This window comes from Streptomyces sp. NPDC001880 (genome assembly GCF_053594575.1).
Genome location: NZ_JBSFET010000048.1, coordinates 1 through 44,586, shown reverse-complemented (window position 1 = coordinate 44,586; position 44,586 = coordinate 1). Strand labels below are relative to the sequence as shown.

Genomic DNA, 44,586 nt, shown 5'->3' with positions numbered 1-44,586 from the left:
TAGCGGCGGCCGCGACGGGGGTCAATGATGTGACGTACTACCCCAATACGGAGCAATGTCCGAAATGATCCGCTCTGGGTTGGTTATGCATCGTTCGGACGGGGTCTGTATCTACTACCCGCCGTAGGATGTGACGTGGCTCCTATGGGTGGCATCACATCCACGAGGCCATTTCGAGGCTCCCGAGCCCTGTTCACCAACCACTCCACACAGCGTCCTGGCGCTCTTCCAATAGAGTTTTCGTTCATGCCGGACATCCGCCACTCCCCCGAGGCGCCCACCCGCACCCAGGCCATGGCTCCCGGGGAGCGCATCGACGCACACCGTCACGGCGACCACCAGGTCGTCTACGCGGGCCAGGCGTACTCGCGGTCACCACCGACGCGGGCACCTGGTTCGCTCCCGGCACCCGGGCCATCCGGATCCCCGTCGGCTGCGTCCACGCCCATCGCGCCCACGGGCATCTCTCCCTGCATCTGCTGGGCCTGCCCGCCGACACCAATCCGCTCGGTCTCGACGCCCCGACCGTCCTCTCGGTCGGCCCCCTGCTGCGCGAACTGATCCTCGCCTGCACCCGAAGCCCCCACGACGACACCCCGCAACGGCTGCGGCTGCGCGCGGTGCTCCTCGACCGGCTGCGCGCCTCACCCCAGTAGCCCGTACAGCTGCCCACCCCCACCGATCCCCGCCTCAAAGCCGTCTGCGACGTCCTGCACCAGGACCCCGCGGACCCTCGCACGCTGGCCGCCCTGGCGACCACGGCCGGAGCCGGCGAGCGCACCCTCAGCCGTCCCTTCCGCTGCGAACTCGACATGACGTTCCCGCAGTGGCGCACCCAACTGCGCCTGTACCACGCCCTGCGCATGCTGGCCGACGACGCACCGGTGACCACGGTCGCGCACCGCTGCGGCTGGTCGTCCACCAGCGCGTTCATCGATGTCTTCCACCGCGCTTTCGGCTACACCCCGGGCACTCACAACCGTCGGCCCTGACTCATCGCCTTCTGCCTGGGCATGCACGCCACCGACGCCCTCGCCACGGGAGAATCGGCGGAGCGAACAACCCACTTCAGCGACTGGAAGGTGTCCCGGCACTGCTGTACGGACAAGGAGCTCGCGGCCCTCGAACTCACCGAGGCGCTGACCGTCGCGGCGAACGGATCCACCTCCGGCCTCGCGCTCACGAAGGCGGCCCGGCACTTCGACGTGAGCGAACTGACCCTTTTGATCGCGGCGGCCATCGCCATCAACGTCCTGAACCGCCTCGCCATATCCGTCCGCATGACACCGGGCTACTACGCACGCGGTTCCGGAAGACGCTGACAGGCGGAATTTCGATAATGATTGGCAGATCATCGACAGCGCGACAAGCCGTCCGGCGATGACGATGCCGTCACGCCAAGGAACAGATCAATCGTTCTACTGTCGGTGGGGCATGCGTGTGTGGATGCCTATCAGGGCGCCGTGGCGTCGCTCGTCCCGCTCTTCGCCGCCGAGCGCGCCTACTCCTACGCGGCAGCCTCGGGCATCGTACTCGCCGCATCGCTGCTGGCCTCGGTGGCACAACCGGTGTTCGGCGCGCTCACCGACCGACGGGCCGCACCTCGGCTGCTGCCCGTCAGCACCGTCCTCGGCGGGCTCGGGGTCGCACTCAGCGGCCTCAGCTGTTCGTACCCACTGACACTGCTGTTCGTCGCGGTGTCCGGGATCGGGGTCGCCGCCTACCGCCCCGAATCCGCCCGCGTCGCACGGCTGGCCGGCCGGGGCAGCCACAGCTCGATGGGGTGGTTCTCCTTCGGCGGCAACGTCGGCTTCTCGGTCGCCCCCCTCATGGTCACCGCCGCCGTCGTGGCCACCGGCGGACTGCGGTTCCCGCCGCTGCTCGTGGTGCCGGCCGTCGTCGGCAGTGTGTTGTGTCTGCCCGTTCTGCGTGCGCTGGAGCAGTCGGCATCCACCGGCCCCGGGGCGGCTGCGGCGGCAGGGACCGACGACAGGTTACGCCCGCCGCTCACCATCACACCCCCGAGGAACCGGACGAGGGGCTGGCCCATCCTGGCCCGCGCCGTACGCGAGACGGCATGACGGCACCCGGCACGGGCAGCCCGCTTGAATGATCAAAGTAGCGAGGGGTTACCATATGAGCGCCGCCTAGCTCGAAAGATAAACCTGTGACTGTCAATGACGACTCGTTCACCAGCTGGAAGAACCGCGAGGAGATCGCGGAGTCGATGATCCCGGTCATCGGGAAACTGCACCGGGAGCGGGACGTAACGGTCCTGCTCCACAGCCGATCCTTGGTGAACAAGTCGGTGGTCAGCATCCTGAAGACCCACCGATTCGCCCGCCAGATCGCCGGTGAGGAGCTGTCGGTCACCGACACGCTGCCGTTCCTCCAGGCCCTCACCACGCTCGACCTCGGTCCTTCCCAGATCGACATCGGCATGCTCGCCGCGACCTACGCCGCCGACGAGCGCGGTCTCTCGGTGGAGGAGTTCACCGCCGAGGCCGTCGTCGGCGCCACGGGTGCCAACAAGCTTGAGCGCGGTGACGGACGCGATGTCGTCCTCTACGGCTTCGGCCGCATCGGCCGCCTCGTCGCCCGTCTGCTCATCGAGAAGGCCGGCTCCGGCAACGGCCTGCGGCTGCGCGCCATCGTCGTCCGTCGGGGCGGCGACCAGGACATCGTCAAGCGCGCCTCGCTGCTGCGCCGCGACTCGATCCACGGCCAGTTCCAGGGCACGATCACCGTCGACGAGACGAAGAACACCATCGTCGCCAACGGCAACGAGATCAAGGTGATCTACGCCAACGACCCGTCCGAGGTCGACTACACGGCGTACGGCATCAAGGACGCCATCCTCATCGACAACACCGGCAAGTGGCGCGACCGCGAGGGTCTGTCGAGGCACCTGCGCCCCGGCATCGACAAGGTCGTCCTGACCGCGCCGGGCAAGGGCGACGTCCCGAACATCGTGCACGGCGTCAACCACGACACGATCAAGCAGGACGAGCAGATCCTGTCCTGCGCGTCCTGCACCACCAACGCGATCGTGCCGCCGCTGAAGGCGATGGCCGACGAGTACGGCGTCCTGCGTGGCCACGTGGAGACCGTCCACTCGTTCACCAACGACCAGAACCTGCTGGACAACTACCACAAGGCCGACCGCCGCGGCCGTTCCGCGCCGCTGAACATGGTCATCACCGAGACCGGTGCCGCGTCCGCGGTCGCCAAGGCGCTGCCCGAGCTCAAGGCACCGATCACCGGCAGCTCGATCCGGGTCCCGGTGCCGGACGTCTCGATCGCGATCCTCAGCCTGCGGCTCGGACGCGAGACGACCCGCGACGAGGTCCTCGACTACCTCCGCAACGTATCGCTGACCTCGCCGCTCAAGCGCCAGATCGACTTCACCACCGCCCCCGACGCCGTGTCGAGCGACTTCATCGGCTCTCGCCACGCCTCGATCGTCGACGCCGGCGCCACCAAGGTCGACGGCGACAACGCGATCCTCTACCTCTGGTACGACAACGAGTTCGGCTACTCGTGCCAGGTCATCCGCGTCGTCCAGCACGTTTCCGGCGTGGAGTACCCGACCTACCCGGCCCCGGCGGTCTGATCCCGGCCGACTCCCCCTCCCCCGGGCCGGCACATCCGCCCCGGGGAGGATCATCCGGACGCAGCACGAAGGGCGCCAGATGGGCAGCTGCTCATCGGGCGCCCTTCGTGCTGTGCTCCACGAGCGGCCGGATGCCGGATGTCGCGCAATACCTGATGTCACGCGCCCGATGGCCTGTGGCCCGATGAACCCCGTGGCGACGGGGTCGCGGTCGAGGCGGTGAAACGCGTCAGCCAGTGGCCCTGGAGGAACTGGGTCTGCGTCGACTGCGGCTGCGCCACTCGGTGGCCAACCCGGCCTCCTGCAAAGTGACGTCAAGGCTGGATACCCCTGCGAAGGCGACACGCGCGGCGGCGCACTGCTGCACATGGACGGATGACACGACCAGCATCTGCACGCCCGCATCGGGGGTGACGCCTCGGCAGCACTGTGAGAGCGTCTGGACATCACATGATCCACGTGGACGTCACACGGTCCACGGGACGCAGTGGGAGGTGGGGTCCTGATGATGCACTACGCCGAGTACCGAGCCCATGACGCGGTGGGCCTGGCCGAGTCGGTCGCCCGCAAAGAGGTCTCACCGGACGAACTGCTCGATGTCGCCATCGCCCGCGCGGAGGCGGTCAACGGCAGACTCAACGCGATCGTCCGGCCGATGCACGAACTCGCCCGGGAGCGGGCGAAGGCCCCGCTGACCGGGCCGTTCGCCGGAGTCCCGTTCCTGATCAAGGACCTGTCGCAGGACTACGCCGGACTGCCGACCGGCAGCGGCAGCCGGTCACTTCGCCATCGTCCCGCCGAACGGCACAGCGAGGCGGTCGAGCGCTGGCTGGACTCCGGACTGGTGATCTTCGGCAAGACCAACACCCCGGAGTTCGGGGCGAAGGGCATCACCGAACCGGAGGCGAACGGGCCCACCCGCAACCCCTGGGACCTCGCCCGCACCCCCGGCGGCTCGTCCGGGGGAACGGCGGCGGCCGTGGCCTCGGGCATCGTTCCGGTGGCCGGTGCCAACGACGGCGGCGGATCGATCCGCATCCCGGCCGCGTGCTGCGGCCTCTTCGGCCTGAAACCGGGACGCGGACTCGTCCCGGCCGGCCCGTCCGTCGCCGAGCACCTGCACGGTGCCGCGACCGACGGCGTCATCTCACGCAGCGTCCGCGACAGCGCGGCCATGCTCGATGTGCTGACCTCGCGACCGGACCCGTCCGGGCCGTACCTGCACGCCCGACCCGAGCTGCCGTACGCCGAACTCGCCCGCAGACCCGAGAAGTTGCGCATAGGGTTCACCACCCGCTCACCCATCGACACCGAGGTCGACCCACAGGCGGTCGCCGCGGTAGAGGACGCGGCCACCCTGCTCCGCCACCTCGGGCACGAGGTCGAGCCCACCGAGCCCGAGATCGACCAGCGGCAGCTCGCCTCCGACTTCCTGGCGATGTGGGCCACTCAACTCGCCCACACCGTCGATGAGATCCGCCGTTCGACCGGCGCCGGGCCGGCGGCGTTCGAACTCGACACCCATCTGCTGGCCGCCGCCGGCCGCGCCCTGAAGGCCCCGGAATACTACGCCGCACACGACCGCTGGAACACGTACGGCAGGCAACTCGCCCTGTTCCACAGCCGCTACGACCTGCTCCTCACCCCGACCCTGGCCCGGCCGGCCGTACGGATCGGCGAGCTGGACACTCCTCGACCGGTACGGGCCGTGGCCCGGACCCTGATGCGACTGGGGCTGTTGGGGGCTCTGGCCGGGACCCGGGCATGGGAGCGCGCAGTGCTCGCCAACCTCTCGGCGACCCCGTACACCCAGCTGGCCAACATCACCGGCCGACCCGCGATGAACGTCCCCACCTACCGCACTCCGGACGGCCTGCCTCTCGGCGTGCAGTTCGTCGGCCCGCTCGGCGGCGAGGGGACGCTCCTCGCCCTCGCCGCCCAGATCGAGGCCGAACGCCCCTGGGCCCACCTCGAACCCCCGCTCTGAGCAGGCCGGTCGGGGAACTCCGCCACGCACCCGCTTCATGAAGGAGGAGGGGCGGCGTGGCGGCGACGGCGCTCTCGGCGGCCGAGCGGCTGATGGAACGGCGCTGGGCCCTCCGACGCCTCGCCGGGCGTCCCACCCCGGGTGCCCTGGGATACGGTGGGTCGGCAACACGGCGTGGAGGGGACCACATTGACACGGGTTGCGATTGTCGGCGGCGGGATCGGCGGCCTGGCCGCAGCTCTGTTCCTGGGCCGCCGGGGCCATCGGGTGACCGTTTTCGAGAAGGACGGCCACCGGCCGGGACGCGACCTCGACGGGGACTTCTTCGACTGGCACCGTCCCGGTGTGCCACAGGCGGTCCAGCCGCACGGTCTTCTGGCCCCGGTCCGGACCGTGCTGCGCGCGGAGGCTCCGGACGCGTACCGTGCGATGCTGCGCATGGGGGCCCGGGAACACAACGAGTTCGACTGGTTCGCCGAGCGTCCGCCCGCCCGCCCGGGGGACGAGGATCTGGTGACGGTCCGGACCAGGCGCATCGTACTGGAGGCCGCTCTGCACGACGCGGTGCACCGCGAGCCGGGCGTCGACGTACGGCTCGGAGAGGCCGCCGAGGGGCTCCTCGTCGACCGGCACAGCGACATCCCGCAGGTCACAGGGGTGAGGTCCGCGTCGCGGGCGCACCGCGCGGATCTGGTGCTCGACGCCGGCGGGCGCCGGTCCCCGGTATCCCGGTGGCTTTCCGAGGAGGGCTGCCGGGACGTGGTCGTGGAGAACCATCGCGTCCCGATCGCGTACTTCTGCCGCTGGTACCGGCTGCGTGCCGATGGGCCGCGCGATCCCGGACGCATCAGGCCGGGTTCGTTCTCGGCCTTCGCGGTCGGCGGGGTTTTCCCGTCGGACAATGGCATCTTCGCGGCGTCCTTGACGGTCTCCACTGCCGATCCCACCCGCGCGGCCCTGCGGGATCCCGCGGTGTTCGAGAGGGCCGCCCGGACCTTTCCCGCCATCGCGGCCTGGCTGGATCTGGAGCCCGAGCCGGTCTCGGGTGTGCTCACGATGGGGGGTCTGCACAATCGCTGGACCGCGTTGGCCGACGCCGACGGGCCCGTGGTCACCGGCCTCGTGGGCATCGGGGACTCGCTCGCGTACACCAATCCCACGATGGGGCAGGGAGTGGCCATGGCCCTGCGGGCGGGGCAGTGGGTGGCCCACCACGCGGGCACGGCCTCGGACCCGGCGTCGTTCACCGCCGAGTACCACCGCTGGGCGGCGCGCAGCCTGCGCCCGTGGTTCGACGCCCAGGTCGCCGCGGACCGGGCCGATGCTGCTCAACTCGGCGATCCCGCACGGGTTTCGGCAGAACCACCCACCGCGACCGGCCGTGAGAGGGCAGCCCTCGCCGCCTGCGCCTTCGACGACCCACTGGTCATGCGCGCACGGGCGAAGGTCCGCCACCTCGTCCTGACGGCCGATCAGGCGTACGGCACCGAGGAGGTGCGCGCCCGGCTGGCGCACTGGCTGGGCGAACACCCGGACTTCACGCCCGCGTTCGACGGCCCCGCGCGTGCGGAGTGGGAATCGGTCATGAGGGTCGCGGACCGCGCCGTCTGAACGCCCGCGGCGACCGGCGTGACCAGAAGGCGCATTCAACTGGTAACGAACGGCATCCGGGCGACAGGTTGAACGCCTTTCGCACCATTTTTACACTGTTACCACTCGTACGGGTGGTGTATCACCAGGTGTGGCCATATTGTCGATTCAGGAAAGACGGCTGGAAGAAGGGCGTCACACCCGGCGACCGCCCCGGGTGGCGTGGGCCCGACATGAGGCAGCCGAGGAGTCGATATGCAACTACGCAACCTGAGGACAGCGGTCATGCTGTGCGCCGCCGCCGCGTTCGCAGTGGCGATTCCCGTTCCGGCATCCGCCGCCGCATCAGCACCCGCGTCCACGCAGTACAGCCCGTCGGCCCGCGTTGTGGCCGTCGACTGCTTCTCGAACCCGCAGGTACGCCCCGACGACTTCCTGCTCGCCTGCGGGGACGGCAACAATCGCCTCATCGACATCCGCTGGTCCCACTGGGGGCCGGACTCCGCCACGGGTACGGCGCTCGACGCGGTGAACGACTGTCAGCCCTACTGCGCGGCCGGCACGTTCCACTCGTACCCCGTCACTGTCCGGCTGGACAGCCCGAAGACCTGGCCGTCCCATCCCGAACTGCAGCAGTTCACCCGGCTCCACCTCGTCTACACCGACGGCAGGCCGGCGTACACCGAGCGGGTCATGACGCACGAGCTCTGGGACTGACGCCCGGACCCGGCTGCGACAGGGCACCGGCCATGAGGTGATGCGCGTGAATATTCGCGAACGCACACGAAAGACCGGTGGGAGGTGGCGGCCTGGCTATGTGGCCGCCGCCCTGGTGTTCGCTGTCGGAATGGCCGGCACCACCCTGCCCACCCCGTTGTACGGTCTCTACCAGGAACAGATCGGGTTCTCCGAACTGATGGTGACCGTTGTGTTCGCCGTCTACGCCATCGCGGTCATCACGGTGCTGCTGGTGGCGGGAAACTACTCCGACGAGGCCGGCCGAAGACCTGTGCTCCTGTGCGCCCTGGCATTGTCGGCGGCGAGCGCGGGGTGTTTCCTGCTGGAAAGAGGTCTGCCACTGCTCTTCACGGGGCGGCTGCTGTCCGGCTGCGCGGCCGGGCTGCTGAGCGGTGCCGCGACGGCGGCCGTCATCGAACTGGCGGGCCCCGGGCACAAGGCACGTGCGGGGTTCGCCGCCACCGCGGCGAACATGGGTGGTCTGGGTTGCGGGCCGCTGCTCTCCGGGATCCTCGCGCAGTACACGCCCTGGCCGCTGACGCTTCCGTTCTGGGTCCATCTGGGGCTGGTGACGCTGGCCTGCGGGATCACCTGGCTCCTGCCGGAGACCGTTGCCGAGCCGAAGCGCCGGCCGCCCCTGAAACCGCAGGGGTTGTCCGTTCCCCCCGAGGTGAAGGGGGTCTTCCTGCCCGCCTCGCTGGCGGCCTTCGCCGGGTTCGCGCTGCTCGGCCTGTTCACCGCGGTCGCACCGAGCTTCGCTGCACGGACGCTGGGTGTGCACAATCTGGCCGTCTCGGGTGCCGTGGTCTTCTCCGTCTTCCTCGCCTCGACCGCCGGGCAGTCCCTGACCCAACGGATCGGCGCACGCCTCGCGCTCCCGGTCGGCTGCGGCATCCTCGTCGTCGGCCTGCTGCTGGTGGCGTCGTCGCTGCTCGCCGAGTCCCTGCTCCTGCTCGTCCTGGGCGCCCTGTGCGGCGGCACCGGCCAGGGCCTGGCCTTCCGTGCCGCGCTCACCCTGATCAGCGGCGCGGCCCCGGCACAGCATCGCGGCGGCACCATTTCGGCGTTCTTCGTCGTCGCCTATGGCGGGATCTCCCTGCCGGTGGTCGGGGTCGGTGCCCTGGCCACCTGGCTCGGGCTGCGCCAGGCCGGGCTGATCTTCGCGGGCTGCGTGATGCTGCTTGCGGCGTGCGCGGGCACGTACGCGGCTCGCAGACTGCCGCCGGACCCGGATCTGCAACCGGGCTCACCGCCGGCAACATCCTCCCGGTTCTGAGCACTTGACCGGCACGGGCGCCGACGGCCCGTCCTTGCATCGGGTGCCGTGTCGATATCAGCGTTCCGCGGGGGAGACGTAAGTGATGAGTGGTCAGCAGCCGGACTCGGGCAGGGCCTCCCAGGTGTTCCAGCCGCTCGACGGAGACGACCCGACCACCATCGCCGGGTACCGGCTCGCCGCCAGGCTCGGCGCGGGCGGCATGGGCAAGGTGTACCTCTCGTACACACCCGGCAGACGGCCCGTGGCCATCCAGATGATCCGGCCCGAGTTCGGCGAGGACGCCGAATTCCGCCGCCGCTTCACGCAGGAGGTCCAGTCCGCTCAGCGCGTTCAGGCCCTGGTCACGGCGCCGGTCATCGACGCCGCCACCGACGCCGCGCAGCCCTGGCTGGCCACCACGTACGTACCACCTGGCGCAACGCCGCCGCCTCCGGCAGCTGATCCGTCCCGGTGGCAGCTCCGGCCGGTTCTGGTCAGCATGGACACATGTCGCTCGATCGAGGAGACCTCGTGTCCGTCGCGGTACTCGGCGCGACCGGTGGCCAGGGCGGCGCGGTGGCTGCCGCCCTGCTGGAGGCGGGACGCGCCGTGCGTGCCGTGGTGCGCGATCCCGCCGGCGGACGGGCCCGGGCCCTGGCGGTGGCCGGGGCTGAAGTCGTGCCGGGGAATCTGTTCGACGCGGCCTCGCTCGCCGATGCGTTCCGGGGCACCACCGCGGCGTTCGCTGTCACTACCCCGTTCCAGGACGGCCTGGACGCCGAGGTCGCCCAGGGAGCTGCAATCGTACGGGCTGCCGCGGACGCCGCTCTGCCGCATCTGGTGATGGCCTCCGTCGCCAGTGCGGACCGCGACACGGGTGTCCCGCACTTCGAGACCAAGGCCAGGACCGAGAAGCTGCTGGCCGCCTCGGGGCTGCCGGCGACGGTGGTGGCGCCGACCTACTTCTACGACAACGCCCTGGGTGCCACGGACGAGGTGGCCGCCGGTCTGCTCACCATGCCGGTTCCCGGCGACACCGCCATCCAGCAGGTGGCGCGGCAGGACCTGGGCGGTGTGGTGGCCGCGGTCGTCGCCGATCCGGACCGGTGGATCGGGCAGCGGATCGAGGTGGCGGGCGACGATCCCACACCGGTCCGGATGGCTGCGGAGATCGGGCGGGCCGCGGGCGGCACGGTCGCGTTCCGGCAGTCCTCGTTGGAGGACCTCCGCACTGCGAACCCCGATATGTTTGCCATGTGCAGCTTCTTTGTGGACACCGGTTACCAGGTGGACATGGCGGCACTGCGCGCGCAGTTCCCCGCTGTCCCCTGGACCTCCTACGCCGCGTGGGCGGACGCACAGGACTGGCCGAAGCCCGCCGTGTGACGCCCGCCCCGCGGAGGCTCCTACCAGGTGGCGGTGATCCGCCGCGGGCTGCGGGAAGTGGTGCCCAGGTGCCACGCGACCTCTTCGGCGGGCTCGGCCAGACGCAGACCGGGAAAGCGGGCGGCGATCCGGTGCAGGGCGAGCTGGAGCTCCAGCCGGGCCAGCCAGGCCCCCAGGCAGTAGTGAGAGCCCGCACCCAATGCCAAGGTAGGAGCCGCCAGGGGTGCGAAGAGGTCGTCGAACTGCCGGAGCGGAAACACGTCGGGGTCGCGGTTGGCCGTGCCGCAGTCGGCGAGCACCACCGAACCCGCCGGGATCGTCACGCCGCCGACCTCCGTGTCTATGGCGGCGTGCCGCGCGGTTCCCCGGTCGTCGCCGAGCGGAATCAGATGCAGCAGCCGCTCCGCCAATGCCCCGGCGGCCCTTTCGTCCGCCCCGAGGCGAGGCCAGACCTCCGGCCGTTCACCGAGCAGATAGAACAGCGAATTGCCCAGCATCGTCATGGTGCTGTCATGGCCACCGACGACCAACCCGCATACCAGGTGGACGAGTTGCCCCTCCGGGATGCCGCCTTCCTCGTCGGCCGCCTTGACCAGCATGCTGGTCAGGTCCTCGCCCGGTGTGCTGCGCCGCTCGGCCAGCAGCTTCGCTCCGAAGGCGGCGAACTCCGTCAGCGCGGAGGCCATTTCCTCCTCGGGGTGGGAGCCGTCCGAGAAGGCGTACTGGCTCCAGTGGCGCAGCCGCTCCCGGGCTTCGGTGTCGAGCCCCATCAGTCTGCTGATCACCGCGACCGGAAGCGGCAGGGTGAAGCCGGTCACCAGGTCCACCGGGCGTTCGCCGTCCGCGAGTTCGTCCAGACGCTGTTCGACGATCGTCTCGATCCAGGGCCGCCAGCGGGCGACGGCCCTCGGTGTGAAGGCACGCCGCATGGTGCGGCGCAGGCGCAGATGGTCCTCGCCGTCCTGGTTGAAGATCAGGTCGAGGCTGCTCACCAGGCCGGATTCGCCGGACAGCGACGGGGCGTCCGGCGGGTGGAGCCCTGCGCGCCCGAATCGGCTGTCGGTCAGGACCTTGCGTACGTCGGCGTAGCGGCTCACCAGCCAGGCCCGTGTCCCATCGGGTAACTCGACGGGCCTGGGCGGACCTGGTGGGTCGAACGTCAGACGGTGCAGCGGGGGCATCGACGGTCCGGGGCGGACGTGGGCATCGGCGGGGCAGGACAAGGAACCTCCTGGCTTGCGCGGGTACGGCGGACTGCTGGGCGGGTACGGACGGGCGGGATGCGGCGCTGCGGGGCCGGCATCAGAGTTCGACCAGCACCTTGCCCCGGCTGGCCCCGGTACCCTGGTAGAGGCTCCGATAGGCGTCGGGGATGTTCTCGAAGCCGTGGTGGAGGGTGTGTCCGCAGCGCACCTCGCCCCGCCTGATCAGGCCGCCGAGCTCGTCGTGGAGCGCACGCCAGTTCTCGTCGGTGAACCATTCGAGCGAGAAGATGCCCCGCACATGGGCGCGCGGGAACATGATGTACGGCAGCAGCCGCGGTCCCGTGACATCACGGCCGACCTGGGTGGCCCACTGCCAGCACACGGCCACCTGGCTGTCGATGTTGAGCATGGAGAACACGGCGTCGGTGACGGTGCCGCCCAGATTGTCGAAGTACTTGTCGACGCCGTCCGGCGCGGCCCACTGGAGGGCGTCCCGTACGGCCTCGCGGTTGTCTCCGTGGCGGTAGACGATGACCGCGTCGAATCCCAGCTCGTCGAGGTACTCCGCCTTCTCCGCGGTGGACGTGGTGCCCACCACCCGGGCGCCGGCGAGCTTGGCCAGCTGGCCGACCAGTGAGCCGACGGAGCCTGAGGCGCCGCTGACCACGACGGTGTCCCCCGGGCGGATCGACATGAACTTGGTCAGGGTGCCCCAGGCCGTCATGCCGGGGCCGCCCATGACGCTGAGCGCGGTGGGGAGCGGCAGCGCGTCGTCGTACCAGCCTGGGTCCAGACGGCGGTAGGCCGGGAAGACCATCGGGAACGTCCCGGTCTGCCAGGGGGTGGGCGCGCCGTTGCTCACGAGATGCGTGCGCCAGCCGCCGAATCCCTGCACCAGATCCCCGGGGCGGTGGGACGCCTGCGGACCCGCTTCCAGCACTTCCATGATCGAGTCGGCCCCCATGTGCGCACCGAGCGGGGTGTCCAGCGCGATGCCCTGGAGGTAGGGGTCCACCGACACGTAGCGCGTCTTCAGGAGCATCTCGTCCGGGGCCAGTTCGGTGTCGATCTCCTCCTCGACCAGTCCGTAGATCCTTTCGACGTCGGGGACGCCCTCGATGTGCTCGCGCACCACCCACTTGCTGGCCCTCATCCCGTTCCCTCTCTCTCGACAAGGGCCGGGCGGCCCTCTGCGACGGGCCGTGACACCGGCCGCGGCCCCACCTCGATGACCCGGTGGGTCGGTGGCGGACCGCTCCGGTCGACGGAGGCGGTGAACTCGCGGCCGTCGTCGCGGCAGATGAACTGCATGACGTGCCGGCCGGCCGCCGCCGCGCGGATCAGTCCGCCCGTGGTGGCCCAGACGCCGGACTGGTAGAAATTCCGCAGTCCCGGCAGGCCGGGGCCGTGTTTCTTGACGAGCTTCTCCAGCGTTTCCCCGCTCTCCACGAACGGCTGCCAGCCGAGCACCGTGCCGTCGTAGTTGCCCGTGTACCGGACCTGGGTGAGCGGGCTGGACACGTCGCGTACGGCGATGGCGTCCGAGATGCCGGGGTGCTGTCGCTCCAGAAACGCCACGAGTGTCTCCCGGGCCCGGCGCTTGGCCGCGTAGTAGCCGCGGCCGTGGCGTACCGGGAGCGTATGGAGTTCCTGCCCGCCTCGGGTACGGGTCGCTTGTTCCGGACCCTCGTCCAGGGCGCGCCAGGGTGCGATGTCGCAGAAGTAGGTGACGTACGCAACGCTCGTCCCGGGCGGGGAGAGCTCGGGATAGTGCCTGTTGCGGAACTGGACGTTGATGCTGGGGTGCCGGATGCCGGTCAGTCCGGCTGCTTCCGTCTCGTCGAGCAGATAGGTGGTGCAGGGGTCGGCGTCGGGGAATTCCCGGCGCAGGCCGAGGAAGAGTGTGAAGTATCCCGGGAACACCATGCCGGGCTGTTCGATGGTCCGGGTGTAGAGGCGATGGTACGCCTCGTTGAGGTATCGGCCCTTCAACAGCTCCATCATCGTGGTGCGTCCGTCGCAGGCCGACACGATGATGTCGGCGCGCAGTTCACGCCCGTCGCTGAGCCGTACGCCGACCGCGCGGTCGTCCTCGACCAGTACTTCCTCGACCTTGGCGTTGTAGGTCACTTCCCCACCGAGCCCGCGGTAGCGCCGCTCGATCGACTCGGCCAGCCCGAGCGATCCTCCTTCGGGGACTCCGGCGGAGAGATTGGCGTGCGAGGCGAGCTGGAAGTGGAACGGCAGTACGGGGAAGGCCGGATGCTTCTCGTACAGGATGAAGTTGAACGCCTCGCGCAGCAGGGGGTCCTTGAACCTGGCCGAGAAATCGGTCATGAGTACGCCGATGGATTTGCGCACGACGTTGAAGTACGGGATGAAGGAGGCCAGCATGCGCCAGCGCTCCATCGGCGGCATCAGGCCGACCGGTCTGAGGAAGGGGTAGACCGCAAGGCATTTGCGGAAGGCGCGCAGTTGTCTGCAGAAGGACCTGATCAGGGCGGAGTCGGCGGGCGAGAGCTCCGTGAGGTGGGCCTGGAGCCGGTCGGGGTCGGAGTAGAAGTAGACCGCCCGGCCGCATCTGCCGCGCACGACGTTGAACACATCGAAGTGCCGGACCTCCTTGCCCTGCAACGCGCCGAGCTCCAGCCAGATCTGGTGCATCTCATTGCCGGGGCCACTGCCCAGCAACCAGCTGACACAGGGGTCCAGCCTGAAGTCACCGCGGTCCCAGGCCGTGCAGCAGCCGCCGGGCAGTTCGTGCATCTCCAGGACATGGGTCCGGTAGCCGTTCATCCGGGCGTAGCAGCCGGTGGACAGACCGCCCAGCCCTGCGCCGATGATGATCATCGACTCTCGTTCGGTACGCGGCATGTCCCTGTTCTCCTCGGTGTTCATGTGCGGGTGTCACCACGCATGGCCCACTTGTCGAGCTGGGGCAGCCGGCCCAGCTTCCCGGGGTGCCAGGGCTCGGTGCCCCGGCTCTCGGACGCCGTGAACCCGCGTCCCAGCTCGTCGCAGAGGTACTGGACGACGAACCGCCCGGTGGACGCGGCGCGGATCAGTCCGCCCATGCCGACCCACTGCCCCGCCATGGAGAATCCGCGCAGGCCGGGCAGGCGCATACGGTCCTTGCCGACCAGTTTGGCCGAGATGTCGTCGGCCTCGGAGAACGCCTTCCAGGCCAGAATGGAACCGTCGTGGTTTCCGGTGTAGCGCCGTGTGGTCGCCGGGGACGCGACATCGACCAGCTCGATGCGCTCGCCCACCCCCGGCAGCCTGCGTTCCAGGAATCCCCTGACGAAGTCGGCCACTTGGCGCTTCTTCTCCCGGTACTCCTTGCGGTCGGCGGCACGCAACTCCTTCCAGTACCCGAAGTCGCTGAAGTAGGTGCAGTGGACGACCGATCTGCCGGGCGGGGCGAATCCGTCCGAGTAGTCGGAGCGCAGCTGCACCACCACACTGCTCTGGAGCGCCCCGGGCAGTTGCGCGGCGTCCTCCGGGGCGAGCAGATATGTGGTGCTGTGGGGCCGGCCGGGGCCCAGCTCGCCCCGGATCCCGACGAAGGCGGAGACCACTGCGGGGAACAGGGTGCCGGGGCGGTGCAGCAGTTCGTCGTACAGCTTGTCGATCCGCGGCCCGGTGAACCGGCCCTCCAGAAGGCCGTGGATCGTGGTGTGACCGTCGCAGGCCGAGACGACATGGTCGGCGTAGTACCGCCTGCCGTTGCGCAGTTCGATCCCGACGGCGCGCCCGTCCTCGACCAGGATCCGCTCGACGCGTGCCCGGTAGCTGATCCGGCCACCCAGCGATGTGTAGCGCTCCTCGATCGACCGGGACAGGCCCAGCGAACCTCCTTGTGGGAAACCGGCGTTGTTGTGGTGGGCACCGGCCATGTTGAACAGGTACGGAAGGAGCGGGAAGCCCTCCGGGTCCTGGAAGAAGATGTTGCGGAACGCCCGGCGGAGCAACGGGTCCTGGAACCGGTCGGCGAATGCGTGCATCGGCGTCGACGCCGTGCGCCAGAACAGCCGGAACGCGGGCAGGACGGTGCGCAGCAACGCCATTCTCTCGCGTACGGTCCGCAGGGCAGGGGCGGTCAGGAACGGGTACAGCTCGATGTCGATGAACCTGCGCAGATCCCGGCAGAACGAGCGGATCAACCGGGCATCGGCAGGCGAGAGTTCGAGCAGATGGTGTTCCAGCCGGTCGGGATCGTTGTAGAAGGTCACGGAGCGGCCGGTCTCGTCGACGACCCGGTTGAACATCTCGAAGTTGGTGATGGTCTTGCCGTCGAGCGCCCCCAGTTCCCGCCAGACCTGGTTGGCTTCGTTGCCTGCGGCCGTGCCGATCAGCCACTCGATGCAGTAGTCGAAGATGTAGCCGTCGCGCGACCAGGCTGTGCAGCAGCCGCCGGGCAGTACGTGCTTCTCGAAGATGCGGGAGCGCATCCCGTTCATCTGCGCGTAGCACCCGGTGGACATTCCCGCGACGCCGGCGCCGATCACGATGACCCGGGGGCCGCCGCCCCCCGCCCGGTCACGGGTGCTCCACTCGTCCTCCGCCTCATCGGACATCGGTGCCGCCCTCCTGGAGGATGCCGCGCACCAGCTCGGCGTTGCGCGCCGCGTGCTTGGGGTCGAGCATGTCGGCGTGGACTCCGGAACCGCGCAGCACGGACGTGGCCGTGATCGAGCTGCCGTGCCAGGTGCCCCGTGCGTCGGCGGCGTAGAGGGCCGTCTTCTCCTGGTCGGTGACCACACTGACGGTCGCGGAAATCTTTCCGAGGTTCGGTGTGCGGCCGCAGAAGGCCAGGTACTCCGCGGCCTGGTCCAGCGTTTCGCGGGCGACGGCGTCCGATCCGGTGTGCTTGCGCAGGTGCTCGGCCAGTTCGGCCTCGAAGAACTCGATGTGCTCGGGGCCGGGTACGTACGGCTCGACGATGCGGTGCGAGTCCAGCACGATCACATGGGCGACCTCGCGTCCCCGGCCCTCGAGTTCCTTGGCCACCTCGAATGCGAGGTTGCCGCCGAGCGAGTAGCCGAGCAGCAGGCACCTGCCCTCGGGCCGGTGGGTCTCGACGAGGTCGGCGTACTGGGCCACCTTGTCCGCGCCGGGGACGTAGTTGAAGGCAAGCAGCCGGTACTCGGGCAGTCTGGCGGCGAACTCCCGGTAGACGAGTCCGTGGCCGCCCGCCGGCGGGAAGCAGAACAGGGTCCGCTCCTGATCGCTGTTGAAGCTGAGGCAGGGCAGGTCGTCGAAGTCCGAGCCGGTGGCGATGCGCTCCAGCGACGCGGCCATCCCGTGCAAGGTCGTCACTCGGTACAGCAGGCTGACGGGGATGCCGACGCCGTACTCCTTGCGCAGCCGGTGGATCAGCTCGATGAGTTTGATGGAGCTGCCGCCGACCTCGAAGAACTCGTGCGTCAGGCCGACCCGCTCCAGTCCGAGCAGTTCCTTCCAGTGCCGGGCCATGCTCACTTCGAACGGTGTGCGCGGCTTCTCCTCGGGCTCGTCGTCCGTGTCGATGCGGGGCACCGGCAGGGCGGCGTGGTCGACCTTGCCGTTGGCGGTCAGCGGCAGTTCCGGCAAGGTGACGAAGTGTGCTGGGACCATGTACGCGGGCAGCCGGTCGGCGAGGTACCGGCGCAGCGCGCGCCGGTCCGGTGCCGCCCCTTCGGTCGGTACACAGTAGGCGCACAGGACGTCCTCGCCCCGGGCGACGGGGCGCACTGTGACGAGCGCGCGGACCAGGCCGGGCCACTGGGCGAGGTGTGCCTCGATCTCGCCGAGTTCGATCCGGTGGCCCCGGAGCTTGATCTGGCCGTCGACCCGGCCGAGCAGATGAACCCGGCCGTCCGCGTCCCAGCGCGCCGCGTCTCCGCTGCGGTAGAGGCGTACGGGGCTCGCGCCCGGCTCCCGGCTCAGGGTCCGGGTGACGAAACGCTGCTCCGTCAGCCCGGGGTCGCCCGCGTAGCCGAGGGCGACGCCGTCGCCGCCGATCCACAGCTCGCCGGGGACCCCGGGCGGCACCGGTTCACCGTGCCGGTCGAGCACATGGAGTGTGCTGTTGCTCAGGGGCCGTCCGATCGGCACCGTCCGTCCGGGTTCCAGGTCGTCGGCGGGTCCTTCGAAGCAGGCGCTGTCGATGGTCGCCTCGGTGACCCCGTAGGAGTTGATCAGACGGGTGCCCGGCCCGCAGAGCTCGTGCAGTCTGCGGTACTCCCCGGCTTTCCACACATCGGATCCGACGATCAGCAGCCGCATGAAGTCCAGCCGCAGGCTCCGGCGCTCGCAGTGGTCCATGAGGCCGCGTACGACGGCGGGCACGAACTCCGCGCAGTCGACGCGCTCCCTGCGCATCGTGGTGTAGAGCCGTTCGGTGTCGAAGAGCAGATCGCGGTCGACCAGCACCAGGCTGCCGCCCGAGCACAGCGCGCGCACCACGTCTCCGGTGAAGACGTCGAACGACGGGGCGGCCATCTGGAGGTGCACCCGCACGTCGCGGTCCAGCCGGTATTCCTGGAGCCAGGCTCCGTACGCCGAGGCGAGGTTGCGGTGGCTGACCCGCACGGCCTTGGGGAGGCCGGTCGAGCCGGAGGTGTGGATCACGTACGCGGGTGTGTCGGGGCAGGTCGGGTCCTCGGCTCCGGAATCGGTCCCGCTCCGGTCGTCCGTTGCGGGCACGGCATCGTTCAGCTCGCGCAGGGTAAGCGTCAAGACCGGTAGCCCCGCCATCCGGTCGCGGCAGGCGTCGTCCGCGGTGACGACGAGGGTGGCGCCCGCGGCCCGTACGGTCTGGGCGACGCGGTCGGCCGGGTGGTCGGCCGGGATCGGGAGGTAGGCGCCGCCGGCCTTGAGAACCGCGAGCAGCGCGACGACGAGCTCGGGCGACTTGTCCAGGCAGAGCGCCACCACCGATCCGGCGCCGGCTCCGAAGCCCTGCAGCCGTCGCGCCAACTCCCCCGACCTGTGGTCCAGTTCCCGGTACGTCAGCCGGTGGGCTGCCCCGTGGGGCGTCGGGGTCGTGACGGCCACCGCGTCCGGGTGCCGGGCGGCGGCCTCACTGATCAGCCGGTGGACCGGCCGGAAGCCGTCCGCCTCACCGGCCCCCGTCACCGGGGGCAGCGCGGTGCGGCCGGCACTGCTCCATTCGCCGACCAGCCGCTCGCGCTCGCGGGCGTCCAGCATCTCCAGCCGGGAGGTGGGCCGGTCCGCCGGGGCCCGGGTCATGCTGTCCAGCAGTGCGGTGTAGTGCGATGCCATCCGCCGCACGGTCTCCGGCAGGAACAGGTCGGTGTTGTACTTCAGGACGCAGTGGAAGCGGCGCTCCGCCTCGTCCTCGTACACGGACAGCGTCACATCGAACTGCCCCTCCTCCTCAGGGAGTTCGATGTACTGGAGCCGGTATCCGTACTTTTCGGTGGCGACCTTGTGGGTGAGCAGGATGAACATGACCTGGAACACCGCGGAGCGGCTGGGGTCGTGCTGGAGCCCCAGCTTGTCGACCAGCAGGACGAACGGGTACTCCTGGTTGTCGAGACCACCCAGCACGGTCGTACGGACCTGCTGCAACAGCCGGGCGACCGAGGGGTCGCCGGACAGGTCCGCGTGCAGCGGGAGCGGGTTGACGAAGTAGCCGTAGACGGAGGCGAATTCCTGCTCGGTCCGGCCGGTCACGGGGCTGCCCACGATGACCTGGTCCTGGCCGGAGTAGCGCTGCAGCAGGAGGTAGTAGGCGCTGAGCAGCACCATGAACGGGGTCACGTCGTGCTCGCGGGCCAGAGTGTGCACTCGGGCGGTGAGCTCGGTGTCCAGTACGAAGAACTCCGACGCTCCGTTGTGCGTCTGCACGGCGGGACGGGGCTTGTCGACCGGCAGTTCCAGCGTCGGGACCTCGGCCGGCAGGTGCGCGCGCCAGTAGTCGAGCATGCGCGGCGCGGCGGGTCCGGCCAGGAAGCGGTTCTGCGCGTTGAGGAAGTCCAGGTAGCGCGCGGTGACGGGCGGCAGCGACGGGGCATGCCCCTGGCGCAACCCCTCGTACACCGCGAGGAGCTCCTCGATGAACGTGAACGTGGAGATCGCGTCGGAGACGATGTGGTGCACCGCCTTCATGATCACCCAGCGGTCGGCGGCGCGCTTGAAGAGGCGGAAGCGGAACAGTGGATCGCGCTCCAGGTCGTACGGCCTGCGGTACTCCGCGACGATCGTGCTGTGGATGTCCTCCCACTCCTGGTCCTGAACGTCGAACAACGCGACATCGGCGTCGGCCTCCGGCGACACCTGCTGCATCGGAACGCCGTCCACCGTGAGGAAGTTGGTCCGCAGCGCGGGGTGACGCGCCACCATGCAGCGGACTGCCTCGAACATGAGATCGGGATCGAGCTCGACCCGGACCTCGACCGCGCCGCCGATGTTGTACGCGTAGCCCTCGGGGTTGAGCTGCCTGAGGAACCACAGAGCCTTCTGGTTCTGTGTCAGCGGGTGGCGAAGCTCGTCCTCGAACACCTCCACCGCGGCCGTGTCTGCACCTCCGGCCTGATCGGCAACCAGCTCGACAAGGGCGTCGTGGAGTTGGGTGATCAGCTCGACGACGGGAGTTCCGCTGAGCAGCGCCACCACGGGCGGGGCGACGCCGAGCTCAGAGCTGAGCCGGGCGCGCAGCTCCATCGCCAGGAGCGAGTCGAGTCCCAGCGCGTTGAGCCCCGCCTGCGGGTCGATCCGTTCGGGGCCCGTTCGCAGCACTGCTGCGGTCAGCGCGATGAACCGCCCGGTCACCAGGGACAGTCGTTCCGCAGGGTCCGCCTGGCGGAAGGTGTCGAGGACCCCCTCGCCCGGCCCGGTGGCCGTGCCGGCGGGGGCCGCCTGCGCCAGATCGGCGACCAGTGAGGGCGGTGAGGCGTACCAGGCGAGGAACACCGGCCAGTCGACGACCGTGGCGACGAGCAGCTGGGCGCGGTCCTGCCCGATGACGCGTTCCAGCACTGCCATGCCGACATCAGGGGCGAGCGAACTCATCCCGCGGTTGTGGAGGTAGTGGTCGACGAGCCCCAGCTCTTCGATCATGCCTGTGGCCCACGGGCCCCAGTCCACGCTCAGCCCCGGCAGCCCGAGCGCCCGGCGGTGGTGGGCCAGCGCGTCCAGGAAAGCGTTGCCCGCGGCGTAGTTGGTCTGGCCCGCCGTGGTCAGCAGGGAGGCGATCGAGGCGAACAGCACGAAGTGGTCCAGCGGTTCGTCCCGGAGGTGGCGGTGCAGCAGGTAGGCACCGACGACCTTGGGATCGTGGGCCTCGGCGAACGTCCGGCGGTCCATGTCCTCGACGAGCGTGTCGCGGACCTGGCCGGCGAGATGGAAGACACCGCGGACCGGCAGCGGGTCGGTGCGCCGGTGGGCATCCAGCCAGGACGTGAACGCGGCTTCGTCGGTGATGTCCAGCGGTGCCAGGACGACCCGCGCCCCGAGCGCCTCCAGCTCCTTGACGAAGGCCGTGGCACGGCCTTCGGCGGTGCCGGGGTCCAGGGCCCTCCAGGTGGAGCGCTCCGGCAGGACGGTACGTCCGACCAGGATCAGACTGCGCGCCCCGCGCCGGACGAGGGTCCGGCAGAGCAGACGGCCGAGCGCGCCGAAGGCACCAGTGACCAGGTAGTTCCCGTCAGTGCGCAGTCGCAGCGGAAGGGGGTGCGTCAGCTGTTCGGCCTGCCTGATCCGGCTGGTGAGGCGGCGCACGCCGCGCAGCGCGATCTCCTCCTCGTCGTCGGTCAGGAGCTCACGCAGCAGCGCCCGGGCCTCTGCCCGGCGTCCGGCGTCGTCGCTCTGCGCGTCGGGGTCCAGGTCGATCAGCTTGCCGGGGTGGGAGAGCAGCTCCTGGTGTCGGAGCACCCGCCCGGCTCCCCACGCGGGCGCTCCCAGCGGCTCGACGGTGTCGCCGGGCTCGACGTTCTGCGCGCCGCGGGTCACGATGTGCAGCCGACCGGCCGTCTCAAGGTGCAGCAGCGTCCGGGCGAGTGCGATCAGCGAGTACGCCCCGGTGCCGCTGTGCCGTACGAGGTCCTGCGGTGAGGCCTCGGCGAGACGGGGCATGTCGAGGTTCCACAGATGCACGACATTGCCGACGGGTCCCCTGCCGCCGTGTGCGCCGCTGCCGCCTTCGCCGATGTCGCTGCCTTCGCTCAGGTCGGCGAAGACCCGCTCCAGGTCCGTGGCGGACCCGGGTGCGACCGTGAACTCGCGGCCCTCGCCGCTTCTTCGGTACGTGTCACCCGGGCGTACGAGGTAGCAGCGCTCGCCGCGCGCGGTGAGCAGGTCGCACAGGGCGTCGCCGACGCCCTGGCGGTCGGCGAACACCAGCCAGTCGCCGCCGGTGGACACGGATCCGTCGCCACCGGTGCCGACTCCGTCCTCGGCCTCGGTGGACTCGAAGGGACGGTCGGCCCAGACGGTTTCGGCGAGCCAGGAATCGATCGTTCCGAGACCGACCGCGGTGGACGCCTTCTCCACATCGGCTGCGCGGAAGCCGTGGATGCCGCCGAGGGGCTCGCCGCTCTCCGTGTAGAGGGCCATGTCCCCGAGGAGTTCGTCCGCGTCCTCGTGGGTCACCGTCGCGTGCACCCAGATCGGCTGGTCCCCCACCGGGGCGAGGCGCAGTTCGGCGATCGACAGGGGAAGGCGGATTCCGGTCGTCTGCGGTTCCGTTTCGCCCGCGCCTTCGGTACCGGTGTCGGGCAGCTGCGCCGTCAGCAACGACTGGAAGCAGGCGTCGAGCAGCACGGGGTGGATATGGTGTCCGACCGCGTCGTCACCGATCACAGTGGGCGGACGGAGTCGGGCGAGGACCTCTCCGGAGCCGATCCACACCTCTTCGATGGCCCGGAACGACGGTCCATAGTGGTAGCCCAGGTCGGCGAGCGATGCGTAGCAGTCCTCGCCGCTCAGCCGGCGTCGGGTGCGCGTCCGGAGGGCCTCGGTGTCGGCGGGGGGTCCGGCCGGGCGCGGCTGCCCCGAGCGCACCACGCCGCTCGCGTGCACCGCCCGGGCGCTCTCGTCCTGACTCGCTGACGCGATCGTGAACGCGGCGTTCTGCGAGGAGAGGGTCAGACGCACGGCTCGGTCCTCGCCCTCGGGCAGGAACAGTGCCTTGCGGAACTCGATGTCCGTCAGTACGACATGGGTGCCGCCGGTCAGGGAGCGGACCGCCTGTGTGGCCATCTCCAGGTACCCGGCCGCCGGGAAGACCACTGTGGACTGGATGCGGTGGTCGTCGAGGTAGGGCAGCCGTTCGGTGTCCAGCGTGGCGTGCCAGGTCGGCTCGGTGTCCTCGGTGCGGCGGCCCAGCAGGGGATGGTCGGCGCGGCCGAGGCGGACCTGGGCGACGGGTGCGGGCTCCGTCCAGTAGCGGTCGCGTCGCCAGGGGTAGCGGGGCAGGACCACCGGTCTGCCCGCCGGGTGCAGGGTGTCCCAGGCGATGGGTACGCCGAGGTTGTGCAACTCGGCCAGCGAAGCGGCGAAGCGCTCCGGTTCGTTCTCCTGGCGGCGGATCGACGGAAGGGTCCGTGCGGCCGTCCCCCGGCTTTCGAGGCACTCGCGGATGGAGTGGCCGAGCACCGGATGCGGACCGATCTCCAGGAAGAGTCCGTACCCGTCGTCGGCGAGCCGGTCGACTGCGGAGCGGAAGCGGACCCGGTCACGGACGTTCTTCCACCAGTAGGCCGCGTCCAGTTCGCTGCCGTGCGCCGTGCCTTCCTGACCGGTCAGGTACAGCGGAACCGTCGCCGCCCGGGGGTCGAGGCCGTCCAGCGAGGCCAGCAGTTCGTCCTTGATCGACTCCATGCCGGCGCTGTGGTATGGAACCTGCACCGTGAGGAACTTGTGGAAGACCTGCTCGGTGCGCAGGCCGTCCGCGAGCTCGGCCAGCGCGTCGCGGTCGCCGGCCAGGGTGACCGCCGAGGGGCTGTTGACCGCGGCCACCGATACCCGGTCCCCGAACGCCGCCACTCGGTACTGCGCCTCTTCCTCGGGCAGGCTCACGGCGAGCATGGTGCCGGTTCCGGTGAGTTTCTGCTGGAGCCGGCTGCGGTGCACCACCACCTTCACCGCGTCCTCCAGGGTGTAGACCCCGGCCTCGTAGAAGGCGGCGACCTCGCCGGTGCTGTGACCGACCATGGCATCGGGCCGCACACCGTACTGGCGCCACATGGCCGCGAGGCCCACCTGGACGGCGAAGTTGGCCGGTTGTGCGAGCCATGTCTCGCCCATGCGCGACCCGGCTTCGTCGGCTTTCATCTCCTCGATGAGGGACCAGCCGGCGATCGAACGGATGGCCCGGTCGCAGCGGGTGACCGCGTCCCGGAACACCTCGTCGCCCTCCAGCAGTTGGCGGCCCATCCCCCACCATTGCGGCCCCATGCCGGTGAAGACCCAGACCAGACCGCGCTGTTCGGCCTCGAGCTGCCTGCCGTGGACGACCCCGGGGTGCGGTTCGCCGCGCATGAAGGCGGCAAGTGCCTCGTCCAGTCCGGCGCGTGAGGAGTAAACGATGGAGAGCCGCGACTCCAGGTGCTGACGGCGGTGGGCCAGTGTGTGGCCGAGGTCGGGAAGCGACACCCCGGGCCCGTCCACGCCGGCCAGCTCGCGGCGGATGCCGGCCGCCATTTCCGGCAGGGCCTCCGGGACGCGGGCGGTCAACGGGAGCAGATTCCAGGGCCGTTCACCGGGCGCGGCCGGGGGTGCGCCCCTGTCCGGTGCCTGTTCCAGCACGACGTGCGCGTTGGTGCCGCCGAATCCGAACGAGTTCACCCCGGCCCGTGCGGGTCCTTCGTACTGGGGCCATGCCGTCGGCTCGGTCGGGATGCGGTACGGGGAGGAGCTCTGGTCGATGGCGGTGTTGAGCTGCTCCAGGTTGATGTGGGGCGGGATGAGGCGGTGCTTGAGGCAGAGCACGGTCTTGATCAGGCCGGCGATGCCGGCTGCCGATTCGGTGTGCCCGATGTTCGTCTTGACGGAGCCCACGTAGCAGGGCGCGTCCGGTCGGCGGCCCTCGGCCAGCGCCCGGCCGAGTGCGTTCGCCTCGATCGGGTCGCCGACGGGCGTGGAGGTGCCGTGCGCCTCCACGTACTGAAGGTCGCCGGGTGTGATGCCGGCTTCGCCGCAGACACGCCGGATGAGGGCGACCTGAGCATCCGCGTTGGGCACGGTGATGCCGTTGGTCCGGCCGTCCTGGTTGACCCCCGCACCGAGGATCACCGCATGGATGGGGTCGCCGTCGCGCAGGGCGTCGTCCAGCCGCTTGAGCGCGACCAGACCGACGCCCTCGGCCCGTACGTAGCCATTGGCGGTGGCGTCGAAGGCGCGTGAGCGGCCGTCGGGCGAAAGGAACCCGCCCTTCGTCTCGGCGATGGTGTACTGCGGCGCCATGTGCAGCAGGACGCCACCGGCCAGCGCGAGGTCGGTCTCCCGGTTGTTGAGGCTCTGGCAGGCGAGGTGCACCGCCACCAGGGAGGAACTGCACGCGGTGTCGATCGACAGGCTCGGTCCGCGGAAGTCGAAGCAGTACGAGAGACGGTTCGAGACCATCGTCATCATGGTGCCGGTGGCGGTGTGGGCGGCGAGTGACGAGAAGCCCAGGTCGGAGAATTGCAGGATCTTGTAGTCCAGCGTGAACGCACCGACGAACACAGCGGTGTTACTGCCGGCGAGTTCGGCGGGCCGCTGGCCGCCGTCCTCCAGCGCCTCCCAGGCGACTTCCAGCAGTTTGCGCTGCTGAGGGTCCATGTGGTCGGCCTCGCGCGGGCTGATGCCGAAGAAGGCGGGGTCGAATTCGTCGAAGCCGTCGATGTATCCCCCGCGGCCGCCGATCAGGCGTCCGGGTTTCTCCTTGTGTCTGCTGCCGAGGCTGCCGACGTCGTAGCGATCTGCCGGTGTCGGTGTGATGCAGTCCTTGCCCTCCATGAGATTCTGCCAGTAAGCGCGATGGTCCGACGCACCGCCGGGCAGTCGGCACCCCATGCCGATGATCGCTACTTTGTCGCTCACAGAGGCACTGTTCACGTCGGGCAAGGCTGTACTCCTCAAGTCGTGGCGCCGCGGCACGGCATATGAAAAGGCAGTTCAGGCAGAACCGGTCCCGGGCCCCTTCGCACGGCGCAAGGGGTGGAGAAGGCTGGAAACGATCTCCCCGGTACGAGGGAAGGACGCGGGGTCGCCCAGGCCGACCGCGACCGGTTCACGGCCGGGCCGCCAGGTGTAACTGCCGAAGAAGTGGTCCCAGATGGACAGGTCCGAGCCGTAGTGACCCGCCTCGGACAGTTCGGTGCTGTGGTGCAGGCGGTGCTGCTCGGGGCTGGCGAGCACATGGTTGAGCCGGCCGATGCGCACGTCGATGTTGGCGTGGACGAAATAGCCCTGGGCAGCCACGAAAAGGCCCACGACAAGCACCGAGCCACGGGAGAAACCGACCAGGGCCAGAGCCAACTGAACCGTTCCCTGCGCAAGCAAGATGTCGAGTACGTGGTTGACGCCGTTATTGGCGACGTTGACCTTTTCCGGCACATGGTGCACACCGTGCACGCGCCACAGTATCGCATTGGTGTGACCGAGTCTGTGCACCAGATAACTGGCGAGTGAACCGGTCAACAGAGCTGCGGGTATTTCCATCCAGAGACTGATTGCCGGTTCACTCGGCGACACCGCGGAGACAACCGTGGAGACCAGATATTGCGCAACGGCACTGGCCACCATCGTCAGCAGAAAATATATGCCGTACCAACGCCACTCACTGGCGTTCGGGTGCCAGGACCGCCGGTGCGGAATCAAGCGTTCGAGCGCCGTGAGATAGAAAATGACGCCGAGCAGGAAGATCGGGCTCACACGGTCGGGATCCCAGTCGAGACTCAACGCTGCCGCAGCCACCGAAACCGTACCTGCCAGCAGCAGCGGGTACGCCGATACACGCACGACAGCGCGCACGGAGGGCATCGGCACCCCCTGCCTCCGAACCCGACCGGAATTCACCTCCGGATCACCGCCGGGCAACGGCTCACAACTTTCCACTCAAGCACCTTCACGAAAGGGACCAGCACGGAAACGCGCACAGCGAAGCGCACGGTCCGTGAAAGAGAAACTGATGGCTACCTGCGGACGCACGGGACCGGGGCGCCGGACGCCACCTGTCACGTGCGAGGAATGTGGGATGAAGTGTGGTGCGAGCCGTCTCGTGGGCCCCGCGGACCCCAGCTGCCGTCGCCAGGAGCCCGCTCCACTAATTCTTCCCTACCCGGCGACCTCAACCGTCGAATTCAAGCCTCGTCGCGATACCTGGCGGCTGCCATGACAAGAATAGGGACCGACACCCGAGCCGCCCCCGTCTACCGTGAATATTAATTACTAGTCACACCAATAAGCCTCCTCTGATTCCTCCGGGCGCCGCTCCAGGAAAAGAAAGGAACGACAAGGAGCACCGGCACAGCGCGAGCTGCACCGGCTGCGGCGGGGGCAGCCGTCCGAGGCGTCCACTGAGCACCCCGTCTCGATGACGTGTTCAAGGAGATCGGCCGGCCCGAACCGCCTTCTTCCGGGCCCTCGCCGACTCGGCGCCGATACCGCCGCTCCGTTCCGCTGTGCCGCGTCGCACCGGCCGCCCCGGCGGGAACGGGGGCGCCGCCTCGGCGAAACGGGGGCGCCACGAGAAAGCCTCGACGAACCGCATGCGGCGGCCCTGAACACGCCCTGAAGGCCTTCTGCGGGAGCCCGCAACCACTCGCTCAGGCCGCCAGTGGCCGGTCCTCGGGTGTGATCGGGGCCGGGAGCACCGTGGAACCGCTCAGGTAGCGGTCCGTCGCGGCAGCTGCGGACCGCCCCTCCGCGATGGCCCACACCACCAGGGACTGGCCTCGCCCAGCGTCTCCGGCGATGAAGATCCCATCCGTCCGGGTGCGGGGCGCCCGCCCTGCCGGCTCCGTCGTCTCGGCCCTGAAACCGGCGTTCCGGGCGAAGTTTCCCCGGTTGTCCAGTGCGAGTCCGAGCTGTCTCGTCAGGCCCGTGCCGTGTTCGGGGCCGTAGAAGCCGAGGGCGATCAGCACCAGGTCCGCCGGTATGCCCCGCTCGGTCTCCGGGCGGGGCCTTCTGCCCTCGGGTTCCACTTCCGCGAGGCGCAGCGCCCGCACCCGCCCGAACCGGTCACCCTCGAAACGGAGAGTGGCCGAGGCAAAGATCCGCGGATCCGTACCCTCCTGCCCCCGGGCTTCATCGTGGGCATGGGATATCCGGTAGACCTTCGGATACACGGGCCAGGGCTCGCACTCCCGCCGGGTGTCGCCGGGCTCCGGATTGATGTCCAACTGCACCACGGAGGCGGCCCCTTGGCGCAGTGCTGTCCCCATGCAGTCCGAGCCGGTGTCCCCTCCCCCGACGATCACCACGTGCTTGCCCTCGGCAGTGACGGCGGGGGCCTCGCAGTCGCCCTCGGTGACGCGGTTGGCCAGGGTCAGATAGTCCATGGCCTGGTGGATACCGCACAGCTCACGACCGGGGACGGGCAGTTCCCGCTGCCCTCGCGCGCCGACCGCGATCACGACCGCATCGTGCCGTTCGGTGAGCTCGGCGGCATCGAGGTCGTTGCCGATGTCCACCCCGGTGCGGAATTTGGTTCCCTCTGCCCGCATCTGCTCGATGCGGCGGTCCAGATGGCGCTTCTCCATCTTGAACTCGGGGATGCCGTAGCGGAGTAGTCCGCCGATGCGGTCGGCGCGCTCGTAGACGGCGACGGTATGGCCGATTCTCGTGAGTTGCTGTGCCGCGGCCAGGCCTGCGGGGCCGGAGCCGACGACGGCGACGGTCTTCCCGCTGAGCCGCTCGGGCGGCTCAGGTGAGGCGTACCCGCGTTCCCAGATCTGGTCGGCGATGGCCTGCTCGACGTTCTTTATGGTCACCGGGTCGGCATTGATGGTCAGCACGCAGGCGTCCTCGCACGGTGCCGGGCACAGTCGGCCGGTGAATTCCGGGAAGTTGTTCGTAGCGTGCAGTCGCTCGGCCGCGGCCCGCCAGTCGGCCCGTCCGGCGTAGGCGTTCCACTCGGGGATGAGGTTTCCCAGTGGGCAGCCGCTGTGGCAGAACGGGATCCCGCAGTCCATGCAGCGCCCGGCCTGCTCGGACACGAGGGGGAGTCGCGACTGTCCCGCGTAGACCTCGTTCCAGTCGCGCAGCCGTTCCTGGACCGGCCGTGCCGGGACGGGCCGGCGGGGGAACTTGAGGAAGCCGTGCGGGTCGGTCATGGCCGCCTCCATCGCTCGCGCGCGGTGTGCAGGCGTTTTTGCCAGCCTACGCCCGCTTTGTCGACCGGCCCACCGTGCCGGTGACGCCCCCTCGCATCTGGTTCTCGGCGTCGGGACGATCGCCGACACCGGCAACGCGTTCTACGCCTGCTCGAACGCCACCTTCTGAGCCCGATGCGCGTCCGCACGACGTCCGCTGCCCGGGGTGGCCCCTGCCCCGGACAGGGGGATCGTCCGACGCACGCCCTGCCGTGCCCGCTGGTGGTCGGCGCGACGACGGCCGGGGGGCAGCCCGGGACCTGAGCCGGTCCGGCCCCCGGCGGTCCCGCGGTCATTCGGCGGCGGCGAGTCGGGGCTGCGGCTGGACGGTGACGAGCGCGATCCCGCCGCAGCACACCGCGAGGAGCAGCAGCTCGGTGGGAGAAGGCGCGGGCGCGTTGTCCAGCGCCCAGTCTCCCAGTCGGACGGTGAAGGGAACGGCCAGCTGCACAGCGGCCGTGAAGACCGGGCCGCGGACCAGGATGAGGCGGTGCTGCACGAGATAGGCGGGTGCGTAGACGGCTGCGCCCAGCACGAGGATGCCCCCGGTCGCAGCCGGGGTCGGCGGATGCGCGATCAGCGCGGGCAGGGCCATCGGGAGCAGCAGACAGGTGGCGGCCGCGAGCAGCACGGGCAGTACGGCGAGCGGCGGCAGCCCCGAAAGCCGCTCCCGGTACAGGAATCCGTACACGGCGAAGGCCACGGTCGCCGCCGCCACGAGCAGCAGCCCCGCCGCGTCCGCATCACCCGTGTCCGCGCCGAGCGCCGCGTATCCGGCGGCCGCCGCGCAGGCCAGCACCGCCCCCACTGCCTTGCGCGGCCCGGACCGCTCTGCGAAGAACAACGTGCCGACGGCCACCGAGGCACACGGCATCAGTGCGACGACGAGATTGGTGAGCGAGGTCCCGATGCGCGGGATGGCGAGCAGGGTCCCGGCTGCGTACCCGGCGAATCCGAGCAGGCCCAGCAGCCATACGGTGCCCGGCCTGGCGCTGGCCCGGCGCAGGTCGGCCCGGCCGTCCGCGGTGGAGGCGGCGACGGCGGTGAGCACCGCGCAGCACACGGCGGTCCGGCCCACGGCGACGATGAGCGGATCGGTTCCGGTGACCAGGGCGCCGGAGAGCAGCCAGGTCCCGGAGAGCAGCAGGACAAGGACGGCCGGCATCGCGTGGCCCTTCCGTGGGTGGCGGAGGAACGGCGAGAGGGGCGAAGGGCGCGGCGTGGCCGCGGCCGAACTCGCTGATCCCGCACGGCCCGCCTCTGCACCGTCACTTTCCTGCAGGTGCCAACTATAACGACGGGTGCCGTCTCCACCAGGTCGCGAGGCCTGCTCGTTCCCGTCACTCGGGCCAGGCGGAATCCAGGATGGTGTCCACGAAGTTGCCCCGCTCGAACCCGTGCACGTAACGCTGCAGGACATCGGCCTTCACATTGCCGAACGTGGTGTCCGGTTTGGTTCTGATTCCTTCCGTGAAGGCCCTGAGAATGCGCCGCTTGAAGTCGGGGCGGGGATGAAGGGCGACGATCGCCGCCCGGTCCGCCTCGCTGATCTCGTCGAACCCGATCCCCAGCACGTCGTACTCCACGCCGGCCGTCACCAGTGCGACCTCGGGTTCCATGAACGACGGGATTCCCGGCGTGGTGTGGAGTGCGATGGCCGTCCAGACGCGCCGGACGCTGTCCTCGGGCACCCCGTGGCCCTGCAGGAATCGCCGTGCTTCGTCGGCGCTGTCCACCTCGAACCGGCGCCCGCTGTCGCGGAATTCCTCGTGGAGGCCGAGATCGTGGAACATAGCCGCGACGTAGAGCAGCTCCGGGTCGAAGCTCAGCCCGCCGTGGCGTCCCCGGAGCCCGCCGAAGAAGTAGACGCGGCGGGAGTGGTGGTAGATCAGGTCGTCGGTCGTGTCACGCACCAACTGGGTTGCCGCCGAGGCCAGTGCGGTGTCGGGAACCGGCAGGGCGGCGAAGGCGGGGAGACCGGCGCTGTCGGGCATGAGAACTCCTTTGTCGTACGGAATTTCGGCCTTGCGGCCCCGGTTGGCCGACGGAAGCCGGGGTGCACCCGGCACTCCCCCGGCGCGGTCGGACACCGGGCGCCTGGGGTCCTTCGTTTGGATCATGCCGGGCTCGCGGGACCTGATCCGCGCGAAAGACCCTGGTCCCTGACCGTCGGGGAGAGATGGAGATGGGCCAGGTCGTGCGGGACCGGTCCGTCGGGGCGGAAGAGCGGTGCGCTCTCGCCGTCGGCCGCCGTGGCCGGGGCGTCCGTGAGGCGGAGGCGGGTGCGCAGCCGTCCGTAGAAGTCGTTCGGGCCGAGCCTGATGACCCGCAGACGGCGCGGTGCCGCGTACACACCGAGCCAGTCCCCGGCGGCCAGTACGCCGCGCAGTTGGCCGTCGATGGTCACGGCCCCCTGTCCCGAGTGCGGCAGGACGCGCACGGCGATCGGTTCGTCGGCCGCTGCGACCACGGTGCGGTCGAAGGTCATGTGTGCCGCCACGGGCGTGAAGAGGACGGCGTCCATGCGCGGCGAGACCACCGGGCCGCCTGCGGCGAAGCTGTAGGCGGTCGAGCCGGTGGGAGTGGCCATGATGACCGCGTCGGCGGAGTACGAGGCGAGGAGCCGGCCGCCGATGTAGACACCGAGGCTCACCTGCCGGTCGCGGGCGAGCTTCTCCACGACGACGTCATTGAGTGCGGTGACGTCCAGTGCCACGCCCCAGCCCTCCGCCGCGGCCTCCTCGTCGAGGGCGATCTGGGGAGGCGGCAGCATGGGGCGCTGTCCGTAGCCCATCAGGGCGTCGATGTCCGGTGGCACTTCGAGTACGCGGGAGGCTCTCATGGTCAGGGTCATGCGCTCCTCGACCTCCGCCCGGCCACGGTGGACGGCGTCGAGCGCCCGGACCACGTCCTCGGCGGGCACCTCGGTGAGGAAACCGACGCGGCCCAGGTCGATCCCGAGGACGGCGCCGTCGTTCTTGGCGGCGATCCTGGCGCCGCGCAGGAACGTCCCGTCGCCGCCGAGCGTCACGATGAGGTCGGGGTTGCCCGCGACATCGGCCTCCTCGCGTCCGCCGCGTCTGCGTTCGTCGTCGCGCCACACGTCGATGTCCGTGCAAGGGATTCCTTCGCGGGCGCACCAGTCGCGCACGACTCCCGACGCGACGACGGCTTCGGGACGGCCCGTGTGCACGACGACTCCGACCCGCTGGACACTCATTCCGCCACGACTCCCCGTGTTCCGACGACGTCCTCACTCCACTGTGAGGGCATCGAGAGTGTCTTCGCCCGTCGACGGATGCGCTTCACCGACGGGCCGGACACCGAGTGCGGAACACGTCCGGGGAGGGTCAGGGCCACGCGTCCTCCGGAATGCGGACCAGCCGGCGGGTCTCCCGGCGAGCCGCCCCGCCGTGGTCGACACCATGCCGTACTTTCCGCCGGAGCTGGGGATGAGCGTCCCCAGCTCCGAGTAGCAGAAGGCGACCACGATGCAGAGCAGCGAGCCGATGGCGATGGAGGTGTAACGTGCCGAGGCTGGAGAACAGGTCCGGTACGACCACGAAGAGGGGCGAGGCGGGCGTCACGCACGAGAGCGTGAGCAGTGTGCCGCCCAAGACGCCGATGGAACGCTTGAGCTTCTGTGGAGTGGGGCCGGTCGCTGGGGCGAGCGCTGAGCGTGTCGGTCATCGTGCGATTTCCGATCACGTGGTGAGTGGTTTCGGCGCTCCCAGCGCGATATGCAATCCCGACGCGTTCCGCAGGTCAAGAGGCATTTACCTCCGGAATTCGTTGTCCAGATGGCCGAATCCGACGGTTTGGCGTTAACAACGCGTCATGGCCCGGGATCGGGGGGTGCTGCGGGAACCGCAGCCCGGGACGGTGGAAAGTCTCGCCCGTATCCAGCATCCGGAAGACGGGGCGGCCTCCCGCACCGGCGGGGCGCACCGGGCGGCGCGGCCGGGGCGCGGGGCCTGCGGGTCGCGCATCCACGGTGTTGATGCCAGCCTGGAGTCATGGCTTGGGCGTCATGGACGACTTGCGGTGTGTTCTCCGGGCACGGTGGTGTGCTGACGGAGGAGGTCGGTGTCCTGTCCGGGGATCTGACGGTTCACACGACCTGGGCGGATGACACGGCCCAGGTGACTGTGCAGTACAGCGGCGCGATCGACTGGTTCACCATGTCGGGCAGTCCCGTTGTGTGCTGTTCGGAGGAGGAAAGTCGTCGCCTGCACGACATGGTGGTGCAGGCAGTCCGGGCCGGGAAGGCGGCGACCGTTCCCGTAATGCCGCGCTCAGGACGGGCGAAGCCGACGGAGCACACCCCGGAGTGAAGGTCCGGCACGGACGGCCGGGTACACGAGACGCCTGCGCCGCGACGGTCAGGCACTGCGCAGCGCCGCGGCGACCCGGTTCGTTGCCGTCCTGCACCGCGACGGCAACGAACTGGTCGTCCCCGAGGCTGGGTTCCGTACCTCAGTACGCCCCGAAGACGTTGTCGATGGAGCCGTACTTGTGGGCCGCGTAGTTGCACGCCGCGGTGATGTTGGCAACGGGGTCGTAGGCGTCCATCGCCGTACCGGGCACGTGGTAGGCGCGGAAGGTCGGATCGATGACCTGGAGGAGACCCTTGGACGGCGTTCCGGCGGCGGCGTTCGAGTCCCAGTTGTTGATGGCCCGGGGGTTGCCGGAGGACTCGCGCATCACGTTGCGGTGGATGCCGTCGTAGCTGCCGGGGATGCCGTGCTTGGCCATGACGGCCAGCGACTCCTTGATCCAGCCGTCCAGATCGTTGGTGTATGTCGCGGCCTTCGCGGCAGGCGCCGCGGCAGAGACGGACTGCGTCGGCGCCGCCGAGGCGGTGGTGGCGCCGAGCAACGGCATCAGGAGGGCGGCTGCACCCGTTCCCACGGCTATGAAGCCCCGGCTCAGCGAGGTGGAGTTGCGACGACGGTACGTACCCGTTGCGGACATGGTGGATTCCTCTCCGTCGCCTGCGAGGTGAGCTGTCGGGTTCGGGCTGGAGATGCCCGGCCGCGCACGAACGCGGCTTCACCCCGAGCCGTTCCGGATACCGGAATGGCGGCTTACCTGGGTCCCCCGCTCCTGCCGTACACGAGTGGGTCGGATTGCCGGGCGGCGGCAGGATTCGGCGTTCCGTCCGGATTGACGGTGACCGTAGGCGAGAGGAACCGAAAGGGACAAGCCCCCAATTTCCACATGCAATTCACTTACAAGATCGAGTCACCGGAATTGCGGTAATCCACCTCACATCGAGCAGCTGTCCCCCCTTGCGCGGAAAGGGATCCGAATCGCGTGACACGACACCGAGGGGCTCGAACGTGACTCGCGCCACGAATTCACAAAAGGTGCGTTTCGCCTCGCGCCAAAAAATTAACAATTCGCTCAAATCGCCCCTAATGGGGCACGCGTGTCGGCGCGAGTGATTCACGACACCGTCCTTGCCCGGCGCCTGGAGGCATTGCCATCCCTTCCTCCGCGCCGTTACGGTGTGGACGTCCTGTTGTCTCCGATAGAGGTGGACGTTGCGCATCTGAGGTTCGCGAACATCACGCCGTACGGCTCCGCCCGTACGCCCGTCACGCCGTAGCAGTGCTCCGCACTGCCCGTGACCCCGCGTGGATGCGACCTCGGTGCATGAGCCGTCCCTCGATCTCAGGACCGCCGCACCTTCCTCTGCTGCCCGGTCGCCGCGTGGTGCTCGCATACGAAGCCCCCACTCACCACGCTTGCGAATGCGAGGAACACCATGGCGACACCCACCACCCCCGGCGCTTCCCTCACCTGCTCGGCCCTGTCCTTCCGCCTGCCGGACGGCACGACCGTCTTCGACGCGCTCTCGTTCGCCATCGGCCGGGGCCGCGTCGGCCTCGTCGGCACCAACGGCGCGGGCAAGTCCACACTGCTGCGGCTGCTCGCCGGTGAACTCCTGCCCGCCCAGGGTTCGGTGACCGTCGGCGGCAGCCTCGCCCATCTTCCGCAGGACATCACCCTCGACACAACACTGCGGGTGGACCGGGCCCTGGGCATCGCCGAGCGGCGCGAGGCGCTGCGCGCCATCGAGGCCGGGGATGTCGACGAAAAGCACTTCGAGACGATCGGCGACGACTGGGACGTCGAGGAACGGGCCCTGGCGACCCTGGGCCAACTCGGACTCGGGGACATCGAACTGGACCGCACAGTGGGACAGTTGTCCGGCGGCGAGACCGTCCTGCTGCGCCTGGCCGCGCTGCTGCTGGACCGTCCCGACGTGCTGCTCCTGGACGAGCCCACCAACAACCTCGATGTGTTCGCCCGCCGGAGGCTCTACGAGGCCGTCGACTCCTGGCGCTCGGGCGTACTGGTCGTGGTCAGCCACGACCGCGAACTGCTGGAGCGCGTGGACCGCATCGCCGAACTGCGCGCCGGATCGGTGAACTGGTACGGCGGTGGCTGGTCCGCGTACCAGGAAGCCGTGGCCGCCGAACAGGAGGCCGCCGGGCGGACGTTGCGGGCCGCGGAGGCCGATCTGCGGCGCCAGAAACGCGAACTGGAGGAGACCCGGATGAAGCTGGCCCGACGCCAGCGGAACGGGAGGAAGATCGAGGCCGAAGGGGGCCTCCCGAAGATCCTGGCCGGCCGCCGCAAGCGGGCCGCGCAGGAGTCGGCGGGCAAGCTTCGCGGCGTCCACGAGGAGCGGCTCAGCGAGGCGCGCCAGCGCCGCGAGGAGGCCGCGGAGGCCATTCGCGACGATGCCGAGATCCGCGTGAGCCTTCCCCGCACAGCGGTGCCCGCCGGACGCACCGTGCTGACCCTGCACGAGCTGCGCCCCCGGTTCGGGAAGCTGCGCGAGGGCAGCCTCCAGGTACGGGGGCCCGAGCGGATCGCGCTCGTCGGTCGCAACGGCGCAGGGAAGACGACGCTGCTGCGTACCCTCACCGGCCAGTCGGCTCCCTTGTCCGGCGAGGCCAGGACCTTCGTACCGACGCGGTTCCTTCCGCAACGGCTCGACGTACTGGACGAGGAGCTGAGCGTCACGGCGAACGTGGCCCGGATGGCCCCCGGGGTCACCGACAACCACATCCGCGCCCAGCTCGCGCGCTTCCTCTTCCAGGGCAAGCGCGCGGAGCAACCGGCGGGCACGCTCTCGGGCGGGGAGCGCTTCCGTGCCGCCCTCGCGGCGACGATGCTCGCCGCGCCGGCGCCGCAACTGCTGATGATGGACGAGCCGACCAACAATCTCGACATCGCCAGTGTGCGGCAGCTGACCGGTGCGCTCGAGTCCTACGAAGGGGCGCTCCTGATCGCCAGTCACGATCTGCCCTTCCTCGAATCGGTCGGCATCACCCGGTGGTTGCTGGTCGGGGAGGAGCTCCGGGAAACCACCGCTCAGGAGGTGGGCGATCTTCTCGCGGCACCGGAGCAGGCGAGCCCGGTCTGATCCGAACGAGAGGCCGAGGGGTGCGGGCCCTCGCACGATTCCATCCGGACGGTCGTGCGAGGGCCCGCACCTGCGCTGCGATCAGAGCCTGTCGATGATCTTGTTCATCTGCTCGATCTCGGCGGTCTGAGCGGTGACGACGGCACCGGCGAGCTTCTTCGCCCCGGCGTTGTCGCCGTTCTTCTGCTCCTCCTCGGCCATGGTGACCGCACCCTGGTGGTGGCCGATCATCAGCTGGGCGAACTTCTTGTCGAAATCCTTGCCCTTGGCGGCCGTCAGGGCGCTCATGTCCTTGTCGGACATCATTCCGGGCATTCCCGAACCGTCCGGGCCATGGTCCATCCCCGGCATGTCACCCATCGAGGACGAGTCCGAGGGCAGCGGCTTGCCCCACGCGGTCAGCCAGCCCTTCATCGTGTCGATCTCGGGGTCCTGGGCCTTCTCGATCGCGGTGGCCAGCTTCTTGATCTCGGGGTCGGCGGCGCGGCCGTCGGCCAGCTTCGCCATCTCGACGGCCTGCTGGTGGTGCGGAATCATCTGCTGCGCGAACTTCACGTCCGTGTCGTTGAACGTGCCGCCGGGGGTGGCCGGTGCGGAGGCGCCGGCCGAGCCGTGGTTCATGCCGGGCATGGACGAGCCGTCGGACTTCGAGCCGTCGGAGGAGCCGCAGGCCGCCAGTGTCAGGGCGAGGGCGGCTACGGTGCCGGCCGCGAGCGTGCGGCGGCGGGCGGCGAAGGACAGGGAGGCGGACATCACGGGTTTCTTTCCAGGTGGACGCGCCACATCCATGGCGCGCGAAAGGGACAGGACCGTCCGGCCGGTCCTCCGGGCCCGAAGGACCGGGGACCGGCGGATTCCTGTCACGTCCGCGCGACGCACACCTGGAGCAGCAGATCCCTGCCGGCGAACGGCGGTCCCCGCCGGGCCGGTCCGCGTACGGCCGTGCGGTGCCCGGCGAGCACCCCGACGGCCAGCAGCACCAGGCCCAGCGCCATCAGCAGCGGCAGCACCCGGTCACGGGCATGGGTGAATACGCACGACTCCCCGTTCGTCGCGGGCACGACGGCAGCCACGTCTGCGGGGCCGTGCCCGCCCCGCACGGCAATGTGGCCGTCAGCCGTCGTCAGGGAAGCGGGCGCGGCCGCGCTCATGGCCATCGCGTCGTGACAGCCCTCCGCGGCGCTCGCCGGCGCGCCGTGCATGAGGAACAGTCCGCACAGGACGGCACACATCACGAGCAGCCGGGACATTCCCGGTGTGCGTGTCCGTCCGCGATCCACGGCTGCCTCGAATGCTCGGTCGTACGGGTCGTACGGTGCGGGCCCGACGATACCCCCTCCGGGTTTCCGATGAGGAGCGCCCCGTTCTGTGCACCGGAGGCGGCAGGTCGGCGGGCGAGGTATCACCGCGGCGGGTCCTCGCCGACGAGACGTTCCACCGACTCCCGGACGAGGCCGTCGTGGCGGGCGCGGCGGGCGTACTCCTCGATCATGTCGATCAGGACGCGCCGCAGGCTCGGGGACTCGCCGCCGGCCAGCGGGGCCTGACGCCCGAAGCGGGCCACGGCGGCTGAGCCGGCTGCCCGGTGGCCTGCTCAGCCGTCGCCGCCGGCCTGCGTCCAGGCGGCGTCGCGCAGCAGGCGCAGACCGTTGAGGCCGACGATCACGGTGGAACCCTCGTGCCCGGCGACGCCCAGCGGGAGCGGCAGCGTGCCGGCCAGGTCCCAGACGACGAGGCCGGTGATGAAGACGGCCGCGATCACCAGGTTCTGCACCACGAGACGGCGGCAACGGCGCGAGAGCGCCACGGCGGTGGGGACGGTGGCGAGTTCGTCGCGGACGACCACGGCATCGGCGGTCTCCAGGGCGAGGTCGGAGCCGGCCCTGCCCATGGCGATACCCGTGTGGGCCGCGGCCAGTGCCGGGGCGTCGTTCACGCCGTCGCCGACCACGAGCACCTTCCGCCCGGCGCTCTCCAGTTCCTTGACCGCGTGCACCTTGTCCTGCGGCAGCAGTCCGGACCGGATGTCGACGATCCCTGCTTCGGCGCCCAGGCAGGCGGTGGCGCGCGGGTTGTCCCCGGTGAGCAGCATCGGTGTGGTGCCCGTGAGTTCGGCGAGGCGGGCGACGGTGGTCCGGGCGTCGGTGCGCAGCCGGTCGGCGATGCCCAGGACTCCGACGGGCGTGCCGTCGAGGACGACCAGTGCGGCGGTGCGGCCGTCCTCCTCCAGCCGGGCGGCGAGCTCGGCGGCCGCCCCGTCGGCGCCGGTCCGGGCGTCGTGCAGGCGGGCCGGGCTGCCGACGGCGACCCTTCGGCCGTCCACGGTGGCGGTGACGCCGATGCCCGGGGTGGAGCCGAAATCCTCCACCGGGGGCAGGGTGAGACCGCGGGTCCGGGCGGCTTCGGTGACGGCGCGTGCGAGGGGGTGTTCGCTGGGGTGCTCGGCCGCGGCCGCGAGGGTGAGCAGGGCGTCCGCGGTCAGGCCCGAGGACGCGAGTGGACGGATGTCGGTGACACGCGGGGTGCCCTCGGTCAGGGTGCCGGTCTTGTCGAGCGCCACGGCGTCGACCTGGCCGAGGCGCTCCATCACCACGGCTGACTTGATGAGTACCCCGTGCCGTCCGGCATTGGCGATGGCGGACAGGAGTGGCGGCATCGTGGCCAGGACCACGGCGCACGGCGATGCGACGATCATGAAGGTCATCGCCCGGAGCAGTGTCGGCTGAAGTGCCGCGCCGAAGGCCAGGGGCAGGGCGAACAGGGCGATGGTGGCGGCCACCATGCCGATCGAGTACCGCTGTTCGACCTTCTCGATGAAGAGCTGGGTGGGGGCCTTCGTCGCGGAGGCCTCCTCGACCATGGCGACGATCCGGGCGATCACCGAGTCGGCCGGGTCGCGCTCCACGACCACCCGCAGCACCCCGGTGCCGTTCAGGGTTCCCGCGAAGACCTCGTCGCCGGGCTCCTTGGGCATCGGCAGCGGCTCGCCCGTGATGGTCGCCTGGTCCACCTCGCTCGCCCCGTCGAGGACCCGTCCGTCGGCCCCGACGCGCTCGCCGGGACGTACCAGGATCACGTCCCCGACCGTCAGCTCCTCGGTGGGCACGGTCTCTTCGGCATCCGCCGCGCCGACTCGAGTGGCCGTGGCGGGTGCGAGGTCGAGCAGTCCGCGTACCGAGTCCGCCGTGCGTGCGGTGGCGAATGCCTCCAGAGCACCCGAGGTGGCGAAGATGACGATCAGCAGGGCACCGTCCAGCACCTGCCCGATCGCTGCCGCGCCGAGAGCCGCGACGACCATCAGCAGGTCGACGTCCAGTCTCTTCTCTCCGAGCGCCCGCAGCCCTTCGCGGCCCGGCTCCCAGCCGCCGGCGAGGTAGGTGAGCGCGTACAGCGGGCCCCACGCCCACCACGGGGCGCCGAGCAGGTGCAGGGGCAACGCGATCAGGAACAGCACCAGCGCGGCCGCGGCCCAGCGGGCCTCCGCAAGAGCCAGGATCCGGGTGCGCCGCTCGGCCACGTCCCGGACCGGGCCGGTGGGCGGGGCCGGGCGGATGACGGTGGAAGACATGGGGTGGCGATCCTTCATGCGAGAAGGCGGAGTGGTTAGGTCTTCGCACCATACAGGATCACATGAACATGCATTCATGTATACATCTCCGTAGGATGAGAGCATGGGCCACGGAGCTGATGCGAGTACCGCTGCCACCGCGCGCGAGCGCCTCGACGCGGTGGGGGCCACCGATGTGGCGTCCACCCTCCAGGCCCTCGCCACCCCGTCCCGGCTCCGCATCCTCGCCCGGCTCCAGGAGGGCCCCTGCCCCACGACGGAGCTCGCCGAGGCGGTCGGCATGGAGCAGTCCGCCTGCTCCCACCAGTTGAGGCTGCTGCGCAACCTCGGCCTCGTCACCGGCGAGCGCCGGGGCCGCTCGGTGGTCTACGCGCTGTACGACAACCACGTGGCCGAACTCCTCGACCAGGCCCTCTTCCACGTGGAGCACCTGCGCCTCGGCCTCCGCGACGCCCCGGCACAGGGAACCGCGGAGACCGATGGCACGGTGGCCGCCGTGCGCTGAGCCCAGGGGGCACGCGTCACACGGCGCCGTCCTCCTGGGCGAACACGTCCGTCAGGAAACTCCCGAGGATCTCGCCGAAGGCATCCGGCCGTTCCATGTTGGGATAGTGCGCCGCCCCTTCGACGCTTGCCTCGCGGCCGTCGGCGACCGTCCGTGCGAGGCGCCGGGCCATGGCGAGGTGGGCGTCGGAATCGATGCCGCCCGTGACGGTCAGCACCGGGACACCGATCTGCGCCGCCCGCGCCCAGGTGCCGGGGACCGGCACGAGCCGGTCGGGTTCGTCCGCGGTGTGCTTGGCCAGCGTCCGCTCGGTCATCGCGCGCACGCGTCGTACAACGGCGCCGTCGACTTCGTCGAGTGTGCGGTGCGGTCCCGCCGCGAAGAGCATGAAGGCGTCGATCCAGCCCGGGACGTCACCGGCGGCCAGGGAGCGGGCCTGCTCGGCCAGGACCCGGCGGGACCAGGGGTCATGGAACTCGGGCTCGCTCGTCCCCGCCCCGCTGACGACCAACGCGCGTACCAGATCGGGGTGTTCGAGTGCGGTGTCGAGCGCGGTGGCCCCGCCCATCGACACTCCGACCAGGACCGCGGGGCCGGCGTCGAGCCGGCGCAGCAGGGCGGCCAGGTCATCCGCGTGGCGGAAGGGCTTGCTCGCGTTGGACGATCCGCCGTGCCCGCGGGCGTCCGGCACGATCACGCGGTGACCCCGCGCGAGCTCCGGCACCTGGTCGTCCCACATCCTGTGGTCCAGGAATCCGCCGTGCAGCAGCACCAGCAGCGGGCCTTCCCCGGTGTCGCGGTAGACGAGGCGGCCGTCGTCGGTCTCGAAGGATTTCAGCTCGGAGGCAGCAGTCATGACAACCAAGGTGACATCTTCTTCCCATATTGACAACCAAGGTGTCATGATGACCGTATGACCGACACCGATCCGCCCCTGGCACCCGAGGAACTGGCCCACCGGCTCACGGAGGTCTTCGCCCTGGTCGGCCCGCTCTACCGGCGTGTGCAGCGCAAGGTGGAGCAGGCCGCCCCGATCGAGGGCCTGTCCGTGGGAGTGCGTGCCGTACTGGACCTGCTGCGCGAGCACGGCCCGATGACGGTCCCGCAGATGGGCCGGGCACAGGCGCTGAGCCGACAGTTCGTGCAGCGCATGGTCAACGACGCCGCGGCCGGGCAACTGGTCGAGATCGTCCCCAATCCCGCCCACCAGCGGTCGCCCCTGGTCCGGCTGACCGAGGGCGGCAGGGCCGCGATCACCGCGGCCCTGACTCGCGAGCAGTCCCTGCTGCGCCAGGTGGAAGGGGATCTGACCGACGCCGATGTGACGGCCTGCGTGCGGGTGCTCGGCAGGATGCTGGATCTCTTCGACCAGGTCGACGTCGACTGAGACCGCGCGGGACGCCGCCCCCGAACGCACGGAAACGGCGCGTCCACCACCGCATGCGGAACCAATTCCCGCCGTTTACGCTCATACCTGCATCCATGCCGCCAGGAGCCGTTGATCGACAGGAAGCGAGATCCCCATGGAGCGGCTCAAGAAGTCCGGAATCGTCGGGGAAGTCTCGGCGGAGTTTCTCGGCACGATGATTCTGATCCTCTTCGGCTGCGGAGTCGTGGCCCAGGTCGTGGCCGGTGGCGCGCTCACCGATCCGCCGGGCGGCCTCGGAGATCACGACAGCATCGCCTGGGCCTGGGGTCTCGGAGTAACCCTGGGCGTCTATGTGGCGGCCAGACTGAGCGGAGCCCATCTCAATCCCGCCGTGACTCTCTCGCTCGCCGCGTTCAAGGACTTCCCCTGGAAGAAGGTGGCGCCCTATTCCCTCGCCCAACTCGCGGGGGCGTTCGTCGCGGCACTGCTGGTGCGCTGGAACTACACGGAGGCGCTGGCCAAGGCGGACCCCGGACACACGATCAAGACACAGACCGTGTTCTCCACCCTGCCCGCCAACGGAAACCCCGCACTGCCCGTCCACGAATGGGGAGCGTTCCGGGACCAGGTCATCGGCACCGCCATTCTCGTACTGCTGATCTTCGCGGTCACCGATCTCCTCAACACCCCGCCGGGCGTCAATCTCAGCCCGTTCATCGTGGGCCTCATCGTGGTGGCCATCGGCATGGCGTTCGGGACCAACGCGGGGTACGCGATCAACCCTGCCCGTGACTTCGGCCCCCGGCTCGCGAGTTTCCTCACCGGCTACGGAGGGGCATGGCGGGACCAGTACGGAAACTTCTACTTCTGGGTGCCGATCGTGGGCCCGTTCCTCGGCGGCCTGGTGGGAGCGTTCGTCTACAAAACCTTCATCGGCCGCTTCCTGCCCTCGGCGGAAGAGGAGCCGGAGGGCACCATCCCCGTACTCCCGGAGAAGTGACGTCCATTCCCATCACCGAGCCCGGACTCAGGAGAGGCAGCATGCCATGGCGGACTTCATCGGCGCAGTGGACCAAGGCACCACCAGCAGCCGCTTCATGATCTTCGATCACGGCGGAAACGAGGTGGCCAGACACCAATTGGAGCACGAGCAGATCCTGCCCCGGTCGGGCTGGGTGGAGCACGATCCGGTGGAGATCTGGGAACGCACCAACTCGGTGATGCAGACCGCCCTGCGCAACGGAGGCCTGAGCGGCACGGATCTCGACGCCATCGGGATCACCAACCAGCGCGAGACGACGGTCGTCTGGGATCCCCGCACCGGCCGGCCGTACTGCAATGCCATCGTGTGGCAGGACACCCGCACCGACTCGATCGCCAAGGCCCTGGAGAGCAAAGGGTACGGCGAGGTCATCCGGCGCAAGTCCGGTCTCCCTCCTGCCACCTACTTCTCCGGCGGGAAGATCAAGTGGATTCTCGACAATGTCGAAGGGGTCCGCGCGGCCGCGGAGCAGGGACACGCCGTGTTCGGGAACACGGACTGCTGGGTGTTGTGGAACCTCACCGGCGGCCCCGACGGCGGGATCCACGCCACCGATGTGACCAACGCCAGCCGGACGATGCTGATGAACCTGGAGACACTCGACTGGGACGACGAGTTGCTGGACATCTTCGGCGTCCCCCGGGCGATGCTGCCGGCCATCCGGCCCTCCTCCGACGCGGAGGCGTACGGCCGCACGCGCACGTCCCGGCCGCTGCGCGCTGCGATCCCGATCACCGGAGTGCTCGGCGACCAGCAGGCGGCCACGGTGGGGCAGGTGTGCTTCGAGCCGGGCGAGGCCAAGAACACGTACGGCACCGGCAACTTCCTCGTGCTCAACACCGGCACGGAACTGATCCGTTCCAAGCATGGTCTGCTCACCACCGTCGCGTACCGGTTCGGGCAGAGTCCGCCGGTCTACGCCCTGGAGGGCTCCATCGCGGTCACCGGATCCGCGGTGCAGTGGCTGCGGGACCAGATGAAGATCATCACGAACGCGAGCGAGAGCGAACACCTCGCCCGGACGGTTCAGGACAACGGCGGGATGTACTTCGTGCCGGCCTTCTCGGGTCTCTTCGCCCCGTACTGGCGCTCGGACGCCCGGGGTGCCATCGTCGGCCTGGCCCGGTACAACACCAACGGCCATCTGGCGAGGGCCACACTGGAGGCCATCTGCTACCAGAGCCGGGACGTGGTGGAGGCGATGGAACAGGACTCCGGCGTCCATCTCGACGTGCTCAAGGTCGACGGCGGGGTCACGGCCAACGACCTCTGCATGCAGATCCAGGCCGATGTTCTCGGCGTACCCGTGAGCCGTCCGGTCGTCGCCGAGACAACCGCGCTCGGTGCCGCCTACGCGGCCGGGCTGGCCACCGGATTCTGGCAGGACCAGGCCGAGTTGCGCGAACACTGGCAGGAGTCGAAGCGCTGGGAGCCGCAGTGGAGCGAGGAGCAGCGGGCGGAGGGCTACGCGAACTGGAAGCGGGCGGTGGAGCGCACCCTGGACTGGGTCAGCGTGGCAGTTGGAGGCGGCGGGCGTCCAGCCGGGTGGCGGTGGAGGCATAGCTGCTGGCCTGGCGGTTG

General features: G+C 69.8%; 29 protein-coding genes, 4 pseudogenes and 1 riboswitch. Of the genes and pseudogenes, 16 read left to right on the top strand and 17 right to left on the bottom strand.

Annotated elements, in window-relative coordinates; all coding sequences use genetic code 11:
* Positions 1-246: 246 nt before the first annotated feature.
* The 10 genes and pseudogenes from ACWCQ6_RS23665 to ACWCQ6_RS23620 all read left to right on the top strand — a co-directional run bounded on the left by ACWCQ6_RS23665 (position 247) and on the right by ACWCQ6_RS23620 (position 10,572).
* A pseudogene (locus tag ACWCQ6_RS23665) lies at positions 247-992 on the top strand (AraC family transcriptional regulator).
* 21 nt (positions 993-1,013) lie between these two features.
* On the top strand, positions 1,014-1,322 hold the full coding sequence (locus ACWCQ6_RS23660; protein WP_451092226.1) for a hypothetical protein: 309 nt from the start codon (positions 1,014-1,016) through the stop codon (positions 1,320-1,322).
* 90 nt (positions 1,323-1,412) lie between these two features.
* Positions 1,413-1,991 (top strand): annotated as a pseudogene (locus ACWCQ6_RS23655) (MFS transporter); the annotation flags it as partial.
* Positions 1,992-2,167: 176 nt separating this feature from the next.
* Positions 2,168-3,613: a glyceraldehyde-3-phosphate dehydrogenase gene (locus ACWCQ6_RS23650; protein ID WP_451092224.1), complete on the top strand. Its 1,446-nt coding sequence runs from the start codon at positions 2,168-2,170 to the stop codon at positions 3,611-3,613.
* 505 nt (positions 3,614-4,118) lie between these two features.
* A complete protein-coding gene (locus tag ACWCQ6_RS23645) occupies positions 4,119-5,600 on the top strand; it encodes an amidase (protein WP_451092222.1) in 1,482 nt (493 codons plus the stop codon).
* 189 nt (positions 5,601-5,789) lie between these two features.
* Positions 5,790-7,211 (top strand): FAD-dependent oxidoreductase, encoded by a 1,422-nt coding sequence (locus tag ACWCQ6_RS23640; protein ID WP_451092220.1) that lies wholly within the window; start codon positions 5,790-5,792, stop codon positions 7,209-7,211.
* Positions 7,212-7,445: 234 nt separating this feature from the next.
* Positions 7,446-7,907, top strand: coding sequence for a hypothetical protein (locus tag ACWCQ6_RS23635; protein WP_451092218.1), 462 nt, complete (start codon positions 7,446-7,448; stop codon positions 7,905-7,907).
* A gap of 40 nt (positions 7,908-7,947) precedes the next feature.
* Positions 7,948-9,204, top strand: a complete 1,257-nt coding sequence (locus ACWCQ6_RS23630; protein ID WP_451092216.1) for an MFS transporter — start codon at positions 7,948-7,950, stop codon at positions 9,202-9,204.
* Between the two features lie 85 nt (positions 9,205-9,289).
* A pseudogene (locus ACWCQ6_RS23625) lies at positions 9,290-9,616 on the top strand (serine/threonine protein kinase); the annotation flags it as partial.
* Between the two features lie 77 nt (positions 9,617-9,693).
* Positions 9,694-10,572 carry an NmrA family NAD(P)-binding protein gene (locus ACWCQ6_RS23620; protein ID WP_451092214.1) on the top strand — a complete coding sequence of 293 codons (879 nt, stop codon included), beginning with the start codon at positions 9,694-9,696 and terminating at the stop codon, positions 10,570-10,572.
* 20 nt (positions 10,573-10,592) lie between these two features.
* Here the strand turns inward: ACWCQ6_RS23620 and ACWCQ6_RS23615 are convergent, their stop codons facing one another.
* The 11 genes and pseudogenes from ACWCQ6_RS23615 to ACWCQ6_RS23565 all read right to left on the bottom strand — a co-directional run.
* On the bottom strand, positions 10,593-11,753 hold the full coding sequence (locus tag ACWCQ6_RS23615) for a cytochrome P450 (protein ID WP_451092228.1): 1,161 nt from the start codon (positions 11,751-11,753) through the stop codon (positions 10,593-10,595).
* Positions 11,754-11,874: 121 nt separating this feature from the next.
* Positions 11,875-12,930: an MDR family NADP-dependent oxidoreductase gene (locus ACWCQ6_RS23610; RefSeq protein WP_451092212.1), complete on the bottom strand. Its 1,056-nt coding sequence runs from the start codon at positions 12,928-12,930 to the stop codon at positions 11,875-11,877.
* Positions 12,927-14,675, bottom strand: coding sequence for a phytoene desaturase family protein (locus ACWCQ6_RS23605; protein WP_451092210.1), 1,749 nt, complete (start codon positions 14,673-14,675; stop codon positions 12,927-12,929). The genes ACWCQ6_RS23610 and ACWCQ6_RS23605 overlap by 4 nt, the downstream gene beginning before the upstream one ends.
* Positions 14,672-16,354, bottom strand: coding sequence for a phytoene desaturase family protein (locus ACWCQ6_RS23600; RefSeq protein WP_451092208.1), 1,683 nt, complete (start codon positions 16,352-16,354; stop codon positions 14,672-14,674). Before ACWCQ6_RS23600 ends, ACWCQ6_RS23605 begins: the two co-directional genes overlap by 4 nt.
* Positions 16,344-25,829 (bottom strand): non-ribosomal peptide synthetase/type I polyketide synthase, encoded by a 9,486-nt coding sequence (locus ACWCQ6_RS23595; RefSeq protein WP_451092206.1) that lies wholly within the window; start codon positions 25,827-25,829, stop codon positions 16,344-16,346. Before ACWCQ6_RS23595 ends, ACWCQ6_RS23600 begins: the two co-directional genes overlap by 11 nt.
* 51 nt (positions 25,830-25,880) lie before the next feature.
* Entirely contained in the window at positions 25,881-26,747 is an 867-nt protein-coding gene (locus ACWCQ6_RS23590) for a sterol desaturase family protein (protein WP_451092204.1), read from the bottom strand.
* 785 nt (positions 26,748-27,532) lie between these two features.
* The gene (locus ACWCQ6_RS23585; protein ID WP_451092202.1) at positions 27,533-29,041 is read right to left on the bottom strand and encodes a glutamate synthase subunit beta; all 1,509 of its coding nucleotides are present in this window, start codon (positions 29,039-29,041) and stop codon (positions 27,533-27,535) included.
* A 331-nt stretch (positions 29,042-29,372) separates the two neighbouring features.
* The gene (locus ACWCQ6_RS23580) at positions 29,373-30,245 is read right to left on the bottom strand and encodes an EamA family transporter (RefSeq protein ID WP_451092200.1); all 873 of its coding nucleotides are present in this window, start codon (positions 30,243-30,245) and stop codon (positions 29,373-29,375) included.
* A gap of 175 nt (positions 30,246-30,420) precedes the next feature.
* On the bottom strand, positions 30,421-31,074 hold the full coding sequence (locus tag ACWCQ6_RS23575; RefSeq protein ID WP_451092198.1) for an HD domain-containing protein: 654 nt from the start codon (positions 31,072-31,074) through the stop codon (positions 30,421-30,423).
* A 122-nt stretch (positions 31,075-31,196) separates the two neighbouring features.
* Positions 31,197-32,300 carry an NAD(+)/NADH kinase gene (locus tag ACWCQ6_RS23570; protein WP_451092196.1) on the bottom strand — a complete coding sequence of 368 codons (1,104 nt, stop codon included), beginning with the start codon at positions 32,298-32,300 and terminating at the stop codon, positions 31,197-31,199.
* Positions 32,301-32,474: 174 nt separating this feature from the next.
* A pseudogene (locus ACWCQ6_RS23565) lies at positions 32,475-32,736 on the bottom strand (amino acid permease); the annotation flags it as partial.
* Positions 32,737-33,096: 360 nt separating this feature from the next.
* On the opposite strand from ACWCQ6_RS23565, the gene ACWCQ6_RS23560 reads away from it, so the two are divergent.
* On the top strand, positions 33,097-33,414 hold the full coding sequence (locus tag ACWCQ6_RS23560) for a hypothetical protein (protein WP_451092194.1): 318 nt from the start codon (positions 33,097-33,099) through the stop codon (positions 33,412-33,414).
* A gap of 142 nt (positions 33,415-33,556) precedes the next feature.
* On the opposite strand, the gene ACWCQ6_RS23555 is transcribed toward ACWCQ6_RS23560, so the two are convergent.
* On the bottom strand, positions 33,557-34,054 hold the full coding sequence (locus ACWCQ6_RS23555) for a transglycosylase SLT domain-containing protein (RefSeq protein ID WP_451092192.1): 498 nt from the start codon (positions 34,052-34,054) through the stop codon (positions 33,557-33,559).
* Between the two features lie 2 nt (positions 34,055-34,056).
* Positions 34,057-34,245, bottom strand: a riboswitch (cyclic di-AMP (ydaO/yuaA leader).
* A gap of 605 nt (positions 34,246-34,850) precedes the next feature.
* Here ACWCQ6_RS23555 and ACWCQ6_RS23550 point away from each other — a divergent pair.
* Positions 34,851-36,521, top strand: a complete 1,671-nt coding sequence (locus tag ACWCQ6_RS23550; protein WP_451092190.1) for an ATP-binding cassette domain-containing protein — start codon at positions 34,851-34,853, stop codon at positions 36,519-36,521.
* An 81-nt stretch (positions 36,522-36,602) separates the two neighbouring features.
* Here ACWCQ6_RS23550 and ACWCQ6_RS23545 read toward each other — a convergent pair whose 3' ends face one another.
* The 4 genes from ACWCQ6_RS23545 to ACWCQ6_RS23530 form a co-directional block, all read right to left on the bottom strand.
* Positions 36,603-37,274, bottom strand: a complete 672-nt coding sequence (locus ACWCQ6_RS23545; protein ID WP_451092188.1) for a DUF305 domain-containing protein — start codon at positions 37,272-37,274, stop codon at positions 36,603-36,605.
* Between the two features lie 107 nt (positions 37,275-37,381).
* Positions 37,382-37,771 (bottom strand): hypothetical protein, encoded by a 390-nt coding sequence (locus tag ACWCQ6_RS23540; RefSeq protein ID WP_451092186.1) that lies wholly within the window; start codon positions 37,769-37,771, stop codon positions 37,382-37,384.
* Positions 37,772-37,923: 152 nt separating this feature from the next.
* Positions 37,924-38,085 (bottom strand): hypothetical protein, encoded by a 162-nt coding sequence (locus ACWCQ6_RS23535; protein ID WP_451092184.1) that lies wholly within the window; start codon positions 38,083-38,085, stop codon positions 37,924-37,926.
* 30 nt (positions 38,086-38,115) lie between these two features.
* Positions 38,116-40,089 (bottom strand): heavy metal translocating P-type ATPase, encoded by a 1,974-nt coding sequence (locus ACWCQ6_RS23530; RefSeq protein WP_451092182.1) that lies wholly within the window; start codon positions 40,087-40,089, stop codon positions 38,116-38,118.
* A 103-nt stretch (positions 40,090-40,192) separates the two neighbouring features.
* Between ACWCQ6_RS23530 and ACWCQ6_RS23525 the strand changes: the two genes are divergently transcribed.
* A complete protein-coding gene (locus ACWCQ6_RS23525) occupies positions 40,193-40,594 on the top strand; it encodes an ArsR/SmtB family transcription factor (protein WP_451092180.1) in 402 nt (133 codons plus the stop codon).
* A 16-nt stretch (positions 40,595-40,610) separates the two neighbouring features.
* Here the strand turns inward: ACWCQ6_RS23525 and ACWCQ6_RS23520 are convergent, their stop codons facing one another.
* Positions 40,611-41,450, bottom strand: a complete 840-nt coding sequence (locus ACWCQ6_RS23520) for an alpha/beta fold hydrolase (protein ID WP_451092178.1) — start codon at positions 41,448-41,450, stop codon at positions 40,611-40,613.
* A 57-nt stretch (positions 41,451-41,507) separates the two neighbouring features.
* On the opposite strand from ACWCQ6_RS23520, the gene ACWCQ6_RS23515 reads away from it, so the two are divergent.
* The 3 genes from ACWCQ6_RS23515 to glpK form a co-directional block, all read left to right on the top strand.
* Positions 41,508-41,981 carry a MarR family winged helix-turn-helix transcriptional regulator gene (locus ACWCQ6_RS23515; protein ID WP_451092176.1) on the top strand — a complete coding sequence of 158 codons (474 nt, stop codon included), beginning with the start codon at positions 41,508-41,510 and terminating at the stop codon, positions 41,979-41,981.
* A 136-nt stretch (positions 41,982-42,117) separates the two neighbouring features.
* On the top strand, positions 42,118-42,963 hold the full coding sequence (locus ACWCQ6_RS23510; RefSeq protein WP_451092174.1) for an MIP/aquaporin family protein: 846 nt from the start codon (positions 42,118-42,120) through the stop codon (positions 42,961-42,963).
* A gap of 46 nt (positions 42,964-43,009) precedes the next feature.
* Positions 43,010-44,586: glycerol kinase GlpK (glpK, locus tag ACWCQ6_RS23505; RefSeq protein ID WP_451092172.1), on the top strand; the 1,577-nt coding region annotated here is incomplete at its 3' end.

What these genes read in the sequence shown, in the direction of transcription:
- ACWCQ6_RS23660 (WP_451092226.1), top strand. Translation starts at nt 1,014, where the DNA reads ATGCACGCCACCGACGCCCTCGCCACGGGAGAATCGGCGGAGCGAACA.
- ACWCQ6_RS23645 (WP_451092222.1), top strand. Translation starts at nt 4,119, where the DNA reads ATGATGCACTACGCCGAGTACCGAGCCCATGACGCGGTGGGCCTGGCC.
- ACWCQ6_RS23635 (WP_451092218.1), top strand. Translation starts at nt 7,446, where the DNA reads ATGCAACTACGCAACCTGAGGACAGCGGTCATGCTGTGCGCCGCCGCC.
- ACWCQ6_RS23630 (WP_451092216.1), top strand. Translation starts at nt 7,948, where the DNA reads ATGCGCGTGAATATTCGCGAACGCACACGAAAGACCGGTGGGAGGTGG.
- ACWCQ6_RS23620 (WP_451092214.1), top strand. Translation starts at nt 9,694, where the DNA reads ATGTCGCTCGATCGAGGAGACCTCGTGTCCGTCGCGGTACTCGGCGCG.
- ACWCQ6_RS23615 (WP_451092228.1), bottom strand. Translation starts at nt 11,753, where the DNA reads ATGCCCCCGCTGCACCGTCTGACGTTCGACCCACCAGGTCCGCCCAGG.
- ACWCQ6_RS23610 (WP_451092212.1), bottom strand. Translation starts at nt 12,930, where the DNA reads ATGAGGGCCAGCAAGTGGGTGGTGCGCGAGCACATCGAGGGCGTCCCC.
- ACWCQ6_RS23605 (WP_451092210.1), bottom strand. Translation starts at nt 14,675, where the DNA reads ATGAACACCGAGGAGAACAGGGACATGCCGCGTACCGAACGAGAGTCG.
- ACWCQ6_RS23600 (WP_451092208.1), bottom strand. Translation starts at nt 16,354, where the DNA reads ATGTCCGATGAGGCGGAGGACGAGTGGAGCACCCGTGACCGGGCGGGG.
- ACWCQ6_RS23590 (WP_451092204.1), bottom strand. Translation starts at nt 26,747, where the DNA reads ATGCCCTCCGTGCGCGCTGTCGTGCGTGTATCGGCGTACCCGCTGCTG.
- ACWCQ6_RS23585 (WP_451092202.1), bottom strand. Translation starts at nt 29,041, where the DNA reads ATGACCGACCCGCACGGCTTCCTCAAGTTCCCCCGCCGGCCCGTCCCG.
- ACWCQ6_RS23580 (WP_451092200.1), bottom strand. Translation starts at nt 30,245, where the DNA reads ATGCCGGCCGTCCTTGTCCTGCTGCTCTCCGGGACCTGGCTGCTCTCC.
- ACWCQ6_RS23575 (WP_451092198.1), bottom strand. Translation starts at nt 31,074, where the DNA reads ATGCCCGACAGCGCCGGTCTCCCCGCCTTCGCCGCCCTGCCGGTTCCC.
- ACWCQ6_RS23570 (WP_451092196.1), bottom strand. Translation starts at nt 32,300, where the DNA reads ATGAGTGTCCAGCGGGTCGGAGTCGTCGTGCACACGGGCCGTCCCGAA.
- ACWCQ6_RS23560 (WP_451092194.1), top strand. Translation starts at nt 33,097, where the DNA reads ATGGCTTGGGCGTCATGGACGACTTGCGGTGTGTTCTCCGGGCACGGT.
- ACWCQ6_RS23555 (WP_451092192.1), bottom strand. Translation starts at nt 34,054, where the DNA reads ATGTCCGCAACGGGTACGTACCGTCGTCGCAACTCCACCTCGCTGAGC.
- ACWCQ6_RS23550 (WP_451092190.1), top strand. Translation starts at nt 34,851, where the DNA reads ATGGCGACACCCACCACCCCCGGCGCTTCCCTCACCTGCTCGGCCCTG.
- ACWCQ6_RS23545 (WP_451092188.1), bottom strand. Translation starts at nt 37,274, where the DNA reads ATGTCCGCCTCCCTGTCCTTCGCCGCCCGCCGCCGCACGCTCGCGGCC.
- ACWCQ6_RS23540 (WP_451092186.1), bottom strand. Translation starts at nt 37,771, where the DNA reads ATGTCCCGGCTGCTCGTGATGTGTGCCGTCCTGTGCGGACTGTTCCTC.
- ACWCQ6_RS23530 (WP_451092182.1), bottom strand. Translation starts at nt 40,089, where the DNA reads ATGTCTTCCACCGTCATCCGCCCGGCCCCGCCCACCGGCCCGGTCCGG.
- ACWCQ6_RS23525 (WP_451092180.1), top strand. Translation starts at nt 40,193, where the DNA reads ATGGGCCACGGAGCTGATGCGAGTACCGCTGCCACCGCGCGCGAGCGC.
- ACWCQ6_RS23520 (WP_451092178.1), bottom strand. Translation starts at nt 41,450, where the DNA reads ATGACTGCTGCCTCCGAGCTGAAATCCTTCGAGACCGACGACGGCCGC.
- ACWCQ6_RS23515 (WP_451092176.1), top strand. Translation starts at nt 41,508, where the DNA reads ATGACCGACACCGATCCGCCCCTGGCACCCGAGGAACTGGCCCACCGG.
- ACWCQ6_RS23510 (WP_451092174.1), top strand. Translation starts at nt 42,118, where the DNA reads ATGGAGCGGCTCAAGAAGTCCGGAATCGTCGGGGAAGTCTCGGCGGAG.